This is a genomic window from Neobacillus sp. GCM10027624 (genome assembly GCF_042675345.1).
In the GTDB taxonomy this organism is placed as follows: domain Bacteria; phylum Bacillota; class Bacilli; order Bacillales; family Cytobacillaceae; genus Neobacillus; species Neobacillus cucumis_D.
The window spans coordinates 1-46,070 of record NZ_JBHTHD010000012.1 but is presented as its reverse complement, the minus strand read 5'-3'; the positions used below and the strand labels follow the sequence as shown (position 1 = coordinate 46,070).

At 39.8% G+C, this 46,070-nt stretch carries 41 protein-coding genes, 9 tRNA genes, 1 rRNA gene and 2 riboswitches; of the genes, 7 read left to right on the top strand and 44 right to left on the bottom strand.

Annotation, left to right across the window (positions count from 1 at the left end; all coding sequences use genetic code 11):
• Positions 1 to 463: 463 nt before the first annotated feature.
• From ACFQZ9_RS21050 to ACFQZ9_RS20970, 17 genes are all read right to left on the bottom strand, one after another.
• Entirely contained in the window at positions 464 to 1,798 is a 1,335-nt protein-coding gene (locus ACFQZ9_RS21050) for an APC family permease (protein WP_498945227.1), read from the bottom strand.
• 455 nt (positions 1,799 to 2,253) lie between these two features.
• Positions 2,254 to 3,186, bottom strand: coding sequence for an agmatinase (gene speB, locus ACFQZ9_RS21045; protein WP_498945226.1), 933 nt, complete (start codon positions 3,184 to 3,186; stop codon positions 2,254 to 2,256).
• Between the two features lie 261 nt (positions 3,187 to 3,447).
• Entirely contained in the window at positions 3,448 to 4,320 is an 873-nt protein-coding gene (locus tag ACFQZ9_RS21040; protein ID WP_498945225.1) for a carbon-nitrogen hydrolase, read from the bottom strand.
• 170 nt (positions 4,321 to 4,490) lie between these two features.
• Positions 4,491 to 5,843: an APC family permease gene (locus tag ACFQZ9_RS21035; protein WP_498945224.1), complete on the bottom strand. Its 1,353-nt coding sequence runs from the start codon at positions 5,841 to 5,843 to the stop codon at positions 4,491 to 4,493.
• A 120-nt stretch (positions 5,844 to 5,963) separates the two neighbouring features.
• A complete protein-coding gene (locus tag ACFQZ9_RS21030) occupies positions 5,964 to 6,134 on the bottom strand; it encodes a hypothetical protein (RefSeq protein WP_498945223.1) in 171 nt (56 codons plus the stop codon).
• A gap of 213 nt (positions 6,135 to 6,347) precedes the next feature.
• Complete coding sequence (locus ACFQZ9_RS21025; RefSeq protein ID WP_498945222.1) at positions 6,348 to 6,893, bottom strand: TetR/AcrR family transcriptional regulator; 546 nt, start codon at positions 6,891 to 6,893, stop codon at positions 6,348 to 6,350.
• Positions 6,894 to 7,630: 737 nt separating this feature from the next.
• A complete protein-coding gene (locus tag ACFQZ9_RS21020) occupies positions 7,631 to 7,858 on the bottom strand; it encodes a helix-turn-helix domain-containing protein (protein ID WP_498945221.1) in 228 nt (75 codons plus the stop codon).
• 1 nt (position 7,859) lies between these two features.
• The gene (locus tag ACFQZ9_RS21015) at positions 7,860 to 8,345 is read right to left on the bottom strand and encodes a DUF2975 domain-containing protein (RefSeq protein ID WP_498945220.1); all 486 of its coding nucleotides are present in this window, start codon (positions 8,343 to 8,345) and stop codon (positions 7,860 to 7,862) included.
• Positions 8,346 to 8,581: 236 nt separating this feature from the next.
• Positions 8,582 to 9,982: a sensor histidine kinase gene (locus tag ACFQZ9_RS21010; protein WP_498945219.1), complete on the bottom strand. Its 1,401-nt coding sequence runs from the start codon at positions 9,980 to 9,982 to the stop codon at positions 8,582 to 8,584.
• Positions 9,972 to 10,646: a response regulator transcription factor gene (locus ACFQZ9_RS21005; RefSeq protein WP_498945218.1), complete on the bottom strand. Its 675-nt coding sequence runs from the start codon at positions 10,644 to 10,646 to the stop codon at positions 9,972 to 9,974. The genes ACFQZ9_RS21010 and ACFQZ9_RS21005 overlap by 11 nt, the downstream gene beginning before the upstream one ends.
• A 215-nt stretch (positions 10,647 to 10,861) precedes the next feature.
• Positions 10,862 to 12,391 (bottom strand): flavin monoamine oxidase family protein, encoded by a 1,530-nt coding sequence (locus ACFQZ9_RS21000; protein ID WP_498945217.1) that lies wholly within the window; start codon positions 12,389 to 12,391, stop codon positions 10,862 to 10,864.
• Between the two features lie 206 nt (positions 12,392 to 12,597).
• Positions 12,598 to 13,560 (bottom strand): peptide-methionine (S)-S-oxide reductase MsrA, encoded by a 963-nt coding sequence (gene msrA / locus ACFQZ9_RS20995; protein ID WP_498945216.1) that lies wholly within the window; start codon positions 13,558 to 13,560, stop codon positions 12,598 to 12,600.
• A gap of 140 nt (positions 13,561 to 13,700) precedes the next feature.
• A complete protein-coding gene (locus ACFQZ9_RS20990) occupies positions 13,701 to 14,960 on the bottom strand; it encodes a sensor histidine kinase (RefSeq protein ID WP_498945215.1) in 1,260 nt (419 codons plus the stop codon).
• Between the two features lie 9 nt (positions 14,961 to 14,969).
• On the bottom strand, positions 14,970 to 15,641 hold the full coding sequence (locus ACFQZ9_RS20985) for a response regulator transcription factor (protein WP_498945214.1): 672 nt from the start codon (positions 15,639 to 15,641) through the stop codon (positions 14,970 to 14,972).
• A gap of 91 nt (positions 15,642 to 15,732) precedes the next feature.
• Positions 15,733 to 16,560, bottom strand: a complete 828-nt coding sequence (locus tag ACFQZ9_RS20980; RefSeq protein WP_498945213.1) for an RnfABCDGE type electron transport complex subunit D — start codon at positions 16,558 to 16,560, stop codon at positions 15,733 to 15,735.
• On the bottom strand, positions 16,561 to 17,442 hold the full coding sequence (locus ACFQZ9_RS20975; RefSeq protein WP_498945212.1) for an FAD:protein FMN transferase: 882 nt from the start codon (positions 17,440 to 17,442) through the stop codon (positions 16,561 to 16,563).
• 3 nt (positions 17,443 to 17,445) lie between these two features.
• Entirely contained in the window at positions 17,446 to 17,922 is a 477-nt protein-coding gene (locus ACFQZ9_RS20970; RefSeq protein WP_498945211.1) for an FMN-binding protein, read from the bottom strand.
• Between the two features lie 202 nt (positions 17,923 to 18,124).
• Positions 18,125 to 18,305: riboswitch (Lysine riboswitch) on the top strand.
• 129 nt (positions 18,306 to 18,434) lie between these two features.
• Between ACFQZ9_RS20970 and dapA the strand changes: the two genes are divergently transcribed.
• On the top strand, positions 18,435 to 19,304 hold the full coding sequence (gene dapA / locus ACFQZ9_RS20965; protein WP_327836853.1) for a 4-hydroxy-tetrahydrodipicolinate synthase: 870 nt from the start codon (positions 18,435 to 18,437) through the stop codon (positions 19,302 to 19,304).
• A gap of 88 nt (positions 19,305 to 19,392) precedes the next feature.
• Here the strand turns inward: dapA and ACFQZ9_RS20960 are convergent, their stop codons facing one another.
• The 9 genes from ACFQZ9_RS20960 to ACFQZ9_RS20920 all read right to left on the bottom strand — a co-directional run bounded on the left by ACFQZ9_RS20960 (position 19,393) and on the right by ACFQZ9_RS20920 (position 28,844).
• Entirely contained in the window at positions 19,393 to 20,121 is a 729-nt protein-coding gene (locus ACFQZ9_RS20960) for a sirohydrochlorin chelatase (RefSeq protein WP_498945210.1), read from the bottom strand.
• 19 nt (positions 20,122 to 20,140) lie between these two features.
• Positions 20,141 to 20,920 carry a uroporphyrinogen-III C-methyltransferase gene (gene cobA, locus ACFQZ9_RS20955; RefSeq protein WP_198313494.1) on the bottom strand — a complete coding sequence of 260 codons (780 nt, stop codon included), beginning with the start codon at positions 20,918 to 20,920 and terminating at the stop codon, positions 20,141 to 20,143.
• Positions 20,921 to 21,117: 197 nt separating this feature from the next.
• On the bottom strand, positions 21,118 to 21,717 hold the full coding sequence (gene cysC, locus ACFQZ9_RS20950; protein WP_198313493.1) for an adenylyl-sulfate kinase: 600 nt from the start codon (positions 21,715 to 21,717) through the stop codon (positions 21,118 to 21,120).
• A 13-nt stretch (positions 21,718 to 21,730) separates the two neighbouring features.
• Entirely contained in the window at positions 21,731 to 22,885 is a 1,155-nt protein-coding gene (gene sat / locus ACFQZ9_RS20945; protein WP_198313492.1) for a sulfate adenylyltransferase, read from the bottom strand.
• A gap of 26 nt (positions 22,886 to 22,911) precedes the next feature.
• The gene (gene cysP, locus ACFQZ9_RS20940) at positions 22,912 to 23,982 is read right to left on the bottom strand and encodes an inorganic phosphate transporter (RefSeq protein ID WP_498945209.1); all 1,071 of its coding nucleotides are present in this window, start codon (positions 23,980 to 23,982) and stop codon (positions 22,912 to 22,914) included.
• A 36-nt stretch (positions 23,983 to 24,018) separates the two neighbouring features.
• Positions 24,019 to 24,735 (bottom strand): phosphoadenylyl-sulfate reductase, encoded by a 717-nt coding sequence (locus ACFQZ9_RS20935; RefSeq protein ID WP_198313490.1) that lies wholly within the window; start codon positions 24,733 to 24,735, stop codon positions 24,019 to 24,021.
• Between the two features lie 113 nt (positions 24,736 to 24,848).
• A complete protein-coding gene (locus ACFQZ9_RS20930; protein WP_372512743.1) occupies positions 24,849 to 24,980 on the bottom strand; it encodes a YezD family protein in 132 nt (43 codons plus the stop codon).
• Between the two features lie 89 nt (positions 24,981 to 25,069).
• Positions 25,070 to 25,172, bottom strand: a riboswitch (SAM riboswitch).
• A gap of 124 nt (positions 25,173 to 25,296) precedes the next feature.
• On the bottom strand, positions 25,297 to 27,018 hold the full coding sequence (gene cysI, locus ACFQZ9_RS20925) for an assimilatory sulfite reductase (NADPH) hemoprotein subunit (RefSeq protein ID WP_498945208.1): 1,722 nt from the start codon (positions 27,016 to 27,018) through the stop codon (positions 25,297 to 25,299).
• Positions 27,019 to 27,035: 17 nt separating this feature from the next.
• A complete protein-coding gene (locus ACFQZ9_RS20920) occupies positions 27,036 to 28,844 on the bottom strand; it encodes a diflavin oxidoreductase (protein ID WP_498945228.1) in 1,809 nt (602 codons plus the stop codon).
• A 414-nt stretch (positions 28,845 to 29,258) separates the two neighbouring features.
• Here ACFQZ9_RS20920 and ACFQZ9_RS20915 point away from each other — a divergent pair, with 414 nt between their 5' ends.
• Positions 29,259 to 30,770 carry an aminoacyl-histidine dipeptidase gene (locus tag ACFQZ9_RS20915; protein WP_498945207.1) on the top strand — a complete coding sequence of 504 codons (1,512 nt, stop codon included), beginning with the start codon at positions 29,259 to 29,261 and terminating at the stop codon, positions 30,768 to 30,770.
• On the opposite strand, the gene ACFQZ9_RS20910 is transcribed toward ACFQZ9_RS20915, so the two are convergent.
• Positions 30,693 to 32,348, bottom strand: coding sequence for a PucR family transcriptional regulator (locus tag ACFQZ9_RS20910; protein ID WP_498945206.1), 1,656 nt, complete (start codon positions 32,346 to 32,348; stop codon positions 30,693 to 30,695). The two genes, ACFQZ9_RS20915 and ACFQZ9_RS20910, sit on opposite strands and share 78 nt — an antisense overlap.
• A 163-nt stretch (positions 32,349 to 32,511) precedes the next feature.
• On the opposite strand from ACFQZ9_RS20910, the gene ACFQZ9_RS20905 reads away from it, so the two are divergent.
• On the top strand, positions 32,512 to 33,942 hold the full coding sequence (locus tag ACFQZ9_RS20905; RefSeq protein ID WP_498945205.1) for a YfcC family protein: 1,431 nt from the start codon (positions 32,512 to 32,514) through the stop codon (positions 33,940 to 33,942).
• A 24-nt stretch (positions 33,943 to 33,966) separates the two neighbouring features.
• Positions 33,967 to 35,436: an aminoacyl-histidine dipeptidase gene (locus ACFQZ9_RS20900; protein ID WP_498945204.1), complete on the top strand. Its 1,470-nt coding sequence runs from the start codon at positions 33,967 to 33,969 to the stop codon at positions 35,434 to 35,436.
• A gap of 78 nt (positions 35,437 to 35,514) precedes the next feature.
• On the opposite strand, the gene ACFQZ9_RS20895 is transcribed toward ACFQZ9_RS20900, so the two are convergent.
• The 5 genes from ACFQZ9_RS20895 to ACFQZ9_RS20875 all read right to left on the bottom strand — a co-directional run bounded on the left by ACFQZ9_RS20895 (position 35,515) and on the right by ACFQZ9_RS20875 (position 40,469).
• Positions 35,515 to 36,243, bottom strand: a complete 729-nt coding sequence (locus tag ACFQZ9_RS20895; protein WP_498945203.1) for a GntR family transcriptional regulator — start codon at positions 36,241 to 36,243, stop codon at positions 35,515 to 35,517.
• 60 nt (positions 36,244 to 36,303) lie between these two features.
• On the bottom strand, positions 36,304 to 37,086 hold the full coding sequence (gene frlD / locus ACFQZ9_RS20890) for a fructoselysine 6-kinase (protein ID WP_498945202.1): 783 nt from the start codon (positions 37,084 to 37,086) through the stop codon (positions 36,304 to 36,306).
• 64 nt (positions 37,087 to 37,150) lie between these two features.
• On the bottom strand, positions 37,151 to 38,164 hold the full coding sequence (locus tag ACFQZ9_RS20885) for an SIS domain-containing protein (protein ID WP_198313482.1): 1,014 nt from the start codon (positions 38,162 to 38,164) through the stop codon (positions 37,151 to 37,153).
• A gap of 127 nt (positions 38,165 to 38,291) precedes the next feature.
• A complete protein-coding gene (locus ACFQZ9_RS20880; RefSeq protein WP_498945201.1) occupies positions 38,292 to 39,635 on the bottom strand; it encodes an amino acid permease in 1,344 nt (447 codons plus the stop codon).
• A gap of 24 nt (positions 39,636 to 39,659) precedes the next feature.
• Entirely contained in the window at positions 39,660 to 40,469 is an 810-nt protein-coding gene (locus ACFQZ9_RS20875) for a sugar phosphate isomerase/epimerase family protein (RefSeq protein WP_498945200.1), read from the bottom strand.
• 541 nt (positions 40,470 to 41,010) lie between these two features.
• Here ACFQZ9_RS20875 and ACFQZ9_RS20870 point away from each other — a divergent pair.
• Complete coding sequence (locus ACFQZ9_RS20870; protein ID WP_498945199.1) at positions 41,011 to 42,513, top strand: amino acid permease; 1,503 nt, start codon at positions 41,011 to 41,013, stop codon at positions 42,511 to 42,513.
• A 111-nt stretch (positions 42,514 to 42,624) separates the two neighbouring features.
• Here the strand turns inward: ACFQZ9_RS20870 and ACFQZ9_RS20865 are convergent, their stop codons facing one another.
• Positions 42,625 to 43,170 (bottom strand): DUF4865 family protein, encoded by a 546-nt coding sequence (locus tag ACFQZ9_RS20865; protein ID WP_498945198.1) that lies wholly within the window; start codon positions 43,168 to 43,170, stop codon positions 42,625 to 42,627.
• A 108-nt stretch (positions 43,171 to 43,278) separates the two neighbouring features.
• Positions 43,279 to 44,178, bottom strand: coding sequence for a GNAT family N-acetyltransferase (locus ACFQZ9_RS20860; RefSeq protein WP_498945197.1), 900 nt, complete (start codon positions 44,176 to 44,178; stop codon positions 43,279 to 43,281).
• Between the two features lie 93 nt (positions 44,179 to 44,271).
• Between ACFQZ9_RS20860 and ACFQZ9_RS20855 the strand changes: the two genes are divergently transcribed.
• Together ACFQZ9_RS20855 and ACFQZ9_RS20850 are read left to right on the top strand one after the other, a co-directional pair.
• A complete protein-coding gene (locus ACFQZ9_RS20855; RefSeq protein WP_198313476.1) occupies positions 44,272 to 44,514 on the top strand; it encodes a hypothetical protein in 243 nt (80 codons plus the stop codon).
• 106 nt (positions 44,515 to 44,620) lie between these two features.
• Entirely contained in the window at positions 44,621 to 44,764 is a 144-nt protein-coding gene (locus ACFQZ9_RS20850; protein WP_498945196.1) for a hypothetical protein, read from the top strand.
• 73 nt (positions 44,765 to 44,837) lie between these two features.
• On the opposite strand, the gene ACFQZ9_RS20845 is transcribed toward ACFQZ9_RS20850, so the two are convergent.
• The 10 genes from ACFQZ9_RS20845 to rrf form a co-directional block, all read right to left on the bottom strand.
• Positions 44,838 to 44,911: transfer RNA gene (locus ACFQZ9_RS20845), tRNA-Ile, on the bottom strand.
• 5 nt (positions 44,912 to 44,916) lie between these two features.
• Positions 44,917 to 44,990: transfer RNA gene (locus ACFQZ9_RS20840), tRNA-Gly, on the bottom strand.
• Between the two features lie 20 nt (positions 44,991 to 45,010).
• A tRNA-Gln gene (locus tag ACFQZ9_RS20835) sits at positions 45,011 to 45,085 on the bottom strand.
• Positions 45,086 to 45,098: 13 nt separating this feature from the next.
• Positions 45,099 to 45,174: transfer RNA gene (locus ACFQZ9_RS20830), tRNA-His, on the bottom strand.
• A gap of 18 nt (positions 45,175 to 45,192) precedes the next feature.
• A tRNA-Met gene (locus ACFQZ9_RS20825) sits at positions 45,193 to 45,269 on the bottom strand.
• A gap of 40 nt (positions 45,270 to 45,309) precedes the next feature.
• Positions 45,310 to 45,383 (bottom strand) — tRNA-Cys (locus ACFQZ9_RS20820).
• A gap of 7 nt (positions 45,384 to 45,390) precedes the next feature.
• Positions 45,391 to 45,465: transfer RNA gene (locus ACFQZ9_RS20815), tRNA-Gly, on the bottom strand.
• Between the two features lie 50 nt (positions 45,466 to 45,515).
• Positions 45,516 to 45,591, bottom strand: a tRNA-Lys gene (locus tag ACFQZ9_RS20810).
• 132 nt (positions 45,592 to 45,723) lie between these two features.
• Positions 45,724 to 45,808: transfer RNA gene (locus ACFQZ9_RS20805), tRNA-Leu, on the bottom strand.
• Positions 45,809 to 45,818: 10 nt separating this feature from the next.
• A 5S ribosomal RNA gene (gene rrf / locus ACFQZ9_RS20800) occupies positions 45,819 to 45,935 on the bottom strand.
• Between the last annotated feature and the right edge of the window lie 135 nt (positions 45,936 to 46,070).

Here is a 46,070-nt window from a genome sequence, read left to right as displayed (position 1 = left end):
AAAGGGCATGAGTCCGGTTGAATACCGAATTCATGCCCAGGAAGCTGCCTAATATTTGTGTCTAACTTTTTGGGTTCAGATCACTTTACTAACGGGTCCCCTTTTGAGGTGCAAACATTGTCACTAATATCAATGCAATTCCCATAGTAAATTACATCAATAAACACAAAGAAGGGATAGCAATTAAGCTATCCCTTAAATTCTCTATTGACTCCCGTTAGTCATCCATGAAGCACAAAAACGGCGCTTCACCACAAAGAATGTAAATGTATTGAATCCGTCCGTAATGTTTCTATTGCTGGGAGAGGAAGGTCGATAAACTATGGTGCCTGAGAGCCCATCCGTTAGTCTGAATCCAACGACCACGGTGCACCACAAACTGTCGCTCCCTTACGGGAAGCACTCATGTTAGATTAATCCTAATTAGTTTATACATAATGTTCACTCCACTTTTTATAGGTTTCTATGCTTTAAATGTAATTTTAGATATATCTTTCCGAAATATCTTAGTTAATACTAAAAGATACGATATTCCAATTATCCCCCAAGATATACCCAAAACGATGGAATGATAATTAAGATTTGTCCATAAAAATACCATCAGGCCTGTACCAATGAACGGTGAAACTAAATAATATAAAACAGATTTGAGCCCACGCTTTCGCTCTTTAATTATATAGTGAAAAAAGACTGACAAATTGACGAATGTAAAGGCAGTTAGCGCGCCAAATGTGATAAAAGAAGTTGCGGTTTCTAATGTTAGAAATATAGCGGTTAAACTTAATAGGCCCACTAAAATAATATTATAGACAGGTGTGCTTGAACGCGGATGAACATAGCTGAAAAATTTTCTTGGCAAAACGCCATCTCTACCCATTGCATATAATATCCGGGAAGCACTAGTCTGTGAAACCATAGCAGAGGCAAAAGTGGATGCTATGGATGCTGAAAATAACATGAATTGAAATAATTCCCCCCCGAGATACTTAGCTAAGATAGAGGAGGTTCCTTCTATATCTTCTATTTTTGGAAATAGGGATAATGCAGATTGTTCAAAATAGGAAGCTGTGATAAACAGAACACCTGCAATAATGACAATTAATAATATCCCATTTGGGATTGTTTTTTTCGGGTCTTTTGTTTCTTCTCCAAGTGTGGTAACCGCATCAAATCCAAGAAATGAAAAAGCGAGTAATGCCGCACCACTCGTTAGCAGGGATAATTTCAACTTGCTTGAATAAAGTGGTTCTAAGGAAAATAGTCCTTCCGGTCCATTTGCTTGCAATAGATGGATTATGCATAAAGCAGTAAAAACAAATACAGTAATAAATTGCCAAGTAACAAACAAAAGATTTACTGATACCGAAATTTTCACACTAAATATATTAGTTAGCGTTGTCACAAAAACAAAGATCACAATGGTTAACCAGTCTGGAAAATTGGGGAACAATGTTGAAACATAAATACTGCAAACTAAAGCATTGATCATTGGTATAAAAAGATAATCTAAAAGGAGTGACCATCCAACCATAAAGCCGAGTGAAGGGTTCATAGTCTTTTGTACATAAGTATAGGCCGACCCTGAGGTAGGGAACACCCTGACCATTTTCCTGTAACTTCCAGCTGTGAAAAGAATCGCTATCATAGTAACCAAGTAACCCGCTGGAACATGGCCACCTGTTGCTTTGGAAACAATACCAAAAGTATCGAACACGACTGTCGGCGCCATAAACCCTATCCCAATTACAACTATATGCCAAAGCATTAATGAACGTTTTAAAGGAACCTCTTTTTCCATTTGTTTCCTCCCTAATTTTCAAAATAATTGTCTTTAAAAAAGAAGATTAATATATTTTGACATTAGCAATGCATGAAAACTTTCTAGACATTTTTTATCAGATTTTTTGGTACTCAAAAATAATATCTAAATATTCAGATATTTAATCCTAAATTAAAAATACCAGTCTGTTCATCTAAAACTAATTTTATCTAAGACTTTATGAGTAAAAAGAACCCCTTATAATTAGGTTGGGTAGTCCTGTTCAAATAACTTATTATAAGGGGAATTCCTATAGTCAAGGACAACATTGAAATCCTAATTAATGAAATACAATATAAAATTTATAGATAACTTTCTATGAAATATATCTTGTTAAATAGAAATTAATTTAATGCAATGCTAATGATTTTAAAAGTATCATTTAATCACAATAGAGTCTGTTGTCCTGACGATAATGCTTGCATGAAGTAAAATTATTTTTTCATGATGGAATCCTGCCTAACTTTTAAAGCTACCAAACTACCAAAAGTATGTACAATTGTTGCAGCCAAAAGGGCAGTAGTTTGGGTTGGATCAAAAGAAGGAAGCACCTCAACAAGGTCGAATCCAATAAAATTAAAGTCCGTAAGAGACCTAATCAATTTTAGTGTTTTATGACTGCTAAAACCACCCACCTCTGGCGTACCTGTTCCGGGGGCATATGCGGGATCAACAAAATCGATATCAAAAGTTAAGAAACAAGGGGTGTCACCTATTATGCTTTTTGCTTGTAAAATGACTTCATCTATTCCTCGAGTGAACAACTCATTCTGAGAAATTACATTATATCCCAAGTCAAGACTTGAAGTAATATCCCAACCTCGCATACCGATTTGGACAACTTTTTCCGGTTGAATGAGACCTTCTTCGTATGCACGGATAAAAGGAGAACCATGCCAGTATTTTTCATCCATATAAGTATCCCAAGTGTCGGTATGGGAATCAAAATGGAGCAAAGCTACGGGTCCATATGCTTTAGCTGCTGCTCTTAGGCTTGCCAATGTTATAGAATGATCCCCACCTAATCCAATGGGAACAATATCTTTTTTCATTAAATCAAACATGCCATTTTCAATAATCTCATAACTTTTGTGAATATTTTGAGTAACAACCGATAAATCCCCGATATCGATTGCGTTCGTTTCTTCAAAAGGGGAAACATCAAGTAATGCATGATATGAAGATAAACACATAGATGCCTGTCGAATTGCCTGCGGCCCGAATCTTGCACCTACCCGATAAGAAGCAGCCGTGTCAAAAGGTATTCCCAATATAGCAACTTTTGGAATTTTACTTTCCGAAGGAAGCCTCATAAAAGTGCCTGATGTACAAAAATCTGGTTTATAATTTTCAAAAGGATTTGACATATTAAATACCTCCATTTAGTCCTGTTAGGAACTTTATTAGTTTTTTAAGTTTCCATTAAGCTAAAAAAATGAGAATAAACAGAGTAATCAGTCCATTCAAAGTCAAAAAGAATTCATCCATCAATTGTTGCGCTTGTAGCATAAAATACGATTCCACTAAGAAAATATGCGCCTTATTCTCTTTTATTTTATCTTTGTATCAGAACCAGCTAACCCGTATACCTGATTGTTGTTGTCCAGACCGTAAAGATGATAAACTTTCTAATATCTTTTATTAATTTGAAAAGCTTCCTGTTGCAACAAAAGATCATAGGTATCTGTGCGTCGATCACGCAAAAATTGAAGCAGATTACGTGCAAAATCTATTTCTTTCAAATCGACTTTCTGAATTAATATTCCTTCTTGATCATCTAGTGACTGCATGATATCTCCTAAAGGGTTACTTACAAAGCTTCCACCAAAGAACGTCATATCTTTTTCTCGGCCCACACGATTACTTGCGGCTATAAAAACACCATTTGAGATACCGTGAGCAGAAATAGCTTTTTCCCAAGCTGGGCGCAATGAGAGTTGAGGATTATCATAATCTGAACCAATAGCAGAAGGATAGAATAAGATCTCCGCTCCTTGAAGTGCCAAAATTCGGGCTACTTCTGGAAACCACTCATCCCAGCAAATCCCAACCCCAATTTTTCCATATCGCGTTTCATAGACCGGATACCCTGTGTTTCCTGGGGTGAAATAGTACTTTTCTTCGTATTGTGGGGCATGTGGAATATGATTTTTACGGGTAGTACCAAGATAAGTACCATCAGCATCATAAACAGCTGCACTGTTGAAATACACACCCCTCCCTGCCTTTTCGTAGAACGGTACAATCAATACCACCTCTAACTTTTTAGCTAGCTCACTCATGGCCAAGAGAGTTGGGCTATCCATAGGCTCTGCGGTGTCATATAGATTGACGTCAACACGCTGCCCGCAATACTGGGCGTTGAAGAGCTCCTGCAGACAAATAATCTGTGCTCCTTTTGCTGCGGCTTCTTTAATTTTTTCTAAAGTGTATTCTACATTTGCTTCAATTTCATTACCGCATTTTAATTGAACCAATCCAATCGTTACATTTTCATTCATTTCTAGTTCCTCCTAGGATTTTTTAATATTTATCTGTGATACTTTGAAAATAGCATATTCCAATGCGTTACAATTTATATGGTATCTACTAAGTTAGATATCAGTTAATTTCCATCACTTTCAATTCAAATCTTTTTCATTCATACATTTTGAAAGATTGTACCTACTGTTTAGATTGAGTGTTCTCCTTCATCAAAATGTAGTTCCGGTGGCTTTTGTCTAAACATTTTTGTTAAATATAAAAGATATAAAATTCCGCAGGCCATCCAGCAGCCTCCCAAAATCAACGCATGCATACTTGACTTGACCCAAAACACCCCTGAAAAGAAGGCACCCATTAGAGGGATAAGCAAGTAAATAATTGTACCTTTAACTGACCTGTTCTTATTCCTGATAAAATAGTGAACAATGACGGACAAATTAACGGCCGTAAACGCAAACAAAGCACCAAAATTAATAAAGGAGACGGCTGTATCAATATCCATGTAAATCGCTGACAAAGCGATCACCCCAATAAGTAAAAGATTATAGACAGGGGTGTGAAACTTTGGAGAGAGATAACCAAAAATTTTTCTAGGTAATACCTTCTCACGCCCCATAGCATACAGAATTCGGGATGAACTTGCACTTGATGCAACAGCTGAAGCAAAGCTAGTCGTAATCATTACAGCAGTAAAAATGGAATTCAACAGATTACCGCCTATAAAAACCATAATCTGATTTGCTGCTGTATCAGGGCTGATGAAGGAATCGAAATTCGGAAAAATCATCTGTGCAAAATACGTAACAACAATAAACAAAATTCCACCTATAAGAGTAATAAGTAAAATTGCTTTAGGAAGAGTAGTTTTAGGATTTTTTGTTTCTTCTGAGAGTGTTGACACTGCATCAAATCCTAAAAAACTAAAGCATAAAAACGGAACAACGCCAATTAAAGCAGACAATTTAACATTTGGATCAAAAAAAGGAAGTGAGGAAAAAAGAGTTCCTGTTCCTTTTCCTTCTAAAAGCCCCTTTATCGATAAGATAGCAAACAGAATAAAAAATAATACTTGGAAGATAACCACATACATATTAAAATTCGCTGCTATCTTAACCCCGAGTATATTTACTGTTGATATAATGGCAATAAATAGGATAATCCAAGCGAACATAGGTACAGATGGAAAGTAAGCGTTTGCGTATAATCCAACAATTAAAGAACTAATCATTGGACTAAACACATAATCAATTAATATTGTCCAACCAACAAGAAAACCGATATGTGGACTGATTGCCTTTTGTGTAAATGTATAGGACGAACCTGCTATTGGAAATTCTTTTGACATCATTCCATAACTATAAGCAGTAAACAGCATGATGACTAGGGCAATGACATATGCTGTCGGAATCATACCTTGTGTGCTTTCGATTGCCACTCCATATGTGACAAAAACTGTTAAAGGTGCCATAAAAGCTAATCCGAACAAAACGACGTGTCGTAAAGAAAGTGCCCGGGTAAGGGTTGATGATTGGCGGTACATTCTTTAAACCAAACCTCCTTTAGGATAAAGCCTTTTGATACATTTAATATCTAAATAATATTATTTAGCTTGAGCAGATTACACTTTATTAGTAATCAAACAAATCCAAGTTTTGCTGCTTTAATAGATTCTTTTATGTAGACGAACAATTCTGTCCAACCGTTCTTTATACGACAACGATAAATCAGGATTCTCTACACGGATAATCTTGAACGGCTTTCCGTTTACATCATTCTCATGTTTTAACGTCTCCACTACTTCTTCGATTCTTTCATAATCAGCTTTCTCCAAATTGTTAAGTTCGCCAATCATTCTTTTGCATATAAACCCTCCCCAGATAAATGAATGGTTTTCAATAATTAACTGAAAATTTAGATTCTTACGAAGACATGACTTTTGTTTAGATACGCATCCCACCTTTCACTTTTTTTAATATTATTCGGAATATGGAAACTAATATAGTTTCATAAGTTTCCAATGGTATAAAGTAAGAATAAAAGATAGTCACCTTTTATTCTCAGCGCTAAGTCCATATATTAAAATGTCAACAATTTCAGAAAGTGCTTCGGGAACTGTCATTCGATTTTCCAAATAAAATTTCTGATCCAGAGTGGAATTGATCGATTCAATAATAATCTTCATAATCAAGGATATATTCCTATCGATAATGACGCCTTCACTAATTCCTTGTTCGATTAGATTACGAAGCAAATCCCATTCACTTTTTAGCAAGGTATCCATCTTCATCCACTGTTTAGGATAATACCGTTTCATTTGATCTAACACATTTAGGTCAGTAAACTGATAATGATCTGGGAAAACTGCGATAACACCTTTTATCTTTTCGATTAAGGATAATTGGTCATTCTCAATAATTGCAGTAGCCTTTTCATCCATATTTTCAAATGTATAATCAATAATCGCTTCAAGTATTTCAGCTTTTGAAGAATAATACTTGTACAACGTTTTTTTGCTGATACCTAGCCGCTTTGCCAAATCGTCTAATGGGAATTTCAAACCTTTATGTTGTATTTCTTCAATAACACCCATTATTATTCGATCTTTAATACATACCCCACCCTTTCAAAATATAAACATATATTAGAAACTAATGAAACTTCAATAGTTTCCTACATTATACCTTTCACACGACAATTTTACAAGTAAAAAAGTGAAATATTCAGAAAAATACTACGGCTATAAATGCTAATGATTAAAGGCTAATTGGGAGTAAAATATAATCGGTTTTGGTGCAGAAAATCTAGTAAACTTATAAATATTGATATATAAGCGCGACAAGAAGTCGCTTAATAACAGCGTGTAGCTGGTCACACTGGCATTACACTATTCCAGTTGTCAGGAATATTTCCACCCGAAACAGCTCTGCTAGTAATGGCAAGGTTTTTTGCATAAGGAAGCGGTGAACGTACACTCAAAAAATGGTAAAAAGGGGTCTCGCCCCATTCGCGGATTTATATGGAACATTTTTTTCTCTTGGACATAAAATACTTTTTGGTCTACAGCAAGAACCCTGTCACCAATCCTATTTAGAGAGACTTTCACTTAAATTTATTCCCGACCTGTTAATTTGTCCGACAAACTCTACATCATCTATTTTCTAGCCTTGCTCTTTCACGGGTTAACACCTGTTGCGATTACAGTTACCCCTTTTTCAGCAGCATAGCCAAAAAATTGGACCGTAAAGGGTTTAGTTTCGTATTGCCAAAATGCCCTTTTTACCATTACTATTTTTCAGGATAGTTAAATGAATATGTTGTTGTCTGTTTTTACGGAGTCTCTTCGTCGCTTTTGTACTCCAAAATATCACCTGGCTGACAATCCAAGGCCTTACATATCGCTTCCAATGTTGAAAAACGAACCGCTTTTGCTTTCCCATTTTTCAGAATGGAAAGATTCGCCATAGTAATTCCAACCCTCTCCGAAAGCTCCGTTACGCTCATTTTTCGTTTTGCTAACATCACATCAATATTAATAATAATTGCCATATCATCCACCTCAGATTGTCAAATCATTTTCTGATTTTATATTAATAGCTTCTTGTAGAAGCCGTTGGAGGATAGCAGCAAAAACGGCGATAACCAACGAAGCAAAAATAATGATGAGTCCCATTAATCCAATAGGAGGGTCAACTTTCTTTGCTATAAAATGAAAAAGTGGCAAACCCAATACATACAAACCACTGATTGTAATCGCACAGCACTTTATGTTCTTTAACGACTTTACAGATAATTCCGAGAAAGCTGTGTTCTCGTCAATGTACCGTAAAAGATTGAAAGCCTGATAGAGGGCAAAGTAAAAAGGAACAGCCGCTCCATACATCACGAAGAAAACAAGATATTTCATTGGGGCAATATTGGGATACATTTTTGCTGAGAAATTCGCCATATGGGGCACTAAAAATATACATAAAGCAAGCACTGCAATTCCAGCCAGAAAAATGATTACCTTTAAGAAAGTGGTTGAACCACGTTTACCATTCATTTTAAGCACCTCACTTATTTAATGACAATACGAACTTAACACATTTTTTATCGTTAAACAATAAATATATATTGTTTACTATTGTGTTATTATTATTATTGAAATATCCTTCTAATTTTCACAAAAACAAAAAGCATTTCTCATTACAAAGAAATGCTCCTACTTTAATTGAAACTCCCCAACCACTGTCCACCTGGTACGGACAAAACAGGCCATTTGTCCACGAACGGTGCCTGTCACCGAATTTTCGGTACTTGGATTGTAAACTTGCTTCCTTTTCCGACTTCGCTGGCAACTTTAATGGTGCCTTTATGGGTTTCTACGATCCATTTGGCGATGGAGAGTCCGAGGCCGTGTCCACCCATTTGGCGTGAGCGGGATTTATCTGATCGATAGAAACGTTCGAAAATTCGCTGGTAATCCTCCTGCTTGATTCCAATTCCCGTATCCTCGACTGCGATGCCCAGTGTATTTCCCTCCTCAGAAATGGTTAGTCTAACATCCCCACCGTTGGGAGTGTATTTAATCGCATTGTCCAATAATATATATAATAGCTGAGATAATCGTTCCGAATCCCCGACAACCTTCAATGTTTCCGGGGCATTCAAGGTTAACGTAATTTCCTTTGATGCAGCTAGCGGCCGTACCGATTCGATTGCTTTGTCTGCAAAAAGACGGAAATCAACTAACTCTGTTTGAAGTTCAATCTTGTTCGAATCCGATCGGGCAAGCGTTAGGAGATCACTGACTAACCGAGTCATCCGTTTCACTTCCTGCCTCATATTTGTAAGAAACCTTCCTGACATATCCTCTTTATTTGGTTCCATCGTCATTTCAATGGCATCAATAGAGGATAGCAACACACTTAATGGAGTCCGCAATTCGTGAGAGGCATCAGCCACAAATTCGAGTTGTCTTGCAAACGCTCCACTGATGGGGACCATCGCCCTTTTCGACATCAGCACACTGATCCATAACGCCCCTCCGAAAAAGATCCCCCCTAATGCGACAAGAATTATAAGAATCCAATGAAATAACTGGTACGTAAATGAAATATCTTTTCCAACATACAACTTGCCAATATATTGGCCATTATTATAGATCGGCTGGCTTGAAATCATCAACTGAAGATCCTGCGCTTCCTCCCGCGGGTGAAACTCCCCTCTTATTCCCTTCCCGTGCAGACCCTCTTGTATGTGTAAGGTTTCTTTTCGAATCTCTATCGCGCCCGAATTTCGACTGTTCACAAGCCTAAGTAATTCTGGTCGTAGCCGGTGATCCGTCTCAGTTCCCATAACCAATTCTCCATTTGAGCCCATGACGTAATAAAAATATTGATTTACTCCTGCAAAAATCACCTCTTGATTTTGAACATCATGGAGACCATCCGAATTATTTTTCAAAAAATTTTTTTCAATAAAATTCGCTTCTTGGCTAACTAATGTTTGAAGTTCGTGCTCCTGATTTTTAAGGATGGTCACATGGAGAACCATATAAACAATTAAAATAAATAGGGTAAGAAACAAGATTAACAGACCACTATAAATCCGGGTTAATCGGCCCCGTGTGCGGGTAAAAACATCTCGTTCGTTCATGTTGATCAATCCTCGCAGCAAGGAACTCATTTTATGATTCAATCTTATAGCCCACCCCTCTTATACTATGAAGTAAATCTTGCTTTCCCAAGCGGTCTAATTTCTTTCTAATTAACTTCACCGTAGCATCAATCGTTTTCGGAGCTACTTCCGAATCCAAGCCCCAAATCCGATCCAAAATAAGCTCACGCGGCAAGACTTGTCCCTTATTTTGGATCAATAAGTCTAACAGCTGAAATTCCCGTGGACTAAGCTGAATCTCATTATTCCCAGAACGAACGGTCTGGCTTATACGATTAAAGACTAAATCATTGACAGTGGTTTTTTCCTCCAATATTGGGGCATAGTTACGACGTGAAAGAGCACGAAGCCGCGCCAACAGCTCATCTATTTCAAAGGGCTTAACAAGATAATCATCTGCACCGGAATCCAAGCCTTCAATTCGGTCTTGAATCGTATCTTTCGCCGTTAACATCAAAATGGCTCCGGAATATCCATTTTTTCGCAACCTCCTGCACACAGATACCCCATCTCCATTTGGCATCATCCAATCCATAATAAGGACATCATAGTGAGAAAAGCTGGCGTAATCATAGGCGTCTTCTCCTTTCAACACCCACTCAACCTGATATCCTCCCTTTTTTTTTAACATATAAACAATTAATTCCCCTAAGTTTACATCGTCTTCTGCCAATAATATATTCATGAAAAATTGACTCCCCTTAATGTGGTTATTAACAGGAATCCTACCAAAGAAACCTTTAGAAAAACTTAAAAAAGAAGCAGATTACTAGAGAATTTAAAAAGAGTTATCGGGGTGCCGAATTATTGATAGTGGATTTTTTTTACAGTAGAAAAAAATGATAAAGAGCGGTTCTAATTGCTTAAGAACCGCTCTCTTATTTAAACCTCTTCTCCATTTTATAATTCATCAATCACTTCTTTTGCAGCCCTTTCACCTGATTCAACCGCCCCATTTAAAAAGCCTTGATAATGAATGGATGTATGCTCTCCAGCAAAGAAGATATTCCCTTCTCGTTCACCTTCAATTCCGGCAAATTTGGTATATTGACCGACCTTCCAAAACGAATAGGACCCTTTGGACCATTTGTTACTAAGCCAATGATCGATTGTAGAAATGCCATTCCAGCTACTTATGGTGCCTGGAAGTACTGGTTCAAGCTTGTCCAAAAAGTTTTTTGTAATTTCCTTTAATCGTTCCTCAGTTGAAGCAACCTGTTTAGCAGCGATTCCTCCCCCAGTATAATTTACAAGAATTCCTGATTCCCCAGGTTGTGCCCGCGTTGATTCGAACGTTTGTTGATAACCAGTATCAGATAATGTATCGCCGTTATTCTTCTGCTCACACCAGAAACGATTGAAAAATTGGGCATGAAGCTTCGTATTTACCCCCATCCCAAGTTCTTTAATCGCCACTATTTTTAAGTCACGAAATCTTGCATTCTCATAATCTATGCTTCTTAGAATATTAAAAGGAAGACAAAGAATTACTTTATCAGCCAAAACAGTCCATTCTTTTTCTTTATTTCCAAAAACAAGCTTTATTTCTTCCTTTTGTTCGATTCTTAACAGTTCAGAATTAAATCGAATTTGTCCGGCTAGATTCTGGGCTAATAATAGTGGAAGCTGGTCATTACCGCCTCTTATATGAAATCGCTCATCAGAGTCTCCGTACATTTGATAAGAATCGGTGAATCCTAATAGATATAGTAGATTTAATGCGCTTTGTACATGTGCATCTGCTCCAAATTCAATCGTATAGGCCATGGTTAGTAATTGACCGAACCTGGAGTTGATGCCTCCAGAAACCGTTTCATTGATATAATCGACAATTGACATTTGATCAAGCTCATATCCACGTTCCGTGTAATGATTATATCTTGTGATTTCTCCTGCTTCTTTAAGATCCCATTGAAGTTTTGGATAAATTTCCGAAAAATCTTTAGTTGCTTCTTTAAAGGTATACGGTTTTCCATCAAAAAAGTAAACAGGTTCTGTACCCTTAGATTCTGCCATTATCAAATTATCTATTTCCAATCCTAATTCTTCAGCTAACGCTTGAATCTCTCTATGGTTTGAATCAATTAACTCACCGCCACACTCAACAATTTGACCATCTTTAAAATAATCTCTCCTTGTTCGGCAGCGCCCGCCCACCCGGTTCGTAGCCTCATATATAGTAGATGGAATTCCTGCCTGCTTCAGCCGGTAGGCACAAGTAAGACCCGCCAGGCCTGCCCCTACAATAACGATTCTTGGATAATCTTGTGGTTTCTTATAAACATTCAAAGGCTGTTCTTTTTCGATTTTTCCATGGTTTGGAATAGGATGTAGTTGTCCAATAGCTTGTCCATTACTTTGTTTCTCCATTTCAGCACGAGCTGTCACAAAGGCCATCTTCATCATTCTTGCTAATGGTGTATGTGCCAAATAAACATCAACCCCTTTTTACTTTGCTGCAATAATTTCTTGTAACAAAGTATGTAAGAGGAGTGAAATTGCTGTAGGCATGTTGGTGAAAAATTAAAATTTCGTTAGAAGTATGGGGGAGCTTTTCGAAGATTTTATAAAAAAGAGTGGCTCCTCAATTTTTTGGAGGTGCCACTCTTTTAGCTTGATCAGAAAACTATTAGTACTTATTCAAATAACTTAGTAAATTGACCATACCCATCTTCCTCAAGCCTGTCTTTAGGAACAAACCGTAGTGCCGCTGAATTAATGCAATACCTCGCCCTGTCTGGACCCGGTCCATCATCAAAAACATGACCAAGATGCGAATCGGATGTTTTGCTGCGAACCTCGATTCTCCGCATACCATGCGAAGTATCAAACTTTTCTTCTAGCTCATTGCGGCGCAGGGGCTTCGTGAAGCTGGGCCAGCCACAGCCTGCATCATATTTGTCAGTGGAACTAAACAAGGGCTCCCCGGAAATGATATCTACATAAATACCTTCTTCGTCATGATTCCAGTATGCATTTTGGAACGGTGGCTCTGTTGCATTCTTTCTCGTTACATCATACTGAAGCGACGTTAACTCACTTCGCAGCTCGTCATCACTTTTGCGCATCTTCCAGTTCTCACGAATAAAGCGTGCCCTGCCGGAACCTTCCCGATAAAGATTATAGTGAAAAGGAAAAGTTTTATAATAATATTGATGCTTATCTTCCGCCCTGTAAAAAGGACCGACCGGAAGGATTTCCGTAACAATCGGCTTTTTAAAACGGCCGCTTGCGGCAATCTCTGCTTTTGAAGCTTCAGCTTGTTGTCTTTGGTCCTCATTATGGTAAAAAATAGCGGTCCGATAGGAGGTTCCTCGATCATTAAACTGCCCCTCCGCATCAGTCGGATCGATTTGCTGCCAAAACAGCTCAAGTAGCTTTTTATAAGAAAAGACGACTGGATCAAACGTAATTTGAACCGCCTCATAATGACCTGTCGTATTAGAACACACCTCTTGATACGACGGATTTTCAGCATGTCCCCCCGTATACCCCGAAACCACTTCCCTAATTCCTGGCTGCTCATCAAACGGCGAAACCATACACCAAAAACACCCGCCAGCAAACGTTGCAAGCTCGAATTGATTCTTCAATCCCATCATTCCTCCATCTTTATTACATTATCATCATAAAATGTACGAACATAATTGACCCTCTGATCCTATTTTATACCAATGTTTCATTGCATCTAAAAGGATCGCAAAAAAAAAATAGGGTGGCAGCACAACCCATATTACTATCACAAGAAGTTTTCAGGTTTATTTCTTAGTGGGAAGCTTACGAAAACACGTGTTCCCTCGCCTTCTTTGCTCATAATTCGAATTTTTCCAGTATGTGATCGAACAATCCAATTGGCAATCGAAAGCCCTAAGCCTGATCCCTCTAAATGACGAGTTCTGGATTTATCCCCACGGTAGTAACGGTCAAAAATATAGGGGAGATCACTTTTTGGTATCCCAATCCCAGTATCCGCTACCTCAATAGCAGCACGTGAATTTTTCACATCTGCTTTAATAGTGATAACTCCATTCTCTCCCGTATACTTAAGGGCATTGTCTAACAGAATGACAAACAGCTGTTTCAGTCTCTCTTTATCCCCTATCATTTTGATTGGAAAGACTTCAGCGATTATCTGTATATTTTTTTGACTAGCCAGCGCTTTAAAATCTTTAATTACATGCTGAAGAATCTCTTCCAGCATAATAGTCTCTTGGATCAACTGGATCTGGTCCGTGTCAGACCGAGCTAATGTCAATAAATCAGAAGTCATTTTTGACATGTAGTGAATCTCTTGAATCGCCTGGTGAATGGTCTCGCTTTCCTGTTCAATCGTATAATCCGGATGACGAAATAGGTGTTCAAGATTTAATTTCATAACGGAAAGAGGTGTACGCAGTTCATGAGAAGCATCTGCAACAAACCGCTGCTGTTTTTCCCAGGACCTCTTGATGGGTATTAAGGCCTTATTAGCTAGATAGAGCCCAGCTAGTGCGGCAATAAACACACTTAATAAGGACCCAAAGCTAATGACCACCAATAAATGATCCAGCATTTCATTTTCACGTCTCAGATTATAAACAATTTGAATATGCTGGACTGGTGAATATTCCCCATTCTTTGGTTCAGCCATCGTGATGACACGATAGGATTCTGCTCCAATCGCTACCGTTTGAAGACCTTTCTTCTTTAATAAAGGTGAAAAATGAGCCGTATCCTTTAAAGAGAGCGTACTCTCCGGTATTACCTGGTAAAGTTTATTTCCCTTCTTCCAAAGTAAATAAACTAACCGATGGTTCTCTTCACGCTCTGGACTTAATTCCTTGCCGAGTTTCTCTCTCTCTCGCTGCAAATGATTTCGCTTTTCTAAAACGGTCTGATCCACCTGATGGTATAAACTATAATGCGTATAAAAATAAATAATGGCCCCAAAAGCATTTTGAAGGATAAAAAATACAAGTGCATTCAGGATAACGAGCCTGCGTCTAGTTTTTTTAAACATTGCTCTACCTTACTCCTTTAACATATACCCTACACCCCTTATGGTCCGAATCAACCGCTCAAGCTCAAAAGGGGCCAATTTTTTCCGTAAATAATGGATGTAGAGTTCAACAATGGCGTCTGTCGTTTCACTCTCTATTCCCCAAACTCTTTGATAAATCTGATCCCGGGTTAGGATTTGCTCTTTATTTTGTATAAGGTAAAAAAGAAGTTCATATTCTTTAATCGTTAACTTTAGAGCCGTTTCATGTATATAACCCTCATGCAGGTTGGTGTCTAAGAGAACGGGGCCATAGGTCATCCTTCCTTCGATTCCTATTTTCCCAGACCGTCTAAGTAAAGATCGCACTCTCGCTAAAAACTCTTCTGTAGCAAAGGGTTTGACAATATAATCATCCGCACCAAAGTCAAGACCCTTTACCTTATCTTCAATCCGATCCTTTGCAGTCAGAAATAAGGTCGGGGATTGATTGCCTTCACTCCGCAGCTTTCTCATCACCGCGTATCCATCCATCATTGGCAGCATAATATCCAGCGTGATCAGATCGTACTCACCGGTCGAAGCCATAAAATACCCTTCTTCCCCGTTTTCAGCCTGGTCCACTTCGTACTGTTCTTCCTCTAATATTCTAGAAATGATCCTTCTTAAAGGTCCATCATCTTCTATGACCAATACACGCATAGATGCCTGCCCACTCCCTTTCTTTTTATCCTGCATAGTTTGTCCCAATTATTTCAATATTTTAATCACGAAGCAAAGAATATAGCTAGCTTTACAATTTACTAACTGCCCTTTGTGTTTTTGTAACTTGCCTCATGGCGGATGCTTTTGAGGTAGAACGTTTATTCCAATAGTTATAAAAATTCCCGGCAAATAAGCCGATAAATAAATAGGTTAGTCCGCCGAAAAGGCCATATATAATAACCCCTGAAACGGCAGCAAGTACCCCAAAGTAGATTTGCTGCTTATATTTTGCCGGTGAGGTTGGCGGATCTGTGAGCATGAAAAAGGCGAAAAATAAGGTCGCATTGATAAATGGCGGACGAAGAGCATCTGCCGCATCTCCTATACTTATTAAACCAAGTATAAGCAGTAATACAAAAAAGGTCCCTAAGAATGAAAATACCTGTGGAAATTTATTAACTCGTTCAGTTACAAAATACCCGCCAATTAAAAGAAACAAAATAGTCCAGGCAGGAAGATCCCCAAAAGCCCCCCACCAGCTTTGGCCTATTTGAAAAATAAAAATCGATAACAGTAAACCGAAAGCAGCAGGATTAACGATTGGTTTTTTCTTATAAACGAATAGATGCTTGGACAAGATGGCGAGAATCGCTGTCCCTGCCACAACCATCCCAGATGTCGTAAAACTTAAGATAAGTGAAATGATTAAGGCTGTTATTACTGTACTGTCCTTGCTGCTTCTTCTATCCATAATTCTACATAGGATATTATCTACAAAGATTGATGCCACAATAGCGATCATACTGTTCTCTATCCCCAGCATACTTTTTGACCCAATAGATGCGATGAATAGATAAAAAACCATGGCTGTCGCGACATAGCCCTTTGGTGTTTTGAACCACTTTTTCCCTGACACTTAAATCCCTCCAACTTTATTAATCTGTAATTCTGATGTGATAAGGATCCCTTTTAAAGCTAAATGTTCGATTAATTGTTTTCCTTTTTTTACTCCAAGTAAAAAGGAGGCTGTTGAAAAGGCATCTGCCATCATTGCAAACGGTGCGATGACACTGCAGCTAATCCATTCATTCGGGGAGCATTTTGTTTTTGGATTTACCAAATGATGTGAATCTGACTTATCTGGATTTCTGCGTTCATAGCTGCCAGATGTACAGACGGCTTCGTTTGATATCTCTATCGTTTCAATGATGGAATCCTTTTGGTACGGATGCTGGATTCCAATTTTCCATTTTTCCCCGTTGTCATCCACACCGAATGCAAATAAATCGCCTCCAGCGTTAATGACAAATCCCTTAAATTCCTTTAATTCATTAGCAGCCAGATCAATTGCGAACCCTTTTGCAACAGCTCCAAGATCAATGACCATCGGCTTTTTTAAAGTTACTGTATGATTGTACTGATCTAGTTCGATATCATGATAAGAAACCGAATCAGAAGAAACACTTTTCATCATCTGTCCAGAAATATAGTGTCGATTAAATCCATTCATTTCCATCACCTTTCCTACCGTCGGGTCAAATAGTCCATCCGTTAATTTAGCCATTTCAATCGCAATATAAAGAGGTTCAAATAGAAAAGGACTGATTTTTACTGGTACTCCGATAGTCTCACAAGCTCGTATTAGCTCACTTGATGAGCTGAAACGGCTGCATGCTTGTTCTACATGCTGAAATGCCTCAAAGGCACGAGTTATTTTTGCTTCCGTCTCTTTCTTCGACTTATTTGAAACGACCTTTATGTCAACAACAGTATCCATGTACAATTTTGTTTTTTTCATAGATTATCCTTTCACGTTATGGGCTTGGGAAAGTGCATCCATCACAGCGTCCTCAAAAGCCTGTGTACTATAAGTCGCCCCAGAAACATTATTCACTTGGGCACTTTGTTTTTGCACTACTTCATCAGGCAGTCCTACTATGTCACTTTCTGAATAATGCATTGCAAAATGGCTAATCTCTACGGTGGTAATTTTGTCATTCTTAATTGTGACAGCTACATCAATAAATCCTCGCCGATTCGTACCTGTACCTGTAAACGTCCCATCCTTATAGATCCCTTTATTTTGCTTGCTCTTTTGTTCGCCGACCTTTTCATTAGAGTGATTTATTGTAATATGCCTAGCTTGAACATTAGCTGCAATATGGTGTAACGGCTGATCAATAGAAGCCTGCGTCTCTGTAGTAACAAATCCAGCAGCATACACCGCTGCAACAGCTGTAGAACAAAGAACAACCCACTTCTTATCCATTTTCTTCATAAAAAATCCTCCTAACCAATTCCTCTATTCTCGGACAGTATAGCCAGTCAATCTTAGAATTTTCTTAGAATCTTTTTGATCGACAAAATTCGGGCGCTGACAGGCACCACCCGAATTTTGTCGACCTTGTCCCCTTGAATTTGAAGGGGAAATCTGATATATTTAGTGTTAATTAAATATCTTCTTACTTCAAACCTTTTGAAGTGAGGATAGAGGCGCAAAGACCATTAGTACATAGTTGGAGGATAATGAGGTCCTGGGATGATTATGGAAAGGGGAATTTGCCGAAGCTTATAAGACTCTCATTTGTCTTGGAGCTGGTTCTGCTATTGAATAAATACAGAACTGTCATATAGGGAACTATATGGAGGGCTATCTCACGCACGGGAACTTGTTTTTTATTTATGTTTCTATTGCAGCAGCGAGCCTTCGTTGCTGCTTTTTTGCGTTGACTTGGAATGTCCTTAGCCACCTCTAATTTATAAAAAAAATAATTTAAAGGGTGAGGAAAAATGAATTTTGGCCAAGTTTTAACTGCTATGGTTACGCCATTTGATCATGAAGGCGAGATTGATTTTAACGCAACAAGAACATTAGTAAATTACCTAATTGAAAATGGGACGGATGGATTGGTAGTCGTTGGTACCACTGGAGAATCTCCTACATTAACCACGGATGAAAAAGTTGAATTTTTTAAGTTTGTTGTGGATGTCGTAAACGGCAGGATTCCTGTCATTGCCGGAACAGGTTCGAATAACACGAGGGCTTCAATTAGTTTAACAAAACAGGCTGAAGCAGCGGGTGTGGATGGGATTATGCTCGTGGCCCCATACTATAACAAGCCATCACAAGAGGGTTTATATCAACACTTTAAAGCTATTGCCGAGTCCACAGCATTACCGATTATGCTCTATAATATTCCTGGGCGAAGTGTGGTCAATATGTCCGTTGAGACAATTGTTCGTCTTTCCCAGATTCCAAATATCGTAGCTATTAAAGAAGCTAGCGGCAATTTAGACGCCATGGCAGAAGTGATTAGCCAAACACCGAGTGATTTCACTTTATACAGTGGTGATGATGGTTTAACCATTCCGGTCTTAGCAATCGGCGGTGCAGGAATTGTTTCCGTTGCCTCCCATATCATTGGAAATGAGATGCAGGAGATGGTCAATCTCTTTAAAAGTGGTCATGTCCAAGAGGCAGCTGCAGCGCATCGCAGACTACTTCCAGTCATGAAAGCATTATTTGCTGCTCCAAACCCAACACCGGTCAAAGCAGCCCTTAATCTAAAAGGTGTCAACGTTGGCGGCGTCCGTCTCCCAATGGTCCCACTAACCGACGAAGAAACCAACACACTACAAAGTATTCTACAGCTTGTTTAAATTTCAATACAATAAGGAAAGGCACCTCCCAAATTTGGAAGGTGCCTCTCTTATTGTGTTTCGACAAAATTCGGGTGGTGCCTGTCACTCACCGAATTTTGTCGAATCCGTTGACCACAATGTCTTCAATTACTCGATGCCGGCTTAGTTGGCCTGTACAGATGATTTCCTGGTCTTCTGTTTGCTTTTTGCGAATCATTTGGTTGATTTCGCCTAAAAGTAGTCCGGAGAATAAAAGATAGGGAATGACAATAACTCTCCCCGATCCTGCCTCCAAGACCGCCTCAAACCCTTGCTCCAGCCTCGGTTCTGCAGCCGCGAGGTAACAAACGGACACCTGATCCGTTTGGAGCCGTTCTTGGATTCCATTGGCAATCAACTCAAACGCAGTGCCGATGCTGGGATCGCTGCTGCCCCTGCCAACTATTAATAATGAATCCTGTGAAGTGACCTCCCCAGCAACCCCTCTTGCTAGTTCAGCAATCGCATCGAGAATTTCATCCTGCACGCCAAACGGATTCCTTACCTGCACTTGGACCTCTGGATACTGTTTGCCTAATACGAATAGTGCATTCGGAATATCTTCTTTAATATGACCAGCTGCTAAAAGAAAAATCGGCACCACGGTAATCTCCGATGCACCTTTTTCCACACATCTCCTAAAGCCTTCTTCAATAGAAGGATCGGTTAATTCCAAAAAACTGATTTCCTGAATCGGGACATCCACACGTTCTATTACCCTATTCAAAAAGGACTTTACCTCTTCGGCTCCCTTTTTTGATCTTGTTCCATGGCAGATATAAAGAATCGCTTTCATGCAGATTGCTCCTTTCCGCTTACCCTTGAACAACTGGTAAATGAGGAACGATTTCTTCCTCGAACCAGTTCAGTCTATCATGTAAGCGGACAACCTCGCCAATCACAATCATGCTTGGGTTTGCAATTTTTGCATCCTTAACACGCGCTTCAATCGTGCCAAGGGTTCCAACTACTGTTCTTTGATCGCTTAAAGTGCCCCAGTGAACAAGAGCGATTGGTGTGTCAGCAGACTTTCCATTCTCCACCAATTGCTTAACAATCGTAGGAAGGTGGGAAACTCCCATATAAACACATATTGTATCGACCGCTTTCGCTAAATGGGCCCACTGATGCTCTGCCTCTTTATCACCAGCAGCTTGATGTCCGGTAATAAAAGCAAAGCTTTTACTCAATGTACGATGGGTAACCGGTATGCCAGCATAGGCGGATGCTGCAATTCCAGCGGTAATGCCAGGGACCACTTCAAACGGCACAAGATGTTTCACACATTCTTCTGCTTCTTCCCCGCCTCGTCCAAAAACGAACGGGTCGCCTCCCTTTAAGCGGACAACCGTATAGCCTTTTTTCGCATATTTGACCAAGAAGTGATTAATTGTTTCCTGCTTCATTGTATGGTAATTCGGAAGTTTGCCGCAGTATACCAACTGCGCATCTGCTTTTGCATGCTGAAGGAGCTCCGGATTTACTAACCGGTCATACAAAATCACATCAGCCTGCTGCAGGCAGCGTAATCCTTTTACTGTAATTAGATCTGGATCACCAGGACCCGCACCAACTAAATAGACTTTGCCAACCATGAAATCCAACATCCTTTCCCTATGCCTTTTCTGTAGTACTTGCTGTTATTGATGATTCGCTGATAAATCGCCTTGCTTCGCTGATAAACCTCGTAAATTCGCGGATAAATTGCCTGGATCCGCTGATAAAACCTTAAAATTCGCTGATAAACTCTTCCTATCCGTAAAAAGGGTGTAAGTTTACACCCTATCACCTATTAAAAAATATTTTTCTCCCGCAAATAAGCAATCACTTGCCCAACGGCTTCCTCAACCGATAATAAATCAGAACGTAAAGTAATTTCCGGTTTTTCCGGTGCTTCATATGGAGAATCAATCCCTGTGAAATCCTTTATCTCACCGCGGCGTGCCTTGGCATAAAGCTGCTTAGGATCGCGTTGCTCACAAACCTCGATTGGACAATCAACGAAAACCTCGATGAATTCTCCTTCTTCAAACAATTCCCGAACCTGATCCCGATCCGAGCGAAACGGAGAAATAAACGCAGTTGTAATCACCTTGCCGCTATCGACAAATAACTTCGCCACTTCGCCAATCCGGCGGATATTTTCCGTGCGGTCGTGCTCTGAAAATCCTAAATCCTTGTTTAAACCATGACGAATATTGTCACCGTCCAAAACATATTCATTAATCCCAAGACGGAATAATTCGTTCGATACCGCGTTCGCAATCGTTGATTTTCCCGAACCAGAAAGGCCTGTGAACCATAGTGTACAGCTTCCATGGCCGTTCTGGGAACGGCGGTCATTTTTTGTAATCGTTGTTTCATGCCATGTGATATTCGTAGATTGTGCCACACCCAAGTCCCCCTTAAGCTTCAACAGTCGCTTTTTCTTTCATTCCTTCAATTAAAACCTCAACAACTTCCTTGCGGCTGAAAGTAGATGGCGGAAGTACACCGCTTCTTAGCATCTCTCTCACTTTTGTTCCGGAAAGGATTACGCGATCTTCCTTGTCATGCGGGCAAGTTTTATCAGATGCCATTCCATCGCATTTTGTGCAATAGAAGCTATGCTCGAAAAATAAAGGCTTAATTCCAAGCTCTTCTTCTGTAAAGTTGCTGAAAATATGCTGTGCGTCGTAGGTTCCGTAATAGTTACCAACTCCGGCATGGTCACGGCCGACAATGAAATGCGTGCAGCCATAGTTTTTACGTGCAAGCGCATGGAAAATCGCTTCCCTTGGTCCTGCATAACGCATTGCAGCAGGGTGAACGCCCAATTGGACACGCTCTTTAGGATAATAGTTTTCTAGTAAAACACGATAGCTTTTTAGACGAACATCTGCAGGAACATCATCAGACTTCGTTTGACCAACAAGTGGATTTAAGAACAAGCCGTCAACTGTTTCAAGAGCTGCTTTTTGAATATACTCATGGGCACGGTGAACTGGATTTCTTGTTTGGAAACCAACAACCGTTTTCCAACCTTTTTCTTCGAATAATGCACGGGTTTCTTTTGGCTCAAACCATACATCGCCAAACACGCCTTTTTCTGGCTTTTTCACAAGGACGATATCACCAGCAACGTAAACTGGGCCTCTTTCGAATAAACGTTTCACACCTGGATGCGCCAGTTCTTCTGTTTTATAAACATTGAGAGCTTCCTTATTCAAATCAGGTTCATACGTTTCGGAAACCTTGATTACTCCATACACTTCATTGTTCGAAACAAGTTTAACTTCCTCGCCAACTACCAGTGTTCCCGCCACTTCATAAGAAACTGGCAGTGTTACAGGGATGGACCAGATTGTATCGTCTGCCAAGCGCATACGTTCTACTACTGATTCGTAATCTGCTTTTCCAAGGAAACCCGTTAACGGGCTGAATACACCAACGCCGATTAGTTCTAAATCACTTAGAGCGACTGCATCAATTTCGATTTCTTTTTCTACATTTGAAAAATTATAATTGGGATCATATGCCTGAATTAGTTTTCCTCCATGAGGTTTTGATACAAATGACATCTACAATCAACCTTTCTTTACTAGTTTTATTTTTTTGAAATATTTGCTTGAGAAATTGCCCCTTGTGATGCAGATCGTTTCATTAAGAACATCACGCCTAAAACGGAAATCACTACGCCTGCTATTGCAACGATTGAGTATCCATTTTTTTCAATCAATAACTGAATAATCGTATAGGACAGCACCATTGATAATACCGGAGAAACCATCCATACTGTTAAAAGCTGCACGACAATATCCTTTTTTAAAACGGATTTCCCATGCTTGGCAAAACCAATTCCAATAATCGAAGACGTCGTGATTTGCGTTAACGGAACTGGAATCCCGAATAAAGAGGCAATTGTAACAATGCTTGCTCCCGTTCCTGAAATCACACAACCCTCTTCGAGCTTAAGCTTCGTAATTTTTTTCCCGTTTGTTTCAAGCACGCGGTGTCCAAAAAGAATTGCTCCTAACGCTACAGCTAAGCCGCCCCAAAGAATGGCATCACCAGTGGACATCAATTTTGCAGCTACGAGCGGGCCTACCGCATTCGCCACATTGTTCATTCCAGCTGAAAAAGCTTCAAACAATCCCATAAAGACAACTAGAATCGCTAAAAACGGTCCTGCTTTCGGCTTTTCAATCAATCGTTTGATAAACTTTATTTTTAAAATGGTTGCCGCGAGAATGGCAATCACAAAGGCAGCAAACGGTGTAAGCAGCCAGAACATCGCAATCCAGATGAACTTGCCGACAAATACGGATTGGTAAACCACCCCGGCTCCAACCACTGCCCCAACTGCAACTTCACTGGTCGAAAGCGGTATGCCAAATATATTGGCTAAAAACAGTGATAACGCCGCTGATGCTAAAACAATTAACGCAATCGCAACAGTAAAAGTGCTGCTAGGAACAATTCCACCGCCAATTGTTTTTACTACTTCACCGCCGCCTAGCCATGCACCGAAAAAAACGGCAATGGCGCAAAGAAATAGTGCGACCCGCTTTTTTACTACTCCTGCCCCGTATGAAATTCCCATTGAGGCAGCTGCACCGCTAGCTCCAATATTTACTGCAAAAAATAAACCGATGGTAATGGCAATGATTGTAAGCATCAGGATGACCTCCCTTCTCCCGGATTAAAGTTCAACTTACTTTGTGTGCAAACCACACTCAGTTTTCCCACTTCCGGACCATCTCCCTGCACGGGAATCTCCATCTGCCGCAACCGGTTGTGTACAAGGGAAACATCCAATACTTGGATAGTTTTGATCATGCAATTGATTATACGGAAGATCTTTTTCACGGATGTACGCCCAAACCTCATCCCACGTCCAGTGAATGAGCGGGCAGATTTTAATATTTTCAAATTTTTCATCCTTATTAAGGAATTGTGTATCCTTGCGCGTTGGAGATTGTTCCCGGCGAAGTCCCGAGATCCAAGCTTCTTTCGTCGTTAAGGTCTCTCTTAACGGAATCACTTTTCTAATTTGGCAGCAAAGATTCGGGTCTTTCTTCCATAGCGCCGACCCATACTGCTCTCTTTGTTCATCTAGATTCAAGGCTGGCTGCTTCCGCTCTATTCTTAGAGAAGGAAAGCGGGCTTCAATTTTATCAATGACATCATAGGTTTCCGGAAAATGCAGGCCTGTATCTAAAAAAACAATATGGGCATCCGGTTTTACCTGCTGAATCAGGTCAATTAATACAATTGCTTCTGCACCGAAGCTTGAGGCATAGACGATTTTGTCTTCGGAATAATTTTGGTAAGCCCACTCTAAGACAGCACGGGCCCCTTTTGTTTCATCCTCTGTTTGAAAGTTGCCTGAGATCTGATTCCAGTTTTCATAGGTCACAGCTTTTGTCATCTTGGGAAAACTCCTTCCTTTAAAAAACAATTTTTCACTTAGCTCCGCCTTTTTCTTTTTAAAAAAGGCAGTCTGCCACCGGTTAAAGTGAAGACTGCCTCTAGTTTTTCTAGTCAGCGTTTCTTATTGGTTTGTAGACGAACCTTTTCGTTTTTCTCTATTTGCACTACTTTTCCATCCTGGACAACAAGTGTGATTGATCCGAAATTCAATGTTTCAAGCATTTTCTCAAGATGTGAAGTAATTTCTTCCCACTCAGATGGTTTCAGCTGATTCGCCGCCTTTCAAAAAACGCCCTCCCCATTTGGAAAAGGCGTTCATACTTCTGTGTAACACCTTATCTTTCAAAATGGATTCCATTTTGCAGGAATTGGCACCTTTCTTTTGTAGGTTGCCGGGCTTCAACGGGCCAGTCCCTCAGCCGCTCTAGATAAGCGATTTATTTAATTTATATTTTATATCCTACCATACCTATAGGATTTGTCAATAATCCGTTTAAAAAATTCTTAAAATTCTGTTTCGCAATTTTTAAGATTACGATTTTAATTGATTCTGTTTCAATCAATCGTGGAAATTCGTCCCGTCCGTTGTCGCTTTGATAATTTCCGCACGAATGACAAAGTCACCAAAATGCTCCCCATCATGGCGCTCTTTCGCATAACGGGAAAGAAGCATACGAAGCTCGCTCAGAATTTCCGCTTCGCCAATGTTTTCACGGTACATTTTGTTTAGACGGCTTCCATCAAAAGCAGCACCAAGATACAAATTATATTTCCCGACGGCTTTTCCGATTAAGGCTATTTCAGCAAGTGCCGGTCTGGCACATCCATTCGGACAGCCGGTCATTCGAAGCGTAATTTCTTCGTCGCGAAGGCCGTTTTCATCAACAATCTCTTCGATTTTATCAATTAGTCCCGGTAAGTAGCGCTCACTTTCCGCCATTGCCAAGCCGCAGGTTGGCAGAGCCACACATGCCATGGAGTTACGGCGAAGCGCTGATTGATTATGGCCATCAGTTAATCCGTATTGATCCATTAGTTCGGAAATCTTTTTCTTATTCTGGCTGGATACATTGGCAATCACTAAGTTTTGATTTGGTGTCAAACGGAAATCTCCAGTATGAACTTTGGCGATTTCTTGTAAGCCAGTTTTTAACTTGTAATTAGGGAAGTCTGCCACCCGGCCATTTTGGACAAACAGGGTGAAATGCCAATTGCCGCCAACACCTTCTACCCATCCATAACGGTCGCCATTATGATCAAAATGGTAGTGTTTTGCTTCATCCAGCTTCCAGCCAAGGCGGTTTTCCAATTCTTCCTTAACCGTTTCTAAACCAAGGCGGTCCACTGTGTATTTAAAGCGGGCATTTTTTCGGATAGAACGGTTACCGTAATCGCGCTGAATCGTAATTGTTTTTTCCGCTAGCTCGACAATTTTATCCGGTGTCACGAAACCAATCACTTTTGCTACCTGTGGATAGGTCGCTTTGTCACCATGAGTACTGCCCATACCACCACCGATTGCCACGTTAAAACCAGCTAGTTTTCCGTCCTCAACAACCGCAATTAATCCTAGGTCTTGCGAAAAGACGTCAATATCATTTGAAGGTGGAACGGCAATTCCGATTTTAAACTTACGAGGCAAATATGTTAGTCCATATAATGGTTCAACCTCTTCTTCCACTTCCGGCGTACCGGCCACTCTTTCTTCATCGAGCCAGATTTCATGATAAGCCCGTGTACGCGGCAATAAATAATCACTCAAATATTTAGCCCATTCATACACTTCCGCATGAATCTCGGATTGATACGGATTCGGATTACACATTACGTTCCTGTTCACGTCTCCGCATGCTGCAAGAGTGGTTAACAGGGATTTATGAATTTCCTGGATCGTGTTTTTCATGTTCCATTTTAAGATTCCATGGAATTGAAAGGATTGTCTTGTTGTCAGTTTGATCGTTCCGTTGGCATTCTTGTCGGCAAGTCCGTCTAAAACAAGCCATTGATCCGGTGTTACTACTCCACCTGGAGCACGAACCCGCAGCATGAACTGATATGCAGGTTCTAATTTTTGTTTCTGACGCTCGTTTCGAAGATCACGGTCATCCTGCAAATAACTGCCATGATGTTTCATTAGACGGTTATCATCATCGGGAATACCAGCGCTAATTCGATCAAGCATTACTTCTTTCAGCGTGCCGCGCAGATAGTCACTTTCAACTTTAATTCGCTCAACATCGCTTGGTTTACCGTCCGGCGCTTTTAAAACTTGATTTACCATTTTTAAAAAAACTCCTCTCAGTATACATCACGCTGATAACGTTTTTGCTGCTGCATTTCAGCCAGATATTCTTCTGCTTTTTCACGGCTTAAGCCGCCTTCTTTTGCGATAATTTCAATAAAGGTATTATGGACGTCATGTGCCATATGTTTTTCATCTCCGCAGATGTATACAACTGCACCCTCTTCAAGCCATGTATATAGCTCTTTGCTTTGCTCAAGCATTCTGTGTTGTACATATACTTTTTCTTCTGTATCCCTTGAAAAAGCAACATCCAACTTTGTCAGTGCCCCATTTTTCAGCCATTTTTGCATTTCAGTCTGATATAGGAAATCGGTCACGAAATGTTGGTCACCGAAGAACAACCATGATTTCCCTTCTGCACCGTTTTCTTCACGTTCTTGAATAAAGGAACGGAACGGTGCCACACCTGTACCAGGTCCAACCATGATGATTGGTGTCTCAGGATTTTTAGGCAATTTAAAGTTTTCATTTTGCTGAATGAAAACAGATACATGATCCCCGGACTCCAGACGATCTGCTACATACGTGGAGGCAACGCCTTTTCTTTCCCTGCCATTTGCCTCATAACGGACCGCACCGATTGTCAAATGTACTTCATCCGGATTAGCAGCTAAACTGCTCGCAATTGAATAGAGACGAACCGGAATTTTACGAAGAACCGAGACAAACTCCTGTGCTGAATTACCCCAAGGGCCAAAGTCACGGACTAAATCTAATACATCACGTCCATTGATGTACTCTTTTAATTTTTCTTCATTTCCTGGCGCAACAAGCTCTTTTACTTCCCCATTTGTGGAAAGCTGTGCAATTTTTTCAAGAAGCGGTTTTGTTAAAGTCGTAATCTCATAGTATGATTGGAACGCTTCTTGAAGGGTGCGAACATCGCCTTGTTTTACGGTTACTTGGTCTTCTTTGGACCATTTTAATTCAGTTAGAAGCTGCTCAACTAAAGCCGGATCATTTTCAGGATATACGCCTAAACTATCTCCTGGCTCAAACGTAAGACCAGACCCTTCAAGTGAAAGTTCGAGGTGATGCGTTTCTTTATTCGATCCCCGACCATTCAGATTGATGTTATCAAGCACTTCCGCTTTAAATGGATTCGTTCTTGAGTATACGGATTCAGTTGTTTGCAGGGTGCTGGCAGCAGCGGCGGCTTCAGCAGCGCCTGCACCTTGAGCATCCTTTAGGCTGCTAAGAACGCCTTCCAGCCATTCTGCAGCTGGTTCATCAAAATCGACATCACAGTCAAATCGCGGATAAAGCCTTGTTCCACCAAGTTCCTCGAGACGATCATCGAATTGTTTACCTGTTTGGCAGAAAAATTCATAAGAGCTGTCCCCTAAAGCTAATACGGAAAATTGTAATCCTTCCAGCTTTGGTGCCCGTTTGCTGTAAAGAAACTCATGGAAAGTCATCGCATTATCAGGCGGATCTCCTTCCCCGTGTGTACTCACAACAATCAGCAGGTTTTGGACTTTCTTTAAATTGTTGGGTTTATAATCACTCATGGAAGAAAGTGTGACAAGATAACCGTTTCCTTCCAAGGTTTTGGCTGCTTTATTAGCAAGCCCTTTCGCATTTCCTGATTGTGAACCGTAAAGAATGGTTACGTCTTTGGTTACGGCCTGACCAGCATTTTGTGAAGCTGCCGGTGCAGCTGCTTGCGCCCCCGAAAACTGGGAAGCAGCTAGATATCCGCTTAACCAAAGTTTTTGTTGGTCTGTCAATGTCGGCAGAATACGGTTTAGGAGCTCTGCCTGCTCCTGACTAAACGGACTGTTTAATACCTGAAGTTGCAACATATCCACCTCACTAAGGAATTAAAATTCAAAAACCCGCTTTAAATATCACGGGACAAGAATTTTTTTACTTTTCAGTCTCTCTAATAGATTAATAATATAATAATTTGACAATTCCTATAAGTCAAGTCGGTTTTAAAAATAAATTTAATTTATCGACAAAATTCGGGTGGTGACAGGCACCACCCGAATTTTGTCGAATCACCCTTCCGTGACACTTTGTATGAATTTTACTGGTTTTTCTTTAGCGTTTTGTACATTTAGAATTATCTGATACTTTTGGTACCATTGGTTTAAGGAAGGGAGGGCAGCTGACCAGGCTTAATTGGATCTAAACTGTAACAAACAATGAAAGACTTAATACCTTTTTGATACAATGAAATAGCATTGTTAGTTGATAAAGGGGTGTCCATCTTGTTTAGCAGTTTACACGAACTAGCGCAATTTACCATTTTTCATTATTTCATTGAAATATCAAAAATAAAAAGGCGGTCTGGTCAGGAAAGAGAAATAAGTGATTTTTTGATTCGTTTTGCAAAGGAACATCAGTTAGAAATCATCCAAGATCAGGCTTTAAATATCATTATTAAAAAACCTGCTTCACCGGGGTACGAACACGCCCCCACTGTCATTATTCAAGGGCCGATGGACATGATTGAGGATAAAAATGATGCAGAACATGACTTTGTGAAGGATCCTCTCCAATTAAGAATTGAAGGAGATATGCTCTATGCAACAGATACGACCTTAGGTGCCAATAGCGGGATTGCTCTCGCCTACTCTCTTGCATTATTGAGCTCTAATCGGATTCCTCATCCAAATCTAGAAGTGGTCCTTACGACAGAAGGCAGATTGACAATGAAAGGTGCCCGTGAATTGGACACCTCCCTTCTAAGCGGAACCATCTTAATCAATCTAGATTCAGACGAATCGGGAAAACTATTGGTCAGTGGTGCAGGCGGGATTGCCAATACATTTAACCTCCCTATTTTTTGGGATGATTCAGCGAAGAATAAAACTCTCTGCCGCATTCATATTAGCGGATTAAAAGGCGGTCACTCGGGCCTTTGTATCAATCAAGGAAGAGGGAATTCCATCAAACTTTTGGGCCGGATTTTACAGGGGTTATCTACGAAAATGGAGTTTAGCCTGACAGGGTTGACCGGCGGTACAAAAGACACTTCCATTCCCCGAGAGGCAGAAGCTCTCGTTCTAATTAATCCCAAAAAAGTTGGTCAGTTAGAGGATGAGGTGGCCCAATGGAACCAGATCTTTAAGAATGAATTAAGGCACTCCGATGGACAAGTACTTGCACAAGTTACAAAGAAAGAAGAAGTTTGCCAGAGAGTATTTTCAAAGGAAACAACGGAAAAAGTAATTGCTGCATTGCTCTTATTACCCAGCGGTGTAGAAAATATGAGCTTGGATTTCCCTGGTATAGCGGAAAGTTCCTTTAGCTTGGGTGTGGTAAGAACACATGATACAGACATTACTTTTGAAAGTTTCATTCGAAGTTCTGAAAAAAGTTTAAAAGACAAGATGATGAATGAAATGAAAACCCTTGCAAGTATTCTTGGTTGTGAAGTGACATTTGGCTATGATTATCCAGAATGGCCATATAACCCAAATTCGAAAATCAGATTACTTTTTGAGATGGTATATAAAGAAAAATACGGAGAAAAGATCGAATCAATTGCAATTCATGCCGGCATTGAATGTGGTCTTTTTTTAGAAAAGATGGACTTGGATGCTATATCAATTGGACCTAATGTTTATAACAGTCATACACCAAATGAACATTTAAGCATCTCGTCCACCTTAAAAACCTGGGAATACCTTCTAGCTGTTTTAAAAGAAATTCATGCGATTGAGCTCGTAGGCCCGCAGAGCAAGTTCAATACAAATCCGCCGTTCTGGATTGGTTAAATCACCAAGTAGTTCTTCGAGTTTGTCGAGACGATAATACAAGGTTTGGCGGTGGATAAACAGCTCCTTGGCCGTTTTCTGCTTCGAACTATTATTATTTAAATATACTTTAAGGGTTTCAAGCAACTGGTGTCCATGCTCCTTGTCGTATTGGATTACCCTTCCCAAATAATCATTGATGAACGAAGGGGTAGTTCGATCGTCTTTCATATTTAATAGGATACGAAAAATCCCCATATTCTCATAAAACGGATCGGGATTTGATTCAGTTATTTTAGCGATTTCAATTACTTGCTTCGCTTCTTGAAAACCTTGGTAGGCTTGGGTGAGTAAATGAGCCGGGTTACTCATCCCAATAAAGATTTCTCGGTTTTCCAGTAAATTTGCAACCGCTTGTTTTAATTGAAGTACCGCCATACCGATACGTTCCTGAATAGGCCGCATTTGTTTGCGATCAATTTGCGTTTGATAGACAAGCAAATACACACGGTTCCCCAAGGGAAGAATAACCGTTTGAAAAAAATGGCGCTTCAACATATTTCGGGTCATAACAACCACACTTTGCTGAGTAGTTCCTAAATCATCATAGGTGGAATTCAACCTTGGGAAACCCCATTCCATAACACCACAGTAAAAACAAAAATCACGCATATCATTTGGGATAAGGCCAAGTTTTGTCCGAAGCAGCTCCTCCCCTTGGATACGGTTGTTCAAAATATCGTTTAATAGAATATTTTGTTCGTGGAAATTTCTCTCTTCAATGAATAAACGGCGTAATAAATTCTGGGCGATGGCAGTGACAGTATAGTCTAATGATAGAGATAGGAATTCATCTACATCCCTTTCAACCATCCATATACCAACATATGCAAGACACTGCCCCATCGCAATGACTGGTTGATAGAGTAAGATGTTATCCTGATGAACAGTTTTTCGCATTTGTTCTGTACTATCAATAGAACATTTCTCCATCTGCATTTTAAATAATTCTATACATTCCTTTTGAATAGTTGGATTTAACTGTGGTAGAAAGATCGGGTCACCGTCAATGGGATAGTAAATGACGTTTAATGAAAGCATTTGATGAAACGTTTGCAGAATGGTGCTGATCCCTTTTGATTGTAAATTTAATTGCGATAATTTTTTATGAAAGGTTTCTAATTCCTTTAAAACCTTTGCATTGGAATTGATTAATAATGCATGTATATCACGAGTAATCTCAACAAATTTAACTTTTCTAGTAAAAATAATCATTGGAAAATCATAGGTTTCCGCCATTTCAATCATTTCACTCGGAATTGATGAAAAATTCGACCCTAACTCAATACAAAGAGCAGAAGCATTTTTCCGAATGAGCTCCCGAAGGAATGATAAACAAGAATTTAGATCGCCATTATAAAACAGACCTGTTGTAAGAATTAACTCATTTCCATCAATGAGACTTTGATTTTCATTGGTTTCAAGAATATGAATCCATTTTACTTGACGGTTCATACCGTTAAACCCTGCAATTACTTTTGCCTCGCTGAAATGGGGCCGTTTTATAATATCTCTTACAGTAAATATCCGTTCAGACATAATGTTTAACTCCAATCGAAAAAACGTATAATTGATTAGACATTTTGTATTTGACCCATATTTTATCACAGTAAGGGTTTATATAATAATGGTTTAATCTAATCTTCCGTCCATTTTTAATTAACAGAATATTATGAATAATATTAATAGGAGTTGATCGGTTTTGGAAAAAGTCGTTTTGCTGGAACCAAATCAGGTAACCAAAAGAAAATTTAAACTGCAAATGCCACATAGTTATGTTTTTATGGGACTAATCATTCTCATAACTGCCCTTTTCACCTATATCATTCCGGCAGGTGAATTTGACCGAGTGGAGGATCCTGTTACAAAAAGGTCATTAGTTGTGCCGGATTCCTATCATTCCGTTCATCAAACACCCGTTAGTTTTTTTAATATGTTTATAAGTATTCAAAAAGGAATGCTGCACGGGGCAGAAATTATTTTTTACCTTTTTTTCGCCTATGGTTTTATCTTTATCCTGACAAAAACCGGAGTATTTAATAGCGGCATAGGTGCACTCGTTCGAAAACTAAAAGGAAAAGAAGGCCTAATCATTCCCGTATTTATGCTTGTCTTTGGAGCCATGGGTGCGGGGTTTGGGATGTATGAAGAAAGTTATGGATACATTCCGATCATGATGGGAATCACTGTTGCACTTGGGTATGATGCATTGGTTGGTGTTGCCATTGTTTACGTCAGTATTACCACAGGTTTTGCAGCAGCCGTTACCAATCCTTTTACCGTCGGCATCGCCCAAGGTATTGCTGGCATTCCGCTTTTTTCGGGTATTGCCTTTCGTGCCATTGCATTTGTTGTCTTTATGTCTATTTCCATATTCTTCGTCATGCGCTACGCTAAAATGGTGAAAGAAAATCCTGAAAAGAGTATTGTAAAGAATGTACAATTCCCCTTTTTATCCGGCATTGTACAAGGCGGTCTAACAGATACAAAATTCACCGTTCCACATAAGATTAGCTTAGGGTTGTTTGTTTGTACGATTATTACCTTGGTTACCGGGACTGTGAAATTTGGCTGGTACCTTCCTGAATTATCAGGTGTATTCATCATTATGATGATTGCTATTGGTTTAGTAAACAGACTCACGCTCGCTGAAGTAGCAGATACGTTCATTGAAGCCTGCAGAAATATGGTATATGCCGCACTCTTAATCGGAATGGCGAATGCGATTCTCGTTATTTTAGAAGACGGGCATATTATCGATACGGTTGTCTATTATATGGCCAATGTCATTAAAAACTTATCTCCCTATGCAGCATCCGCCGGCATGATTATTGTGCAAACTCTGCTTAATTTTTTTGTACCATCAGGAAGTGCAGCGGCAACCATTTCAATGCCAATTATGACACCTTTATCCGATCTCATTGGGATCAATCGTCAAATTGCCGTTCTAGCATTCTCATTTGGAGACGGATTTGCAAACATGCTTTGGCCTTCCACTGTTGTGGTCATCTGTGGAATAGCTGGCATTCCCGTCGATCGCTGGTATAAATTTTTATGGCCACTTTTCATCACCATCATGGTCATGGAGATTATCTTTATGATCATCGCAGTCGCAATCAATTATGGACCGTAATTTTAAATTGAGAGGATGATTCTATTGTACAAACGTTTAGAAGACTTAATTCAGCACCCTGTATTTTACTTTTTTTCAGAAATTTCAAAGATTCCAAGGGGCTCCGGGAACGAGAAAGCCATAAGTGATTACTTGGTTCATTTTGCTAAGGAACGTCATCTAGAGGTAAAACAGGATAAGGCATTAAATGTGATCATCAAAAAAGCGGCCAGTCCTGGTTACGAGAATATACCGACCGTGATTATCCAAGGACATATGGATATGGTATGTGAGAAAAACAAGGGGACTGTTCATGACTTTAAAAAGGATCCCATTCAGTTACGAATCATTGAAGATATGCTTTATGCAACGGACACAACATTAGGAGCTGATAATGGAGTAGCTGTTGCCTACGCTCTTGCCTTATTAGACTCTACAGAAATTCAACATCCTTCCCTTGAAGTGATCATTACAACTGAAGAAGAAACAACGATGGGTGGAGCTTTAGCCGTAGACCCTTCCGACCTTAAGGGGAAAATCCTGATTAATATTGATTCAGAAGAGGACCATAAGCTATTAGTCAGCAGTGCTGGCGGGATAAAAACAACGCAGATCCTTCCAATTGTTTGGGAGGAGGCTCCAAACAACACATCAGCCTATTGTATAAGTATCAAAGGATTAAAAGGCGGTCATTCCGGGATATCGATCAATAAAGGAAGAGGCAATTCCAATAAAATCATGGGGCGCATCTTATCGGACCTATTATCAGACCTTCCTTATTTTTTACAGCAAATTAACGGAGGGTCAGCAACCAATGCGATTCCCCGTGAAACCGATGCAATTATTTTCGTTGCCGGGAATTCTATTAAAAAATTAGAAGCTAAAATAGATGAATGGAATACTATTTTACAATTCGAACTGAAAACTTCCGACCCGGAGGTACATATTACCTTAAATAATGTGGAGTTAGAGTTTACTCATGTTTTTTCAGAGGAAACCAAACAAAAAGCGATTACTTCGCTGATGCTTATTCCAAACGGCATTGGAAGCATGAGTATGGACATTGAGGGATTGGTGGAGAGCTCGACTAACTTAGGAGTGATAACTACTTCCGAAACAGAACTCCATTTTGCTAGTGATTCAAGAAGTTCGGTGAAAAGTTTAAAAGAGGATATAGTCAAAAAGGCCTGTTTAATAGCGGCAATACTTGGCTGTGAATTGGTAATGGAAAACGATTATCCAGAGTGGCCTTATAATCCGGATTCAAAGATTCGTCAAGTATTTGAAAAGGTGTTTAAGGATCAACACAACAAAGATATCGAGATCATTGCCGTACACGCCGGTATTGAATGCGGAATTTTGATAGATAAAATCCCGGGACTGGACGCCATTTCAATTGGACCAGATATGTACAATGTCCATACTCCAAACGAACACCTAAGCATACCTTCAACCATCAATAATTGGGAGTACTTCCTATCCGTATTAAAAGAAATGAAATCATTTGAGTGGTGAGAATAATCCCTTGTTATATTCGACAAAATTCGGGCGGTGACAGGCACCGCCCGAATTTTGTCAATTCACTCAAATGGTCTATTTCGCCCGATGGACGGTTAGGTTTACTTTGCTTGTTTCACACATGAATGTGGAGAGGTGGACGGGTTGGTCGTTTGAGTCAAAGGCGATTTTTAGGATTCTGAATAGGTTGGCTCCGATATCGCATTCTAGGTATTTGGCATATTCCTTTGTTGCACCGATTACATCGATGATTTTATCGTTGCTGACGATTTCTGTGTTGTAATCCTCTGAAAGGATTTTATAAGTGGATTCGTCCATTGCGATTTTCTTTTCCAAATCCGGAAACTGAATAAGCGAATAATGTGCAATATCATAGAAAAGTGGACGGTCATTCACATACATAAGCCGCTCTAGTTCTAGTACCGGACTCCCTTCCTTAATCTTGAGGTGTTCAGCAACATCCTTTGGTGCCGTAATCACTTCACTTTTAAGAATACGGGAATTTGGAATCATCCCCAACTGGTGACTGAACTCCGAGAACCCGCTTACAGATAACAGTTCATTGTGAAACTTATTCGAAGCTACAAACGTTCCCCTGCGCGGTATACGTGTCAATGTACCATCCTTCACCAATTCTTCAATGGCTTTTCGGATCGTGATTCGGCTGACATTGTACGTTTCACAAAGCTCCGCTTCCGTGGGAATCTGTTCATCCGGCTTATATTTCCCCTGCTGAATATCATTCTGCAGCATTTGCCTAATCTGCATATAGAGGGGCTGGGGAGTTGAAGCATTTAAATTCATACTTTTCATCCTATCCGTCATGTGTTTATACATTTATTATACATTGCCGGCCGGCTATCGTCACCATGCGCCGAAATAGCGGATGGTTTTTGCTGCCGTTTTAGTCCCTAATGCTAAACATTGTTGGATAGATTGTCCCTGCAGTGTTCCATAAATAAAGCCCGAGATAAATGAATCTCCTGCTCCCATCGTATCAACAACATCGGCCTCTAACACTCCGCACTGGTAAAATTGCTTGCCGTCGTAAGCAATCGAGCCATTTTCTCCTAACGTAGCCACCGCCACCCTAGAACCTTGTTTTTTAACATCCTTTAAGAATCCTCTGATATATTCGTCATCCTTCAAATAAGAAAAGAAGGAATAGTCCACAAAGGCGGGCAATGTTTTAGCCAGACCATGCTCTAACTGATCTGAAAAATCAAATGCCGTGAGCAATCCTTTTTGTTTAAAAAGAGGATAATACCATTCAACATGTCCCCAAATTCCAGCGTGAACAAGCTGATGGGTGTGAATAAACTCCAGTTCCTCATCGGTTAAGGTAAACTGAGCCATTACTCCTTCATCATAATCCCCAAAACGACGGTCATTATCAATCAATTCAACATGTGTTACCGCTGTTTTCCCGTCCTTTTTCGTGAGAAATGTCGTATCCACGCCCCTGCCCTGGACCGCCTCAATCATTTGATCACCATATTGGTCATTCCCAACCCAGCCGATATAGGAAGAGTCCGACCCCAACTCCTTCAAGTAGACAGCAACATTCACAGGGTTTCCTCCGGGAAACGCTTTCCCGCTTCCAAGATAGACGTCCATACAGTTATCACCAACTGTTACAATTCTCATTCTTACCCCCGCCTTCTTTTAAATTGAAGAAACGAGCACTACAAGGTAGTGCTCATTAACATTCTTAATATTCTACTTTACGATAGTATCTTCTTAGCTCTAATGGGTGGTTTCTCTCCCGCTCAAGGTAAACGCTGATGCGGCTTAACACTGCCCAGTTAATGCTGACGGAGAAGTGCTTTCTAAATTCTTCGCTGATCCCCGCCATTTCGAAGTCTTTTGTATCAATAACGGTTAATTGGCTGGTAATTTTTTCAGCAAATCTTTCAACACGGTCCATCAGCGGTCTCGTTTCATCTTCCCCTTTAAGTAAAATAACACTCGTATCTTCGAGCACTAGTTCAAGCGTGCCATGGAAAAATTCCGCTGCATGAATCGATTTCGCATGAATCCATTGCATTTCCTCCAAAATACACATTGCATAGGAGTAAGTGTTCCCCCACAGATTACCTGAACCGACCATCATGTGGTAATCAGTATCCTTATGTCTAATCGCAAATTCCTCAGCCTTTTTATCAAAAGCTTTAACAGCATTAAGAATCGCTTGCGGCAGCAAGGAGACCTCCTTCGTGAATTGCTCATATTGTGGAAACTCATTGTTGTTATGCATGAATCGGAAGATTACCATGTATAACAACATAAAGAACGTATCAAAGGAATGCTTCTCTGAACCAGTTGTGATACAGTAATCCACTACCTCTGTTAAGGGAGTATTTGGCTCCGCAACCAACGCAATCGTGGTAGCCCCTCTTTCTTTACAAAACTCTGCAGCGGCAACGGTTTCTTGTGTTGTTCCCGATACGGAGGTAAAGATACAAACCGAATCCTTCGTAAAATGCTTATTGTTCATGACCATAAACTCTGCTGCAATTTCGGCATGAACATCAATCGTTGAATTGGATTTTAAAATATATTCATAGGGATACATCATCGCGATCGTTCCACCAGCACCAATTAGGAAAAGATTACTGTATCCTTTTTGACAGATTGAATCGACAATTTCTTCGATTTGCCCCCTAAATGCAAGCCCTTCTTTTTCTACAAGCTTCAGGAATAACTCTTCATCAAATTTTAACATGGCGAATTCCTCCGAATGATTTATTTGTTATGTCTTGTATTATAATTAAACATTACAAATTATACAATTGCTTTTTCAAAAAAATTTTAGGAAGGTAGTTCAAGGTGAGCCAACTTCCCAAAAATCATTACGCTACTAAATTGTCATCCTTGCCGTTCTTAGATCCATATCTTTTTTCCCAGTAGAAATAGACTGGCAATCCTGTGGCAATAACAATAAATGCTGCAACCATCCCCTGCCAAGGAGCCCAAGTAAAGGTTCCCCATGCAAGCCAAGATGCTCCGAGAATGGCTAATATCGTTGTTATTCTCCACATCGGCATCCGGTAGATTGGATTATAGTCATCCCGCTTTCGGCATTTATAAACAGCTGCAAAATCCAAGATATTGATCACCAATTGAATTAAGGTAAAATATCCAAGCAAAGTGGTTAAATTGGTTGCAAACACAAGAATACATGCATAGGTAACCTGAACAATAATTGAAAAGCTTGGCGTTTCATACTTAGGATGAACTCGTCCAAAACGTTTAAAAAACAGACCGTCCTTTGCCATCGCATATTCTAAGCGCGGCTGAAACATTATACAGGAACTTAATGAACCTAAAATAACAATAATGGCAGTAATCGCGACAAAGGATGAAGCAATATGAGACAGCCCTGGGATATACTTAACAGCATCCGAAACAGCTGCACTTGAGTGAATTAATTTATCAAAAGGCATTAATCCCGTTACACAAACGGCTAACAAAGTATATAAAATTAACACGATAAAGACAGAACTAATCAGTGCACGCGGAAGAATTTTTCCCGGATTTTTAAATTCACCTGCCATAAAACAAATAGCTGCCATACCGGTGTAAGCCCAAGTGGTCGCAGAGACGCCACCTATTAGACTTGTTTTTACTGCACCACCATGAGGTGTATACGAAAAGTTTCCAGTATTCATGTACATCAAGCCTAAGGCAATAACGATTAAAAATGGAATGATTTTTACAGCCGTAATAATCACCTGAAAAAGACCGCCTTCTTTTACACTCCGATAGTGTATCGAGGTAATCACCAAAATAATGGCAACCCCTAATAATTTACCGGCAAACCCAGAGAAGAATGGAAAAAAGCTGGCTAAGTAAGAAACAACAGCTAAAGCCATAATGGAAATCGATGGCGGATCCAATGCCCAGAAGGTCGCCCATCCATATAAAAAGGCTAAAGGTCTCCAGCCTGCTTTATTCAGGTAAACGTAACCGCTTCCATTTTCGGGATAAGCTGTTGATAATTCAGCAAGAACCATTACTTGCGGGATGGCGATAATGCCGCCGATAATCCAAGCTAAAATGGAAATCGAAGGGGTTCCGGCTGCTTTAGCAACATCACCGGACGAGACAAAAATACCTGACCCTACGGTCGTTCCAACAGCAATTGCCAAAGCCGACCAAAAACCGAGCTTTCTTGTTAGCGTAGTATTACTCATAAAGAGCTCCTCCAAATTTTTAGATTATAAGATTCCTAATTCATTTAATTTCTCTAATGATTTCTTAACGGCATCTTGTGGATTTTGATAATAACTTGATCCCATAATCTCGAGGGTACATGCCCCTTCGTATTGATGGTTTTGAAGGCTTTTGACATATTCTCTCCAATTTAGGTGTCCATCATCTAAAGCTAGGTGTGAATCTGTCTCACTATCGCCATCGATTAAATGGAAATGACTTAACTCTGGCAGCATCGAAAAATAATCATCCGGTGTTTCATCCGCCAGCTGCATGGCCACGGTATCAATCATCCCTTTTAATGAAGGGGATTGAATTTCTTCAATCATTCTCTTTAGTCCAGGTGTGTCAATAATGAGATTGGACTCAAATTTCGTTAATGGCTCAAGCGCAAGAGTGATACCTTCCTGTTCAGCTGCTTTGGAGATTTGAAAAATAGAATCGCTTGCATACTTCCAAGATTCTTCTTGTGTACGGGAAAAATCACCGATCCCGGATGTAATTAACATTTTATCCGTCTCCAATTCGACGGCAGCATGTAAATTTTCAATAAAATAATCAATGCTCGTTTTTCGCCACCGTGAATCCGAAGCAGCAAGATTAAAAGGATAGATGCATTGTTCTGGTGTATAGCAGACAATCTCTATGTTTCTAGCTTTAATCTCTCTCAAATTACTAAGTAGATTTCGATAGACATATAAATGTGGCTCACCGGCCCATAATTCAATACTACTTATATTCAGGCGATCCATACAATCCAAAAAATATGGGAAAGGAAAATGCCTGAAGGTAATATTCATTCCTGCGATTTTCAAAATTTTAAACCTCCCTTCTGTTGAAAACGTTTTATTTGTTATGTCTTGTATTATAATCAACGAATACATTAAATGCAATGAATATTTTTAATATTTTTATTGAACAGATTTTGACAAAATCCATGAAAAAAAAACCCGATTTTTCGACAAAATTCGGGTGGTGCCAGGCACCTATTTTGTTTTTCTAAAATAATTTTTTTGCAGCAGATTGATTCATTTCAAAAAAGCTGTAATCATGTTCAAATCCTTCTTCAATACTTTAATTAACTAATTTATTAGACTAATAACTTTATAAAGGTTGGGGAAATTTTGTTGACACCGAAAAAACAACACTTTTATACTATAATCAATTGTTAATTTATCTGAAAATTCCAACCAGATGTAATCGGCGTTGATATCTAAATTTGTAAATTTTTTGGAGGTGTATGAGGAATCAATATTTGAACATTTTGATGAACGGTTTCCTAGTTTAAGCAACAAATCCGTTTTACTTTTTAAAAGCCCTTGAATCAATTTAAATTAATTTCAGTGGAGGTATTATATGCTCGATATAAATGTAAAGCAAACTCCAAGAACTGAACAGCAGGAAGCAACAGCACCTAATACATTGCAAAGAAAATTAAAAGCCCGCCATTTGACAATGATTTCACTAGGCGGTGCGATCGGAACAGGACTTTTCCTGGGCAGCGGCCCGGCCATCCACGCAGCTGGACCCGGTGGAGCTTTTGTCGCTTATACTTTAATTGGAATCATGGTTTATTTTATTATGACAAGCCTGGGAGAATTGGCTACCTTTATGCCGGTTAGCGGTGCATTTAGTACATATGCTACCCGATTTATTGATCCAGCTCTCGGATTTGCTTTAGGCTGGAATTATTGGTATTCCTGGGCGATAGCACTTGCAGCAGAGCTTTCAGCCTCAACAATGATCATGAAATTTTGGTTTCCTCACAGTTCCTCATTTTTATGGAGTCTAATCTTTTTAATCACCATATTTTTATTAAACTATTTATCGGTCAAAGGATATGCAGAAGGGGAATATTGGTTTTCATTTATTAAAGTCGCCACGATTGTCATTTTTATTGTTGTAGGTTTATTAATGATTTTTGGAATTATGAATGGAAAACCCATTGGATTCAAAAACTTTACGATTGGTGATGCTCCGTTTGCCGGCGGGTTTATGGCGACATTGGGCATTTTCATCGCTGCTGGTTTCTCCTTCCAAGGGACAGAAATCATCGGGGTTGCAGCGGGTGAAAGTGAAAATCCTGCGAAAAACGTCCCCCGCTCGATTCGGACAACTTTTTGGCGGATTTTCTTATTTTACTGTCTTGCAATTTTTGTAATCGGGTTAATTGTTCCTTATACTACAAGCAGTTTAGCAGGAGATACCGTCATGGTTAGTCCTTTTACACTGGTATTTAAAAAGGCAGGGCTGGCGATTGCAGCATCATTGATGAACGCAGTTATCTTAACAGCGGTACTATCAGCAGGAAATTCTTGTCTTTATGTTACGAGCCGGATGTTATTTGCAATGGCAGAAGAAGGGCAGGCACCACGTATTTTTACCAAACTAAATAAACGCGGCGTTCCTGTTCCTGCAATCATTGCAACAACCCTTGTTGGAATGTTTGCATTTCTTGCTTCCTTTTTCGGAGATGGTGTAGTGTATATTTGGCTGATGAATTCAGTTGGTGTAACAGGATTCATTTTTTGGCTAGGAATTGCTGCCAGCCATTATCGATTCCGAAAAGCTTATATTGCTCAAGGCTATTCACTCGAAGATCTTCCCTATCGCTCTAAATGGTTTCCTTTCGGTCCGATCTTTGCTTTCGCACTATGTCTTATCGTGCTATTGGCCCAGGATTATCAAGCTTTCACGAGCGATCATATTGAGTGGGGCGGTATAATAGCTGCCTATCTCGGAATCCCGCTCTTCATTGTCATGTGGTTTGGATACAAATTTATTAAGAAAACAAAGGTTATTCCATTGCATGAATGCAAAATTGATTTTGATGAACATCGCAATGCTTCAATGAAGTAATGTTTTTAAATTCTCCCGTTCCCATATAAGGGGTTCCATTTTCAAATAATTTCTTGAAAAATGGAATAAAAATAGAAATGACGTGTGAATGGACACACGTCATTTCTATTTTTATTCCCCTTGTGATATATGTAGTATATTATAAATTGTTCCACTCCCTTCTTTTACCTGGCTTATATCACTTAAAAAGTAAAACACATCGTATTCCCATTTATCCGGATTATAAATAACGATATATTCTACATCGTCAATTGTTGGAATCTCTTCCGCTATTTTAGTCTTTAGGTTATTTAAACTTTCTTGTGGTGGGATATTTCTTGTAATTTGAAAAAGATATTGATTCTCTTTAATTTTAGATGAGGTGGTATCAATTAGTGGAATCCCTACATTAACCCGCTGCCAACCAAAAGAGTTGAGGATATTGTCATAATATCCATTAAACAAAAACTTGTTCAGACCATTACTGCCTTTCCACAGATATAAGGGGCAATAACTATTTTGTAGATTTTGATTGATGCCTTTTTCTGTTATCAAATATAGTTTAAATTTCAGTTCATCAAATCCGTCTGTTTTATGACCATTATTTTTTACCCTATCTCTGATGATCTTCATATCATAATCACTTGGTAATGTAATTTTGTATTGTGTTGCAATCATTTTCGTTTATCCCTCCCTCTCATAATTTGGAAAAGTATAAGTTTACCAATCCTATTAAAACATAAATTGGAAAGTTTTATAAGCTTGAACCGTTTTTGATTGCCTGCTTTACTTTTTTAAAACAAATTGATAGCATGCAAACGCGTCCACTTCTTTAAAACCTTCTTTATGATATAGCTCCTTTGCCCCTTCATTTTCTCCATTTACTGAAAGAATCGTTCTTTTGTAAAAATGGTCCCTGGCATATTGTAGAGAAGCTCTTAGTAAAACTCTTCCTAATCCTTTTCTTTGATATTCTGGCAATATCGCTAGCGGTCCAATATTCATTATTGGTTCGTCATCATGCTTATCAGCAGCACCTCTGACCACCCCTACTGGTTTTTCCTTATGAAATAGGATTTTCATTCCACCTTCAAGGTAATCGCCACTAGAAACCATTTTCTTAACGTCCTCGGGTGTAATCGGGGTTTCACTCCCCTTCAGGTTAGCAAACCCCGCGTTCCGAACTTTACACCAAATTTCTTCATCTTTGCTAGATCTGAAGGTCTTTATCGTGTATCCGTTTGGAAAAATAACCATGGGAACTTCTAAATCCTCCCTCACCATCAGGAAGGAGTACCGTTCTACTGTAAAGCCTAACTGTTCGATCGACTTAGAGAGGGACTTATTATTTAGCGGGATAAAGAGGAAGATTTTATCTAAGTTTTTTGTATGATTGAATATGGACTGCAAAAGCAATTGGAAACACTTTGGGTTCTTTTTTTTGGAATGAAAAATTCTAAATCGTGCCGTTCGTCCTCTTTGATGGTAATCATCAATCATTAGAGATGCTGCTGCGATAGCCTGCCCCTTTTTATTGGCCACTATATAGGTAGGATTCTCTTTATTCGGCTCAAACTCATTTAGGTTTTCATCGAAAAGATAGGAACCGTCTACCTCATTTCTATGTTTCCTACAGTATTCTATAAAGTCATTTATTTTTTCGATATTTAATGCTTCCACCTTCATTTTATCCCCCCACAAAAACATCTGTTTGTTCTATATATGTTTTTTTGTTTGTGGGTATGATATGGTTGATATTCATTTGAGGAGGGATTTTTTGTGTCAGAATTGGAGCCATTAGAATATTCAACCGGCACGGCCATTCGTGATTACGATATTATCGAAATCACAAAGACAACCGAAGGCTATGAGGTATTTCTTGATATTAATTTAGATAGCGGCTATAGCCTGACTGGAACAAAGTTAGAAATAACGGATGAGGATTTAACGGGATATGAAACCAATGAAGTAGAGGAAGCCATTAAATATGCATTGGGTTTTTTTGAGGAATCGTTGAGTTGATGGTTTGTATTCTAGGTGACCGATGTAGCATTTTTAGGCTATTTGGGCATCAAGAGTGGAGGTCGATGACCGTAATTTGATTTTTTAGGTGTGTTCGGGAATCTAGATGGACTTTCGGTTACCGCGGATGCTGGTTTTTCTGGTTTGCGGGCACCGAGAACAACTTTCGGGTTACACGGATGCTGATTTTTCAAACAGACGGGCATCTAGAATAGCTTTCGATGACCATGTCCGTTACTTTTACGACTAAATAGGCATTTAAATTCAAAAAAGTCCAATTCGATAGCGAATTGGACTTTGATTTTAACAATATCAATATTTTATGGGCCTAAATGGACTCGAACCATCGACCTCACGCTTATCAGGCGTGCGCTCTAACCAGCTGAGCTATAGGCCCTTATTTGGAGCGGGTGATGGGAATCGAACCCACTACATCAGCTTGGAAGGCTGAGGTTTTACCAGTAAACTACACCCGCATATCACAATTTTATAAAAATGGCTGGGCTAGCTGGATTCGAACCAACGAATGACGGAGTCAAAGTCCGTTGCCTTACCGCTTGGCTATAGCCCATCGATCTAAATAATGGGGCGGATGATGGGAATCGAACCCACGAATGTCGGAACCACAATCCGATGCGTTAACCACTTCGCCACACCCGCCATAATCAAATATTAAATTGGTAGCGGCGGAGGGGATCGAACCCCCGACCTTACGGGTATGAACCGTACGCTCTAGCCAGCTGAGCTACACCGCCATGGAATTAAATTACCTATTTCAATATAACCTTATAAAATTGGAGGCGGCAACCGGATTCGAACCGGTGGTAAAGGTTTTGCAGACCTCTGCCTTACCACTTGGCTATGCCGCCAAAAATGTGGAGCGGAAGACGGGATTCGAACCCGCGACCCCCACCTTGGCAAGGTGGTGTTCTACCACTGAACTACTTCCGCATATTAAAGCTTATGGTACTTCTCCAATTTTGTTACATTCCATTTAAAAATGGTGAGCCATGAAGGACTCGAACCTTCGACCCTCTGATTAAAAGTCAGATGCTCTACCGACTGAGCTAATGGCTCGTATTGGGGTTTATCCCTAAAACATATTCTAGCTTAAGTCAGATGTTTAAAGAAATACAGACTAAGCTAATGGCTATATATGGTGGAGGATGACGGGATCGAACCGCCGACCCTCTGCTTGTAAGGCAGNTATGGTGCGGGTGAAGGGAGTCGAACCCCCACGCCTTGCGGCGCCAGATCCTAAGTCTGGTGCGTCTGCCAATTCCGCCACACCCGCATATAAAACAGCCTGGCAACGTCCTACTCTCACAGGGGGACAGCCCCCAACTACCATCGGCGCTGAGAAGCTTAACTTCCGTGTTCGGTATGGGAACGGGTGTGACCTTCTCGCCATTATTGCCAGACTATTTTGTTTAAGGTATCATTCCCTCAAAACTAGATAATACAGAAGAAGTGTTAGTAAAAACGAGTTCACCTTCATATGATACATATGACTTGGTTAAGTCCTCGATCGATTAGTATCAGTCAGCTCCACATGT

What these genes read in the sequence shown, in the direction of transcription:
- ACFQZ9_RS21040 (WP_498945225.1), bottom strand. Translation starts at nt 4,320, where the DNA reads ATGAATGAAAATGTAACGATTGGATTGGTTCAATTAAAATGCGGTAAT.
- ACFQZ9_RS20910 (WP_498945206.1), bottom strand. Translation starts at nt 32,348, where the DNA reads ATGTCTGAACGGATATTTACTGTAAGAGATATTATAAAACGGCCCCAT.
- frlD (WP_498945202.1), bottom strand. Translation starts at nt 37,086, where the DNA reads ATGAGAATTGTAACAGTTGGTGATAACTGTATGGACGTCTATCTTGGA.
- sat (WP_198313492.1), bottom strand. Translation starts at nt 22,885, where the DNA reads ATGTCATTTGTATCAAAACCTCATGGAGGAAAACTAATTCAGGCATAT.
- cobA (WP_198313494.1), bottom strand. Translation starts at nt 20,920, where the DNA reads ATGGTTGGCAAAGTCTATTTAGTTGGTGCGGGTCCTGGTGATCCAGAT.
- ACFQZ9_RS20970 (WP_498945211.1), bottom strand. Translation starts at nt 17,922, where the DNA reads ATGAAGAAAATGGATAAGAAGTGGGTTGTTCTTTGTTCTACAGCTGTT.
- ACFQZ9_RS20860 (WP_498945197.1), bottom strand. Translation starts at nt 44,178, where the DNA reads ATGAAGGTGGAAGCATTAAATATCGAAAAAATAAATGACTTTATAGAA.
- ACFQZ9_RS21005 (WP_498945218.1), bottom strand. Translation starts at nt 10,646, where the DNA reads ATGAATATATTATTGGCAGAAGACGATGTAAACTTAGGGGAATTAATT.
- ACFQZ9_RS20985 (WP_498945214.1), bottom strand. Translation starts at nt 15,641, where the DNA reads ATGCGTGTATTGGTCATAGAAGATGATGGACCTTTAAGAAGGATCATT.
- ACFQZ9_RS20850 (WP_498945196.1), top strand. Translation starts at nt 44,621, where the DNA reads ATGGACTTTCGGTTACCGCGGATGCTGGTTTTTCTGGTTTGCGGGCAC.
- ACFQZ9_RS20935 (WP_198313490.1), bottom strand. Translation starts at nt 24,735, where the DNA reads ATGACAAAAGCTGTGACCTATGAAAACTGGAATCAGATCTCAGGCAAC.
- ACFQZ9_RS21035 (WP_498945224.1), bottom strand. Translation starts at nt 5,843, where the DNA reads ATGTACCGCCAATCATCAACCCTTACCCGGGCACTTTCTTTACGACAC.
- ACFQZ9_RS20885 (WP_198313482.1), bottom strand. Translation starts at nt 38,164, where the DNA reads ATGTTAAAATTTGATGAAGAGTTATTCCTGAAGCTTGTAGAAAAAGAA.
- ACFQZ9_RS20975 (WP_498945212.1), bottom strand. Translation starts at nt 17,442, where the DNA reads ATGAAAAAAACAAAATTGTACATGGATACTGTTGTTGACATAAAGGTC.
- dapA (WP_327836853.1), top strand. Translation starts at nt 18,435, where the DNA reads ATGAATTTTGGCCAAGTTTTAACTGCTATGGTTACGCCATTTGATCAT.
- ACFQZ9_RS20895 (WP_498945203.1), bottom strand. Translation starts at nt 36,243, where the DNA reads ATGAATTTAAATGCTTCAACTCCCCAGCCCCTCTATATGCAGATTAGG.
- ACFQZ9_RS20870 (WP_498945199.1), top strand. Translation starts at nt 41,011, where the DNA reads ATGCTCGATATAAATGTAAAGCAAACTCCAAGAACTGAACAGCAGGAA.
- ACFQZ9_RS21025 (WP_498945222.1), bottom strand. Translation starts at nt 6,893, where the DNA reads ATGGGTGTTATTGAAGAAATACAACATAAAGGTTTGAAATTCCCATTA.
- cysI (WP_498945208.1), bottom strand. Translation starts at nt 27,018, where the DNA reads ATGGTAAATCAAGTTTTAAAAGCGCCGGACGGTAAACCAAGCGATGTT.
- speB (WP_498945226.1), bottom strand. Translation starts at nt 3,186, where the DNA reads ATGTCAAATCCTTTTGAAAATTATAAACCAGATTTTTGTACATCAGGC.
- ACFQZ9_RS20880 (WP_498945201.1), bottom strand. Translation starts at nt 39,635, where the DNA reads ATGAGTAATACTACGCTAACAAGAAAGCTCGGTTTTTGGTCGGCTTTG.
- cysP (WP_498945209.1), bottom strand. Translation starts at nt 23,982, where the DNA reads ATGCTTACAATCATTGCCATTACCATCGGTTTATTTTTTGCAGTAAAT.
- ACFQZ9_RS21015 (WP_498945220.1), bottom strand. Translation starts at nt 8,345, where the DNA reads ATGAATGGTAAACGTGGTTCAACCACTTTCTTAAAGGTAATCATTTTT.
- ACFQZ9_RS21050 (WP_498945227.1), bottom strand. Translation starts at nt 1,798, where the DNA reads ATGGAAAAAGAGGTTCCTTTAAAACGTTCATTAATGCTTTGGCATATA.
- ACFQZ9_RS20960 (WP_498945210.1), bottom strand. Translation starts at nt 20,121, where the DNA reads ATGAAAGCGATTCTTTATATCTGCCATGGAACAAGATCAAAAAAGGGA.
- ACFQZ9_RS20990 (WP_498945215.1), bottom strand. Translation starts at nt 14,960, where the DNA reads ATGTTTAAAAAAACTAGACGCAGGCTCGTTATCCTGAATGCACTTGTA.
- msrA (WP_498945216.1), bottom strand. Translation starts at nt 13,560, where the DNA reads ATGGGATTGAAGAATCAATTCGAGCTTGCAACGTTTGCTGGCGGGTGT.
- ACFQZ9_RS20865 (WP_498945198.1), bottom strand. Translation starts at nt 43,170, where the DNA reads ATGATTGCAACACAATACAAAATTACATTACCAAGTGATTATGATATG.